The sequence below is a fragment of the Pseudomonas oryzagri genome (genome assembly GCF_020831405.1).
Lineage (GTDB): Bacteria > Pseudomonadota > Gammaproteobacteria > Pseudomonadales > Pseudomonadaceae > Geopseudomonas > Geopseudomonas oryzagri.
This window is the reverse complement of record NZ_JAJHPU010000023.1, coordinates 1-54,710: the sequence shown is the minus strand read 5'-3', so window position 1 is coordinate 54,710 and position 54,710 is coordinate 1. Positions and strand designations below refer to the sequence as shown.

General features: G+C 67.2%; 53 protein-coding genes and 3 pseudogenes (1 of these 56 running past the window's edge). 24 read left to right on the top strand and 32 right to left on the bottom strand.

The window, feature by feature from the left end:
* From LMJ29_RS09795 to LMJ29_RS09755, 9 genes are all read right to left on the bottom strand, one after another.
* A protein-coding gene (locus LMJ29_RS09795; RefSeq protein WP_229605338.1) for a Rieske 2Fe-2S domain-containing protein crosses the window boundary here: on the bottom strand, positions 1-80 show its 5' portion. Its footprint begins 949 nt before the window's first position; only the first 80 of its 1,029 coding nucleotides appear in the window; its start codon is at positions 78-80; its stop codon lies beyond the left edge, outside the window.
* 295 nt (positions 81-375) lie between these two features.
* Positions 376-1,224 carry an SDR family NAD(P)-dependent oxidoreductase gene (locus LMJ29_RS09790; RefSeq protein ID WP_229605337.1) on the bottom strand — a complete coding sequence of 283 codons (849 nt, stop codon included), beginning with the start codon at positions 1,222-1,224 and terminating at the stop codon, positions 376-378.
* 364 nt (positions 1,225-1,588) lie between these two features.
* On the bottom strand, positions 1,589-2,353 hold the full coding sequence (locus tag LMJ29_RS09785; protein ID WP_229605336.1) for an SDR family oxidoreductase: 765 nt from the start codon (positions 2,351-2,353) through the stop codon (positions 1,589-1,591).
* Positions 2,354-2,472: 119 nt separating this feature from the next.
* Positions 2,473-3,666, bottom strand: coding sequence for a helix-turn-helix transcriptional regulator (locus LMJ29_RS09780; protein ID WP_229605335.1), 1,194 nt, complete (start codon positions 3,664-3,666; stop codon positions 2,473-2,475).
* 245 nt (positions 3,667-3,911) lie between these two features.
* Positions 3,912-6,329, bottom strand: coding sequence for an efflux RND transporter permease subunit (locus tag LMJ29_RS09775; protein WP_229605334.1), 2,418 nt, complete (start codon positions 6,327-6,329; stop codon positions 3,912-3,914).
* A 10-nt stretch (positions 6,330-6,339) separates the two neighbouring features.
* Positions 6,340-7,314 carry a YCF48-related protein gene (locus LMJ29_RS09770; protein ID WP_229605333.1) on the bottom strand — a complete coding sequence of 325 codons (975 nt, stop codon included), beginning with the start codon at positions 7,312-7,314 and terminating at the stop codon, positions 6,340-6,342.
* Between the two features lie 422 nt (positions 7,315-7,736).
* Positions 7,737-8,951, bottom strand: coding sequence for an acetyl-CoA C-acyltransferase (locus LMJ29_RS09765; RefSeq protein ID WP_229605332.1), 1,215 nt, complete (start codon positions 8,949-8,951; stop codon positions 7,737-7,739).
* A gap of 14 nt (positions 8,952-8,965) precedes the next feature.
* Complete coding sequence (locus LMJ29_RS09760; protein WP_229605331.1) at positions 8,966-9,424, bottom strand: MaoC family dehydratase; 459 nt, start codon at positions 9,422-9,424, stop codon at positions 8,966-8,968.
* 10 nt (positions 9,425-9,434) lie between these two features.
* Positions 9,435-10,220, bottom strand: a complete 786-nt coding sequence (locus LMJ29_RS09755) for an SDR family oxidoreductase (RefSeq protein WP_229605330.1) — start codon at positions 10,218-10,220, stop codon at positions 9,435-9,437.
* A 227-nt stretch (positions 10,221-10,447) separates the two neighbouring features.
* Between LMJ29_RS09755 and LMJ29_RS09750 the strand changes: the two genes are divergently transcribed.
* Positions 10,448-11,947, top strand: a complete 1,500-nt coding sequence (locus LMJ29_RS09750; RefSeq protein ID WP_229605329.1) for a Fic family protein — start codon at positions 10,448-10,450, stop codon at positions 11,945-11,947.
* A 34-nt stretch (positions 11,948-11,981) separates the two neighbouring features.
* On the opposite strand, the gene LMJ29_RS09745 is transcribed toward LMJ29_RS09750, so the two are convergent.
* The 10 genes from LMJ29_RS09745 to LMJ29_RS09700 form a co-directional block, all read right to left on the bottom strand.
* A complete protein-coding gene (locus LMJ29_RS09745; RefSeq protein ID WP_229605328.1) occupies positions 11,982-12,860 on the bottom strand; it encodes an SDR family oxidoreductase in 879 nt (292 codons plus the stop codon).
* A gap of 310 nt (positions 12,861-13,170) precedes the next feature.
* On the bottom strand, positions 13,171-14,322 hold the full coding sequence (locus tag LMJ29_RS09740) for an acetyl-CoA C-acetyltransferase (protein WP_229605327.1): 1,152 nt from the start codon (positions 14,320-14,322) through the stop codon (positions 13,171-13,173).
* A gap of 3 nt (positions 14,323-14,325) precedes the next feature.
* The gene (locus LMJ29_RS09735; protein WP_229605326.1) at positions 14,326-15,384 is read right to left on the bottom strand and encodes an acyl-CoA dehydrogenase family protein; all 1,059 of its coding nucleotides are present in this window, start codon (positions 15,382-15,384) and stop codon (positions 14,326-14,328) included.
* Between the two features lie 10 nt (positions 15,385-15,394).
* Entirely contained in the window at positions 15,395-16,552 is a 1,158-nt protein-coding gene (locus tag LMJ29_RS09730) for an acyl-CoA dehydrogenase family protein (protein WP_229605325.1), read from the bottom strand.
* Positions 16,553-16,561: 9 nt separating this feature from the next.
* Positions 16,562-17,314, bottom strand: coding sequence for an enoyl-CoA hydratase family protein (locus LMJ29_RS09725; RefSeq protein ID WP_229605324.1), 753 nt, complete (start codon positions 17,312-17,314; stop codon positions 16,562-16,564).
* A 31-nt stretch (positions 17,315-17,345) separates the two neighbouring features.
* Positions 17,346-18,443, bottom strand: coding sequence for an NAD(P)H-dependent flavin oxidoreductase (locus tag LMJ29_RS09720; RefSeq protein ID WP_229605323.1), 1,098 nt, complete (start codon positions 18,441-18,443; stop codon positions 17,346-17,348).
* Positions 18,440-19,360 carry an enoyl-CoA hydratase gene (locus tag LMJ29_RS09715; protein WP_229605322.1) on the bottom strand — a complete coding sequence of 307 codons (921 nt, stop codon included), beginning with the start codon at positions 19,358-19,360 and terminating at the stop codon, positions 18,440-18,442. Before LMJ29_RS09715 ends, LMJ29_RS09720 begins: the two co-directional genes overlap by 4 nt.
* A gap of 10 nt (positions 19,361-19,370) precedes the next feature.
* Positions 19,371-20,177, bottom strand: coding sequence for a CoA-transferase subunit beta (locus LMJ29_RS09710; protein WP_229605321.1), 807 nt, complete (start codon positions 20,175-20,177; stop codon positions 19,371-19,373).
* Positions 20,178-20,189: 12 nt separating this feature from the next.
* Positions 20,190-21,068: a CoA transferase subunit A gene (locus tag LMJ29_RS09705; protein WP_229605320.1), complete on the bottom strand. Its 879-nt coding sequence runs from the start codon at positions 21,066-21,068 to the stop codon at positions 20,190-20,192.
* A gap of 11 nt (positions 21,069-21,079) precedes the next feature.
* Positions 21,080-21,970 (bottom strand): VOC family protein, encoded by an 891-nt coding sequence (locus tag LMJ29_RS09700; protein WP_229605319.1) that lies wholly within the window; start codon positions 21,968-21,970, stop codon positions 21,080-21,082.
* A 467-nt stretch (positions 21,971-22,437) separates the two neighbouring features.
* On the opposite strand from LMJ29_RS09700, the gene LMJ29_RS09695 reads away from it, so the two are divergent.
* From LMJ29_RS09695 to arsN2, 7 genes are all read left to right on the top strand, one after another.
* Positions 22,438-23,505 (top strand): AraC family transcriptional regulator, encoded by a 1,068-nt coding sequence (locus LMJ29_RS09695; RefSeq protein ID WP_229605318.1) that lies wholly within the window; start codon positions 22,438-22,440, stop codon positions 23,503-23,505.
* A 266-nt stretch (positions 23,506-23,771) separates the two neighbouring features.
* Positions 23,772-24,542, top strand: a complete 771-nt coding sequence (locus tag LMJ29_RS09690; RefSeq protein ID WP_229605317.1) for a class II aldolase/adducin family protein — start codon at positions 23,772-23,774, stop codon at positions 24,540-24,542.
* A gap of 20 nt (positions 24,543-24,562) precedes the next feature.
* On the top strand, positions 24,563-25,489 hold the full coding sequence (locus LMJ29_RS09685) for a TauD/TfdA dioxygenase family protein (RefSeq protein ID WP_229605316.1): 927 nt from the start codon (positions 24,563-24,565) through the stop codon (positions 25,487-25,489).
* A 277-nt stretch (positions 25,490-25,766) separates the two neighbouring features.
* On the top strand, positions 25,767-26,132 hold the full coding sequence (locus LMJ29_RS09680; protein WP_229605315.1) for a lysozyme inhibitor LprI family protein: 366 nt from the start codon (positions 25,767-25,769) through the stop codon (positions 26,130-26,132).
* Between the two features lie 123 nt (positions 26,133-26,255).
* A complete protein-coding gene (locus LMJ29_RS09675; RefSeq protein WP_229605314.1) occupies positions 26,256-26,714 on the top strand; it encodes a DUF5990 family protein in 459 nt (152 codons plus the stop codon).
* A gap of 70 nt (positions 26,715-26,784) precedes the next feature.
* The gene (locus LMJ29_RS09670) at positions 26,785-27,201 is read left to right on the top strand and encodes a hypothetical protein (RefSeq protein WP_229605313.1); all 417 of its coding nucleotides are present in this window, start codon (positions 26,785-26,787) and stop codon (positions 27,199-27,201) included.
* 50 nt (positions 27,202-27,251) lie between these two features.
* Positions 27,252-27,905 carry an arsenic resistance N-acetyltransferase ArsN2 gene (arsN2, locus tag LMJ29_RS09665; RefSeq protein WP_229605312.1) on the top strand — a complete coding sequence of 218 codons (654 nt, stop codon included), beginning with the start codon at positions 27,252-27,254 and terminating at the stop codon, positions 27,903-27,905.
* 92 nt (positions 27,906-27,997) lie between these two features.
* Here arsN2 and LMJ29_RS09660 read toward each other — a convergent pair.
* A pseudogene (locus LMJ29_RS09660) lies at positions 27,998-28,117 on the bottom strand (MFS transporter); the annotation flags it as partial.
* A gap of 50 nt (positions 28,118-28,167) precedes the next feature.
* On the opposite strand from LMJ29_RS09660, the pseudogene LMJ29_RS09655 reads away from it, so the two are divergent.
* The 6 genes and pseudogenes from LMJ29_RS09655 to LMJ29_RS09630 all read left to right on the top strand — a co-directional run.
* Positions 28,168-28,467 (top strand): annotated as a pseudogene (locus LMJ29_RS09655) (helix-turn-helix domain-containing protein); the annotation flags it as partial.
* Between the two features lie 329 nt (positions 28,468-28,796).
* Entirely contained in the window at positions 28,797-29,180 is a 384-nt protein-coding gene (locus LMJ29_RS09650; protein WP_229605311.1) for a hypothetical protein, read from the top strand.
* A 101-nt stretch (positions 29,181-29,281) separates the two neighbouring features.
* Complete coding sequence (locus tag LMJ29_RS09645) at positions 29,282-29,551, top strand: hypothetical protein (RefSeq protein ID WP_229605310.1); 270 nt, start codon at positions 29,282-29,284, stop codon at positions 29,549-29,551.
* Positions 29,552-29,690: 139 nt separating this feature from the next.
* A complete protein-coding gene (locus LMJ29_RS09640) occupies positions 29,691-30,206 on the top strand; it encodes a hypothetical protein (RefSeq protein WP_229605309.1) in 516 nt (171 codons plus the stop codon).
* A gap of 94 nt (positions 30,207-30,300) precedes the next feature.
* Positions 30,301-30,684 carry a YfeK family protein gene (locus tag LMJ29_RS09635; protein WP_229605308.1) on the top strand — a complete coding sequence of 128 codons (384 nt, stop codon included), beginning with the start codon at positions 30,301-30,303 and terminating at the stop codon, positions 30,682-30,684.
* Between the two features lie 357 nt (positions 30,685-31,041).
* Complete coding sequence (locus LMJ29_RS09630; RefSeq protein WP_229605307.1) at positions 31,042-31,395, top strand: DUF1428 domain-containing protein; 354 nt, start codon at positions 31,042-31,044, stop codon at positions 31,393-31,395.
* 77 nt (positions 31,396-31,472) lie between these two features.
* On the opposite strand, the gene puuE is transcribed toward LMJ29_RS09630, so the two are convergent.
* Positions 31,473-32,387 carry an allantoinase PuuE gene (gene puuE, locus LMJ29_RS09625; protein ID WP_229605306.1) on the bottom strand — a complete coding sequence of 305 codons (915 nt, stop codon included), beginning with the start codon at positions 32,385-32,387 and terminating at the stop codon, positions 31,473-31,475.
* Positions 32,387-33,259, bottom strand: coding sequence for a GNAT family N-acetyltransferase (locus tag LMJ29_RS09620; protein WP_229605305.1), 873 nt, complete (start codon positions 33,257-33,259; stop codon positions 32,387-32,389). Before LMJ29_RS09620 ends, puuE begins: the two co-directional genes overlap by 1 nt.
* 459 nt (positions 33,260-33,718) lie before the next feature.
* Between LMJ29_RS09620 and sixA the strand changes: the two genes are divergently transcribed.
* Entirely contained in the window at positions 33,719-34,198 is a 480-nt protein-coding gene (gene sixA / locus LMJ29_RS09615) for a phosphohistidine phosphatase SixA (protein WP_229605304.1), read from the top strand.
* A 526-nt stretch (positions 34,199-34,724) separates the two neighbouring features.
* Positions 34,725-35,288 carry a hypothetical protein gene (locus LMJ29_RS09610; RefSeq protein ID WP_229605303.1) on the top strand — a complete coding sequence of 188 codons (564 nt, stop codon included), beginning with the start codon at positions 34,725-34,727 and terminating at the stop codon, positions 35,286-35,288.
* Positions 35,289-35,313: 25 nt separating this feature from the next.
* On the opposite strand, the gene LMJ29_RS09605 is transcribed toward LMJ29_RS09610, so the two are convergent.
* Positions 35,314-35,709 carry a DUF6306 domain-containing protein gene (locus tag LMJ29_RS09605; RefSeq protein ID WP_229605302.1) on the bottom strand — a complete coding sequence of 132 codons (396 nt, stop codon included), beginning with the start codon at positions 35,707-35,709 and terminating at the stop codon, positions 35,314-35,316.
* 399 nt (positions 35,710-36,108) lie between these two features.
* Here LMJ29_RS09605 and ccoN point away from each other — a divergent pair, with 399 nt between their 5' ends.
* On the top strand, positions 36,109-37,548 hold the full coding sequence (gene ccoN, locus LMJ29_RS09600; RefSeq protein ID WP_229605301.1) for a cytochrome-c oxidase, cbb3-type subunit I: 1,440 nt from the start codon (positions 36,109-36,111) through the stop codon (positions 37,546-37,548).
* An 11-nt stretch (positions 37,549-37,559) separates the two neighbouring features.
* Positions 37,560-37,727 carry a hypothetical protein gene (locus tag LMJ29_RS09595; protein WP_229605300.1) on the top strand — a complete coding sequence of 56 codons (168 nt, stop codon included), beginning with the start codon at positions 37,560-37,562 and terminating at the stop codon, positions 37,725-37,727.
* 205 nt (positions 37,728-37,932) lie between these two features.
* Here the strand turns inward: LMJ29_RS09595 and LMJ29_RS09590 are convergent, their stop codons facing one another.
* The 9 genes from LMJ29_RS09590 to LMJ29_RS09550 form a co-directional block, all read right to left on the bottom strand.
* The gene (locus LMJ29_RS09590; RefSeq protein ID WP_229605299.1) at positions 37,933-38,871 is read right to left on the bottom strand and encodes a bifunctional OB-fold nucleic acid binding domain-containing protein/MaoC family dehydratase; all 939 of its coding nucleotides are present in this window, start codon (positions 38,869-38,871) and stop codon (positions 37,933-37,935) included.
* 5 nt (positions 38,872-38,876) lie between these two features.
* On the bottom strand, positions 38,877-40,088 hold the full coding sequence (locus tag LMJ29_RS09585; RefSeq protein WP_229605298.1) for a thiolase family protein: 1,212 nt from the start codon (positions 40,086-40,088) through the stop codon (positions 38,877-38,879).
* A gap of 262 nt (positions 40,089-40,350) precedes the next feature.
* Complete coding sequence (locus tag LMJ29_RS09580; protein ID WP_229605297.1) at positions 40,351-41,955, bottom strand: DUF1302 domain-containing protein; 1,605 nt, start codon at positions 41,953-41,955, stop codon at positions 40,351-40,353.
* Positions 41,956-42,025: 70 nt separating this feature from the next.
* The gene (locus LMJ29_RS09575) at positions 42,026-43,111 is read right to left on the bottom strand and encodes an MBL fold metallo-hydrolase (RefSeq protein ID WP_229605296.1); all 1,086 of its coding nucleotides are present in this window, start codon (positions 43,109-43,111) and stop codon (positions 42,026-42,028) included.
* A complete protein-coding gene (locus LMJ29_RS09570; protein ID WP_229605295.1) occupies positions 43,104-44,963 on the bottom strand; it encodes a long-chain-acyl-CoA synthetase in 1,860 nt (619 codons plus the stop codon). The genes LMJ29_RS09575 and LMJ29_RS09570 overlap by 8 nt, the downstream gene beginning before the upstream one ends.
* A 36-nt stretch (positions 44,964-44,999) precedes the next feature.
* Positions 45,000-46,073 carry an alkene reductase gene (locus tag LMJ29_RS09565; protein ID WP_229605294.1) on the bottom strand — a complete coding sequence of 358 codons (1,074 nt, stop codon included), beginning with the start codon at positions 46,071-46,073 and terminating at the stop codon, positions 45,000-45,002.
* A 10-nt stretch (positions 46,074-46,083) separates the two neighbouring features.
* Positions 46,084-46,716 (bottom strand): nuclear transport factor 2 family protein, encoded by a 633-nt coding sequence (locus LMJ29_RS09560; RefSeq protein WP_229605293.1) that lies wholly within the window; start codon positions 46,714-46,716, stop codon positions 46,084-46,086.
* A 76-nt stretch (positions 46,717-46,792) separates the two neighbouring features.
* Positions 46,793-47,566, bottom strand: coding sequence for an SDR family NAD(P)-dependent oxidoreductase (locus LMJ29_RS09555; RefSeq protein ID WP_229605292.1), 774 nt, complete (start codon positions 47,564-47,566; stop codon positions 46,793-46,795).
* A 13-nt stretch (positions 47,567-47,579) separates the two neighbouring features.
* Complete coding sequence (locus LMJ29_RS09550) at positions 47,580-48,317, bottom strand: SDR family NAD(P)-dependent oxidoreductase (protein ID WP_229605291.1); 738 nt, start codon at positions 48,315-48,317, stop codon at positions 47,580-47,582.
* A 179-nt stretch (positions 48,318-48,496) separates the two neighbouring features.
* On the opposite strand from LMJ29_RS09550, the gene LMJ29_RS09545 reads away from it, so the two are divergent.
* The 6 genes and pseudogenes from LMJ29_RS09545 to LMJ29_RS09520 all read left to right on the top strand — a co-directional run bounded on the left by LMJ29_RS09545 (position 48,497) and on the right by LMJ29_RS09520 (position 54,492).
* Complete coding sequence (locus LMJ29_RS09545) at positions 48,497-49,831, top strand: spinster family MFS transporter (protein WP_229605290.1); 1,335 nt, start codon at positions 48,497-48,499, stop codon at positions 49,829-49,831.
* A 13-nt stretch (positions 49,832-49,844) separates the two neighbouring features.
* Positions 49,845-50,681 carry an alpha/beta fold hydrolase gene (locus tag LMJ29_RS09540; RefSeq protein WP_229605289.1) on the top strand — a complete coding sequence of 279 codons (837 nt, stop codon included), beginning with the start codon at positions 49,845-49,847 and terminating at the stop codon, positions 50,679-50,681.
* Positions 50,682-50,899: 218 nt separating this feature from the next.
* Positions 50,900-53,029, top strand: a complete 2,130-nt coding sequence (locus LMJ29_RS09535) for an FAD-dependent oxidoreductase (RefSeq protein ID WP_229605288.1) — start codon at positions 50,900-50,902, stop codon at positions 53,027-53,029.
* Between the two features lie 165 nt (positions 53,030-53,194).
* On the top strand, positions 53,195-53,635 hold the full coding sequence (locus LMJ29_RS09530; RefSeq protein WP_229605287.1) for a nuclear transport factor 2 family protein: 441 nt from the start codon (positions 53,195-53,197) through the stop codon (positions 53,633-53,635).
* 188 nt (positions 53,636-53,823) lie between these two features.
* Positions 53,824-54,162, top strand: a pseudogene (locus LMJ29_RS09525) (type II toxin-antitoxin system RelE/ParE family toxin).
* Positions 54,163-54,168: 6 nt separating this feature from the next.
* The gene (locus tag LMJ29_RS09520) at positions 54,169-54,492 is read left to right on the top strand and encodes a helix-turn-helix domain-containing transcriptional regulator (protein ID WP_229605286.1); all 324 of its coding nucleotides are present in this window, start codon (positions 54,169-54,171) and stop codon (positions 54,490-54,492) included.
* Positions 54,493-54,710 lie beyond the last annotated feature (218 nt).

Below are 54,710 nucleotides of genomic sequence, written 5' to 3'. Positions count from 1 at the left end.
TAGTCGTCGGCGACACCCAGGCAGTGCCAGCCGCGCGCGAAACGGGGCGGCAGCGCATTGTTGATATTGTTAGAGGTCATGGGGCTTTCTCCGTTGGGCACACGCAAGACGGGACGCCCTCCGGCCGCGCCTCTGGGCGGGACGGACGGCGGCGTCCGACGATCTTCACCGACGGCCGCCGCGCGTTCATCATCCGCTTGGACTAGAAAAGGCGATTTCAGGGGACCTCTAAAAACGTAGGCGAGGCAGTCAGCGCAAGGCGAAAACAGGCGAAAAAGCGCAGTTTACGTGTGGTAAATGAGCATTTTGAGACGCCGCGTCCCGGCCTGTTTTCAACGCAGCGATGACAACGCAGGTAGTTTTTAGAAGTGCCCTTCAGGCGCCGGCCGGCGCCCGCCAGTCGGCGACTATGCCCTGCTCCAGCGCGAACGGCTGGGCGGCGATGGTGCGCTTCTGGAACTGCCCGGCCTCGGGCGCGGTGGCCAGCCAGAGCATCACCTGCGCCGGCACCTCGGGCGGCGCCACGCCGCGGCGCAGGGCGATCACGCCCTGGTCGCCGATGGTGGCCTTGAGCGCCTCGGTGGTGACCACGCCGGGGTTGAGGGTGAAGGCGCGGATGCCGCGCTCGCCCAGCTCGGTGGTGAGCACCCCGGACAGGCGCGACACCGTGGCCTTGCCGGCGCCGTAGGCGTAGCCCCAGCCACCGTGCCCGGCCGCCACCGGCGGATCGCTCTCGCCGGCGCCGGAGGTGACGTTGATGATCACCCCGTCGCCGCGCTCGAGCATCTGCGGCAGCACCGCGCGGGTGGCCAGGAACGGCGCCAGCAGGTAGCCCTGGTAGACGCGCAGCAGGGTATCGGCCTCGAGTTCGAGGAACGGCAGGTTGAGGTCGCTGCCCTGGTAGATGGCGTTGTTGACCAGCACGTCGATGCGCCCGAAGTGCTCGAGCACGGCGGCGCAGGCTGCGCACACCGATTCGCCGTCGAGCAGGTCCATGCGTACCACGAAGGCTTGCCGGCCCAGCTCACGGATGGCCGCGGCGGTCGCCGCCAGGCTGCCGGCCAGCGGCGTGCCGTCCGGGTTGCGCAGCGCGTGCTGGTGGGACTCGCCCTCCTCCAGGGTGCGCGCGCTGATCGCCACGTCGAAGCCGGCGCGGGCGAAGGCCAGCGCGGTCTCGCGGCCGATACCCCGGCTGGCGCCGGTGATGAATGCCACCTTGTTCATTGCAGACTCCTTCAGTGAAATCCTCGGCCAGGCGCCTGGCCGGGCCAATCTCCTGCAGGGGCGAATTCATTCGCCAAGCAGGCCAACGGCCTGCCCTGGATGCCTCCTGGGGGCGCTTCGCACCCCTTGGCGAATGAATTCGCCCCTACAGGGTTTGCGTGGGCCCGGACGCTGTTCATGTGCTTGCCCTGCGGGCCAGTCTTGGCGCTGGGCGCCGCGGCGGTCATCGTCAATTCGGACCAGAAACGACGAGGCCATCCTGGCGTTGGACACCCGGCGGAGCATCGCCAACGCCGGGCGCCGTCCGCGTGCTCCAGAAACGACGAGGCCACCCGCGGGTGGCCTCGCCTGTCGCACGGCGGAATCAGAAGCTCGCCGGACGCACCATCGCATCCATGCCGCCATCGACGAATACCACAGTGCCGTGCATGAAGCTCGCCTGCGGCGACTGCAGGAAGGCGACCAGCGCGGCGATCTCCGCCGGGCGGCCGGAGCGGCCCAGCGGGGCGACGAAGTCGCGCACCGCCTGGCCGAAGCGCGGATCGTCCTTGGATGACTGCAGCAGCGGGGTCTCCACCGCGCCTGGCGCTACCACGTTGAGGCGCAGGCCGCGGCCGCCCCACTCCACCGCCTTCTGGCGAGCGTAGCGGGTCACCGCGTACTTGGAGCTGGCGTAGGCGAAGTGCGCCTGGTTCAGTTCGCCGGCCAAGGCAAGGGCGAGCGCCTCGTCGCCGGCCAGCATGGCCTCGGTCATCGGCTGGCTGTCGGCGCCCGGCTGGGTCGCCGCCACCGAGCCGATCACCACCGCCGCGCCCCGCTCGCCGCGCGCCAGCGCGTCGGCCAGGCCGTCGACCAGCGCGGTGACGCCGAAGTGGTTGACCGCGACGATCAGGGCCGACGGCGCGGTGACGCCGAGGCCGGCGCAGCACACCAGGCCGTCGAGCACGCCGTCGCAACGGGCGAGCACGGCCTCGACCGCGGCCCGGCGACCCTCGGCGGTGGACAGGTCGGCGATCACCTCGGCGTTGGCGCGGTCGATGCCGATGATCTGGTGGCCGGCGGCGCGCAGGGCGTCGCACACGGCGGCGCCGATACCCGACGCGGAACCGCTGACAGCTGTGACTGGCATGGAATCTCTCCTCAATGGCCGGGCCGGATGGCTGGGCCGAAATGGCTGGGGCGGCCCCACTCTAGGAGGCGCCCGACGCGCGTCGAATCGTCCAAGCGGACGATTCGTCCGGGCGCGCTTCAGCCGCCGCGCAGGCGGTCGGAGGGGAGATCGGCCTGGCCCAGCGCCATCACGCTGTTGAGCATGACGCGCACCAGTTCGGTCTGCCGGCGCACCCCGGTCTTGGAGAAGATCGCGCGCAGGTGGGCGCGGGCGGTGTTGCGGCGGATGTTCAGCTTCTCGGCGGCCTCCTCCAGCGACAGGCCGTTGGCCAGCTCGAGCGACAGCGCGGTTTCCGCCGGGGTCAGGTTGAACAGCTGCTTGGGCACCGCGGTGCTGGCCAGCGACTTGCCGACCGCATCGCGGATATACACCACCACCGCCGGCTGGCCCTTGCTTTCCGCCCACTCCAGCGAAGGCACCGACTCCACCACCACCACCAGACTGACCTGGCCGGAAGGCCGGGTGATCGACACCGCCTCGGCGATCGGCGGGCTCTCCTTGCCCTGGCGGGCGAAGGCGCCGCGCACCAGGCGCTGCAGCTCGCGATTGTCGCTGGGGTAGGAGGCCTCCAGGCGGCCGGCGACCAGCTTGAGGCCGTCGGCGCTGGTGAGCAGTTCCTGGGCGATGGGGTTGTGCTGCAGCACGCGGCCGCTCTCGTCGAGGACGATGGTGGCCACCGACAGACGGCTGATTGCCTGCGAGTAGAGCGTGCCCATCGACTGGCTGCGGTCCAGCTGGTTATGCATGTTCAGGGCGCGGCGCAGGTGCGGCAGGATCAGCTCGCACAGCGCGCGGTCGCGCGCCGAGAAGGCCGGCGCGGATTCCGGGCGGGTGATGCGAAAACGCAGCTTGCCGGAATCGGGGGTGGCGATGTCCACGCCCATCACGTGGAACACGTCCTTGGGACAGCACCAGTGCTGGAAGTAGGAGGAGGCCCGCCAGTCCTTCTCGCTCATCAGGTCGTCGACGGTGAACACCTTGTCGGCCGGCTGGTTGATGAACGGGGTGCTGGAGTGCGGATAAGTCAGGTAGGTGACCTTGCCCTCGCCTTCGATATTGCCGGCGACGATCATCAGGCCGGCGTCCGACTGGTCGGGGATGCGCAGGATCAGCGTGACGTAGTTGGCCTGGAACAGTTCGCGCAGGTGCTCCATGGGGATATTCCACAGGCGACTGTCCAGCGCGGCGTCGTACAGGGATGCGACCAGGCGGTCGTATTCGGCCAGATCGAGCCCGGCCAGGGCATGAATGCCGCTGTTGTTCTTGTCCACCCTATTACCTCTCTGCGGAGATGGCCTGTCGGCCACCTCTCGTTATTCTTATCGAATCGAGTCGCGACGGGCGCCAGGGCGCCGTGCGACTCGGAGCGGCCGGGGCGCCGCTCGTGCATGCACGCAAGGGACCGCTGGCCGGCCACGGAGTGGCAGGACCGGCCGGTGAGCCCCGTGCTAGACAGCTTCCGGCAAACTCGGGGGGAGCACAACCGCATTTGGTCGAATTCCCCCCGGCTGCCGGACTATGCCCCGACGGTGGTCTCGCGGCGGGCGGCGGCCACCGTGCTCGCCTCGGCCTTGTCGCTCTGCCGCGCCCGTACCAGCGGGCGTCCTTCGTTGAACCAGGCGGCCAGCGCGGGCAACAGGAAGATCGCGCCGAACACGTTGACCAGGAACATGAAGGCCAGCAGCACGCCCATGTCGGCCTGGAACTTCAGCGGCGCGAAGGCCCAGGTGCACACGCCGATCGACATGGTCAGCGCGGTGAACACCGCCGCCGTGCCGCGCTGGCGCATCGCCTCGTAGAAGGCGTGGCGCAGGTCGCGGCCCTCCTCCATCTCGTGCTGGATCCGCTCGTACAGGTAGATGCCGTAATCGACGCCGACGCCGACGCCGAGGGCCACCACCGGCAGGGTGGCGACCTTGAGGCCGATGCCGAGCAGCGCCATCAGCGCGTTGCAGAGGATGGCGACGATGGCCAGCGGCACCAGGATGCACAGCACCGCGCGCAGCGAGCGGAAGGTCAGCCAGCAGAACAGCGCCACCGAGCCGAACAGCGCGGCCAGCATCATCACCTCGGCGCGGTCCACCGCCTCGTTGGAGGCCGCCATGATCCCGGCGTTGCCGCCGGCCAGGCGGAAGTTCACCCCGGGCGTGACGTCGGCGGCGACGATGCGCTTGACCTCGTTGACCACGTGGGCGACGGTCGCGCCCTCGTGATCGGTCAGGAACACCAGGATCTGCATCTGCTGGCAGCCGTCGGTGACCATGCCCAGCTCCGAGGAGTAGGCGCGCGAGCCCTGCTGCAGGCCGCGTTCGGAGTTGGGGATCGCCGACCAGCGCGGGTTGCCCTCGTTGTTGCCGGAGATCACCACCTTGCCCGCGGCGGTGACGCTGGACACCGACTGCACGCCGGCCACATGGCGCACGGCGAAGTCGAAGCGGTCGACGGCGCGCATCACCGCCGGGTCCAGGCAGGCTTCCGGATGGTCCTTGACGTCGACGAACACCGTCAGCACGTCGAGGCCGATGGCGTAGCTGCCGACGATCCGCGCGTTGTCGCGGTTGTAGCGCGAGTCGCTGCGCAGCTCCGGCGCGCCGGCGCCGATGTCGCCGGTCTGCAGGTCGCGGGCCTTGAGGGTGCCGACGACGAGCAGCACCAGGCTGGTGAAGAACACCAGCAGCGCCGGGCCGGGCCTGGCCAGGCTGGAGAGCCCCCACCACAGCGGGTGCTTGCGGCCTTCCAGCGGCTTGTTGCTGGGCTGCGCCGCACGCTCCAGGCTCAGGTGGGAGATGATGATCGGCAGCATCATCTTGTTGGTGACGATCATCAGGATGACGCCCAGGCAAGCGGTCACCCCCAGCTCGTGGACGATGGGGATGTCGATCAGCATGATCACCGCGAAGCCCACGGCGTTCATCAGCAGCGCCAGCGAACCGGGGATGAAGATCTTGCAGAAGGCGGCGTGGGCCGCGGCCTCGGAACTGGCGCCGGCCACCACGTCCTGCTTCCAGGCGTTGGTCATCTGCACCGCGTGGGATACGCCGATGGAGAAGATCAGGAACGGCACCAGGATCGACATCGGATCGATGCCCAGGCCCAGGAGCGGCAGCAGGCCGAGCAGCCAGACCACCGGCAGCAGCGCCACCACCAGCGCCACCACGGTCATCTTCAGCGAGCGCGAGTAGCCCCACAGCAACCCGGCGGTGATCAGGAAGGCGACCACGAAGAAGCCCATCACCGCGCCCAGGCCATCGACCACGTCGCCGACGAGCTTGGCGAAGCCGACCACGTTGATCTCGATCTGATCGCTGTTGTATTTCGCGCGGATCTCCTCCAGGCGCTTGGCCACCTCCGTGTAGGAAACCTTCTCGCCGGTCTTCGGATCGACGTCCTGCAGGTCGGCGCGCACCATGGCCGACTTCAGGTCGTTGGCCACCAGGCGACCGATCTGCCCGGAGCGCGCGGTGTTGTTGCGTACCTGTTCGAGGTCCTCGAGGGTGCCGCCGAAGCGCGGCGGCACCACCACGTCGCCGAAGAAGCCCTCCTCGGTCACCTCGACGTACTGCACGTTGGGGGTGAACAGCGAGGTCACGCTGGAGCGGCTGACCCCGGAGGTGAAGAACACGTCGTCGGTGACCTTGCGCAGGGTCTGCAGGAACACCGGGTTGTAGATGTCGCCCTCGCCCTTCCAGCGCACGCTGACCAGGAAGCGGTTGGCGCCGGTGAAGCTCTTGCTGTATTCGAGGAAGTTCACCATGTACTCATGGCGCAGCGGGATCAGCTTGTTGAAGCCGGGGTCCAGGCGGGTCTGCAGGGCGCTGTAGCCCAGGCCCAGGGTGATGGCGAGGAACACCGCCATCAGTCCGCGACGGTGGGCCATCAGCAGGTCGGCACAGGCCTCGACCCAGCGGTCCACCCGGGAGGTTTGTCCTTTCATCACGTCACCCTCAGTCCTTCGCGACGGTTACGCCGCCGCGGAAACTCTTGAACACGCCCTGCTCGCCGCCGACCACCAGCACCCGCTCGTCGAGCGCCGATACCGAGGTCAGGGTGCCCAGGCTCTTCAGGCGCAGGCTGTCGACCAGATGGCCCTGGCCGTCGAAGCGGGTGACCACCCCACCGGCGCCGACCACCAGCACCCCGGTCTGACCGGGCAGCCGGGCGTGGCCGTAGAGCGGCGAGCTATGGCCGAGCGGAATCTGTGTCCAGTTCTGGCCGAAGTCGTGGCTGACGAACACGTGGCCGCGCATGCCATAGGCCAGCCAGCGCTCGGTGGACAGGCGCGCCACGCCGAACAGCGAGCCGTTGTAGAAGGCCGGCAGCGCCTCCCAGGTCTGCCCGCCGTCGGCCGAGCGCAGCACCGTGCCCTGCTCGCCGACCAGCATCTGCCGGCCGTCGGCGCCGCCGTCCATGCCGTTGAGGTGATAGCCGTCGACCGGCAGCTCGCGGGCCTGCCAGGTCTTGCCGCCGTCGGCGGAGACGAAGAACTTGCCGTAGCTGCCGTAGGCCACCACGTGGTTGGCGTCGCCGGCCCAGACGCCGAGCAGCGGCTCGGCCAGCTCGCTGTCGATCCGCACCTCCTGCCAGCTCTTGCCGCCGTTCTCGGAGCGCAGGATCCAGCCGTCGTGGCCGACCGCCACCAGGTGGTCGGCGGAGAGCACCACCACGCCGGTCAGCGAGCTGCTGCGGCGCGGCTCGATGCTGGCCTGCTGCCAGGTTTCGCCCAGATCGTCGCTGGTGAGGACGATGCCCTGCTCGCCAACGGCGACCACGCGACGGCCGTCGACCGCCATGTCGTTGATCAGCAGGCGGTCGGTGCGCAACTGGGTAGCCGGCAGGGGCGGCGGTGTGCGGTGCGAGAAGGCGTACGCGGCGGTCGCCGCGACCACCGCCGACATGGCGTAGGCGATCAACTGGCGCATGTCGACCTCCACAGACGATTGAGTGCTTTCATGTGCTTCCTATCCCTTGTTCTTGTAATGGCCCGCCGGAACGTCCGGGGGCGACGCAGGCGATCTCACGAACGGATAGTCGGCAGGGGGAGCCTGCGCAGGCATCGTCCATAAGGAGTACGCCGGCGCAGATGGGGGATGGGGCGGATGGTTGCGGGGGCGAATTCATGCGCCTTGCTGGCGAGGCATCGGGGCGCACGAATTCGCCCCGACAGCGCTGGGACTCAGGCGAGTCCGAACAATCCGGCGGCGCTAAGCCGCCGAGGGCGAGGCCAGCGCATGACCCTGTAGGGGCGAATTCATTCGCCAAGGGGCGCGAAGCGCCCCCCGAACCACCAAGCGCAGGCCGTTGGCCTGCTCGGCGAATGAATTCGCCCCTACAACGCCCGGCCTCAGGCGATCTCGAACAATCCAGCCGCACCCATGCCGCCGCCGATGCACATCGCCACCACCACGTAACGCACGCCGCGGCGGCGACCTTCCAGCAGGGCGTGGCCGACCATGCGCGCGCCGGACATGCCGAACGGGTGGCCGATGGCGATGGCGCCGCCGTTGACGTTCAGGCGGTCGTTGGGGATGCCCAGTACGTCGCGGCAGTGGATCACCTGGCAGGCGAAGGCCTCGTTGATCTCCCACAGGCCGATGTCGGCCACGGTCAGGCCGAAGCGCTTGAGCAGCTTGGGCACCGCGAACACCGGACCGATGCCCATCTCCTCCGGCGCGCAGCCGGCCACGGCGATGCCGCGGTACACGCCGAGCGGCGCCAGACCACGGCGCGCCGCCTCGGCGCGGCTCATCAGCAGGGTCGCCGCGGCGCCGTCGGAGAACTGCGAGGCGTTGCCGGCGGTGATGAACTCGCCCTGCTGCACCCACTTGCCGTCCTTCCATACCGGCTTGAGCGCGGCCAGATCCTCCAGGGTGGTCGAGGGGCGGTTGCACTCGTCGCGGGTGGCGAGCACTTCCTCGTGGCCGGTCGGGTTGCCCTCCTTGTCGAAGCACAGCTTGCGCGCGGCGAGCGGCACGATCTCGTCGGCGAACAGCCCGGCGGCCTGCGCCGCGGCGGTGCGCTGCTGGCTCTGCAGGGAATACTCGTCCTGGGCGGCGCGCGAGATGCCGTAGCGGCGCGAGACGATCTCGGCAGTCTCCAGCATGGGGATGTAGGCTGCCGGCACCACTTCCTGCACCGCCAGCGACTGCGCACGGTAGCTGTTCTTGTGCTTGGTCTGGGTCAGCGACAGCGACTCGACGCCGCCGGCCACCGCCACGCTCAGCTCGCCGGTCATGATGCCCTTGGCGGCGACGCCGATGGTCATCAGGCCGGAGGCGCACATGCGGTCCAGCGCCATGCCCGGCACCGTGTCCGGCAGGCCGCCGGTGTAGGCGCACAGGCGGCCGATGTTGTAGGCCTGGGTGCCCTGCTGCACCGCCGCGCCCATGATCACGTCCTCCACCGCGCCCGGCTCGATGCCGGCGCGCTCGACCACCGCGCGCACCACGTGGCCGCCGAGCACCGGCGCCTCGGTATCGTTGAAGGAGCCGCGGAAGGACTTGGTCAGCGCGGTGCGCGCGGTGGATACGATCACCGCATCGTTCGGATTGGCTTGCATGGGGAATCTCTCGCTCAGTTGAAGGTGTAGCGGCTGATGGTGTCGACCACGCAGCCCGGGCGCTCGCCGCCCTCGATCTCGACGCTGACGCGCACGGTGGCCTGCACCGCCGCGCCGATCGCCTCGACGCCGACGATCTCGGCGCGGCCGCGCACGCGTGCGCCGACCCTGACCGCCGCAGGGAAGCGCACGCGGTCGCAGCCGTAGTTGACGCCCATGCGCAGGTTGTCGACCTGGATCAGCTGCGGCAGGAACAGGTTGACCAGGGAGAGGGTCAGGTAGCCGTGGGCGATGCAGCCGCCGAACGGGCCGCTGGCGGCGCGCTCGGGGTCGACGTGGATCCACTGGTGGTCGCCGGTGGCCTCGGCGAACAGGTTGACCCGCGCCTGGTCGATCTCGATCCAGTCGGTGGCGCCCAGCTCCCGGCCCTGGGCGGCGAGCAGTTGTTCGGCGCTGGAAAAGACGGTGGTCATGGCGCGTTCCTCAGGCCTGCTGGGAGCTGACCGACAGCACTTCGCCGGTCATGTAGGAGGCGTAGTCGCTGGCCAGGAAGACCATCACGTTGGCCACTTCCCAGACCTCGGCGGCGCGGCCGAAGGCCTCGCGGCTGGCCAGCTGGGCGAGCAGCTCCTCGCTGGAGGCCTTCTTGAGGAAGTCGTGCAGGGCAATCGACGGCGATACCGCGTTGATGCGCACGCCGAACTCGGCGGCCTCCAGGGCGCTGCAACGGGTCAGCGCCATCACCCCGGCCTTGGCCGCAGCGTAGTGGGCCTGCTCCTTCTGGGCGCGCCAGCCGAGCACCGAGGCGTTGTTGACGATCACCCCGCGGCCGCGGCCCTGCATGTGCGGCAGCATCGCGCGGGTCATGCGGAAGGTGCCGGTCAGGGTGATGTCGAGGACCCGCGACCACTCCTCGTCGCTCATCTCGGTGACGCGCTTCTGGCCGCCGAGGCCGGCGTTGTTGATCAGCACGTCGACACCGCCCAGGCTCTCCTCGGCGGCGGCGATCAGCGCCTGCACTTCTTCTTCCACGGCGACGTTGCACAGCTGCCCGTACACCGCGGCAAGCCCGGTCTCCGCCTTGAGGCGCTCGACCGCCTCTTCCAGACGGCGCGGGTGGATGTCGGAAATCATCAGCGTCCGGCAGCCCTCCTCCGCACAGCGCTTGGCGGCGGCGAAGCCGATGCCGGCGCCGGCGGCGGCGGTGATCAGAACGGACTTGCCGGCCAGCAGCTGGTGGCCGGGCACGTAGGGGGGAGCTTGTCGCATGGCAGAAACCTCATTGTTCAGGGTCTGCCACAGGTATACGGGGCGTTCGGGGGCGTCACATCGTCAATATGGACGGGAGTGGGAAACGCAGGCGCTGGCGTTTGCGCGATCAGGTCGGCTGCGAAGTTAAGAAAAAATGCGCATACTCGCGAAATCTGAAGATTTTCCGTGCTCGCTCAAGAGAATCTGCCGGGCAACGGAAAAACTGTGCGAAAACCGGGGGAACGATGAGCGCCGTTGGCTATGGCTATCTGCTGGATGCCCTGAAACTGGCCGCCTTGCCGCTGCGCTGCCCGGCGCAGGTACGGCCGGTGACCCGCCTGACGAGAATAGGCGACACCCTTTCGGTGCCACAAGCCATGGCCCCGGCCGAGGGCGACCACCTCGGCCACGTGCTCTTCGCGATCAAGCACGAAGGCATCAACCTCAGCGTACTGGCCCAGGCCCTGCCGGAGATTCCGGTGGCGGTCTTCGAGGCCGCCCTGGCGAGCGCGCCGAATGGCATCTACCTGCGCAAGGCCTGTTTCCTGCGCGAGGCTTTCACCGGCGTGCAGATCGCCCAGCCGAAGCCGGTGGCCGGCAAGTTCATCCCGCTGTTCGACCCCGAGCGCTATGTCACCGGTCCCGCCCGGCGCAATTCGCGCTGGCGGGTCGAGTTCAACGGCATCGGCAGCCTGAACTACTGCGCAACCGTCGAGCGCACCGCGGAGATCGAGGAGCTGCTCGGCCACGACATCCTCGGCCGGGCCCGAGCCTTCATCCAGTCCCTGCCGCCGGTGATGATGGATCGCGCGATCAACTGGGCCTACCTGCACGAAACCAGGGATTCCTTCGCCATCGAGCGCGAGGCGGCCAGCGAGGAGAAGTCCAGGCGCTTCATCCGTCTGCTGCGCCAGGCCCATGACCGCCGTCCGCTCAGCGAGGACTATCTGGTCGGTCTGCAGAATGCCGCCGTGAGCAATCCGCTGGATCTGGCGGCGGCCTTCCGTCACGAACAGAACTACCTGAGCAACGGCTCCCGCGGCGCCGCGGGCGTCACCTATGTGCCGCCGCCTCCCGAGCTGTGCCGCGAGCTGATGGACGAGCTGATGGCCTTCGCCAACGACGCGGCCTCCGCGATCGACCCGCTGGTGGCGGCCGGCGTCGTCTCGTTCGGCTTCGTGCTGCTGCACCCCTTCATGGACGGCAACGGCCGCCTGTCGCGCTTCCTGGTCCATCACAGCCTGTGCCGGGCCGGCGCGCTGGAGAACGGCCTGCTGCTGCCGGTCTCGGTGGCCATGAAACGGGAAGAGAAGCGCTATCTGGATGCCCTGCAGGACTTCTCGCGGGCGGCCCGCGAGTTCTGGGAGGTGCGCTGGCTGGATGCCGAGAACCTGACGTTCGAGTTCGTCGGCCATCCCGCCATATACCGCTACTGGGATGCCACCCTGGGCGTGGCCTTCACCCTGGAGATGGCCCGGCGGGCGCTGGAGGTCGAGCTGCACGAGGAAACCCTGTTCCTCGCCCGCTACGATGCGGTCTACAGGGCCGTGGACGAGCGCTACGACGTGCGCGGCAGCGATCTCGCCAACCTGGTGATGATGTGTCTGAGCAACAACGGGGTGGTGTCGCAGAACCGCCGCCGGCAGTTCCAGTACACGGTGCCGGAGGCGGTGTTCGACTGCATCGAGCAGCTCGCCAGGGAACAGCTCGCCGCCCAGGACGGCGAGAGTTCCCCGTCGGCCTGAGGCTGAAGCCAGGGCCGGCGTCAGCCTCCTGCCCTCAGGTCCCCCACACCTTCTGCGCCTTGGGCGCTTCGGCGAGGATCTCGTCGACCGCCGCGCCGATTTCCTCCGGCAGCCAGCGTGCGCCCTTGTCGCGGGTGACGCCGGTGCGCCAGCCGTCGCCCAGGGAGATGCGTCCGCCCTGGCTCTCGAACACCTGGCCGGTGACGTGGCGCGATTGCGCGCTGCCCAGCCAGACCACCAGCGGGGCGACGTTCTCCGCCGCCCACAGGTCGAAGCTGCCGTCTTCGGGCTTCTTCACCACTTCGGCCATGGCGCTCTCGGTCATCGCGGTGCGCGCCGCCGGCGCCAGGGCGTTGGCGGTGACGCCGTAGCGGGCGAGTTCCGCAGCCTGCACCAGGGTCAGCGCGGCGACGCCGCCCTTGGCGGCCGAGTAGTTGGACTGCCCGACCGAACCCTGCAGGCCGGCGCCGGAGCTGGTGTTGATGATCCGCGCGTCGACCATCTGGCCGGCCTTGGCCTGGTCGCGCCAGCGGCGGGCGAGGATGTTGGCCAGGCAGAAGTGGCCCTTGAGGTGCACCTGCATGACCAGGTCCCAGTCTTCTTCGCTGAGGCTGAGGAACATGCGGTCGCGCAGGATGCCGGCGTTGTTGACCAGCACGTGCACCTCGCCGAACGCCGCCAGGGCGGCGTCGACGATGCGCTGGGCGCTTTCCAGGCGGGTGATGTCGTCGGCGTTGGCGATGGCCTGCCCGCCGGCGGCACGGATCTCGCCGGCGACGTCGTCGGCGGCGGCTTGACGAATGTCGTTGACCACCACGTTGGCGCCCTCGGCGGCGAAGGCCAGCGCGTAGGCGCGGCCCAGCCCGCCGCCGGCGCCGGTGATGATCACGGTTCTTCCTGCACAGATAGCCATGGTTTGTTGTCCTTGTTCTCTATATTCGGGTCAGCAGTCGGCGCCCCCCATTCCTGATGGCTCCCACGCTCCTGCGTGGGAGCCCCTGGGCGGGCGCTCCGCGCCCGTGGCCGCAGAGCGGCCCGGGCTGCGTACCCACGCTGGAGCGTGGGCACGATCGATTGGTTCACTGTCAGTGATGGCTCCCACGCTCCTGCGTGGGAGCCCCCTGGGCGGGCGCTCCGCGCCCGTGGCCGCAGAGCGGCCCGGGCTGCGTACCCACGCTGGAGCGTGGGCACGATCAATCACCTACGGTTGATCGCGGCCGGAGTTAAAGCCTTTCGATAATGGTCACGTTCGCCTGGCCGCCGCCCTCGCACATGGTCTGCAGGCCGTAGCGGCCGCCGGTGCATTCCAGTTCGTGCAGCAGCGTGGTCATCAGCCGCGCGCCGGTGGCGCCCAGCGGGTGGCCGAGGGCGATGGCGCCGCCGTTGGCGTTGGTGCGCGCCGGGTCGTAGTCCAGCTCCTTGGCCCAGGCCATCACCACCGAGGCGAACGCCTCGTTGATCTCCACGCGGTCGATGTCGGCCATGGTCATACCGGCCTTCTTCAGCGCAAAGCGGGTCGCCTCGATCGGCGCGGTGAGGTGCCAGATCGGGTCGTCGCCGCGCACGCTGATGTGGTGGATGCGCGCCCGCGGGGTCAGGCCGTAGCGCTTGAGCGCCGCCTCGGAAACGATCAGCAGCGCCGCCGAGGCGTCGCAGGTCTGGCTGGATACCGCGGCGGTGATCGACGGATATTCCGCGCCCACCGGCTCCAGGCTGGCCATCTTCTCCAGGGTGGTCTCGCGCGGCGTCTCGTCGTACCAGACGCCTTCCAGCGGGACGATCTCGCGGGTGAAGCGGCCTTTGGCGATGGCGCTCAGGGCGCGCTGGTGGCTCTCCAGGGCGAAGGCTTCCATTTGTTCGCGGCTGATACCCCAGTGGTCGGCGATGCGCTGGGCGGCGTAGAACTGGTTGACCGGCTGGTCGCCGAAGCGCGCCTGCCAACCCTTGCTGCCGGAGAACGGGTCGGCGAAGCCCAGCGGCTGGCCGGCCAGCATCGCCGAGGAGATCGGGATCTGCGTCATGGTCTGCACGCCGCCGACCGCCACCACGTCCTGGGTGCCGCTCATCACCGCCTGGGCGGCGAAGTGGATGGCCTGCTGCGAGGAACCGCACTGGCGGTCCACGGTGGTGCCCGGCACGTTGAGCGGCAGGCCGGCGGCCAGCCAGCTGGTGCGGGCGATGTCACCGGCCTGCGAGCCGATGGTGTCGACGCAGCCGAACACGACGTCGTCGTACTCGAAGGCCGGGATCGGATTGCGCTCGACCAGCGCCTTGAGCACATGGGCGCCGAGGTCGATGGCGTGCACGTGGGACAGACCGCCCTTGCGCTTGCCGGTCGGGCTGCGCAGGACGTCGACGATATAGGCTTCGGCCATGGTTCACTCCTCGAAGGTATGGCCCGGCCCCAGCGGGGCGCCGTCGGCCAGCACGCAGGCGGCCACGCGGGACTTGTGGAAGGCGCGGTCGCCCCAGGAGGCGTCCAGCGCCCAGGCGCGCTTCATGAACATCTGCAGGTCGACTTCCCAGGTGTAACCCATGGCGCCGTGCACCTGGATGCCGTGGCGGGCCGACAGCCAGCCCGCCTCGGCGCAGGCCAGCTTGGCGTGGGAGACGTGCACCGCGGCGTCGCGGGCGCCGTTGGCCAGGGCGTGGGCGGCGCGATAGAGCACCGGCTTGGCGAACTCGATCTGGGTGGCGACGTCGGCCAGGTGGTGCTTGACCGCCTGGAAGCTGCCGATCGGCTTGCCGAACTGCTTGCGCTGGGCGACGTAGTCGACCGACAGGTCGAGCATGCGCTGGGCCAGGCCGAGGGCCTGGCCGGCCACCGCCAGGGCGCCGCGATCCAGGGTCTGCGCCCACAGCGCGCGGCCCTGCTCGCCTGCGGCCACGCGGGTCGCCGAAGTCGGCTCCCAGACCACCTGGCTTAGGCGGCGCGAGGCGTCGATGCTCGGCGTGGCGACCACGTCGACCAGCTGGCGCGGCACCAGGTGCACCTCGTCGCCGTGGGCGAGCAGAAGGTGGCTGGCCAGGTGGGCGTCGGCCACCAGCGGGTTGACCGGATGGCCGACGGCGACGCGGATGCTGCCGTCGGCGATCTGCGCCAGGGTCTCGTCGCGACCGGCGACATCGGCGCCCAGTGCGGTCAGCAGACCGGCTGCCACGTAGGCGGTGTCGGCCAGCGAATCGGGGATCGCGTAGTAGCCCAGCTCCTGGGTCATCAGCGACCAGGCGACGTCGTCCATGCCCAGGCCGCCGCAGGCTTCGGGAACCGACAGGGCGGTGAGGCCCTGCTCGGCGATCTTGGTGCGCAGCTCCGGGGAGCGGCCGGCGTCGGTTTCCCAGACGTCGCGCAGCATCTCGGGGGCCGCCTCGGTCATCAGGAAGCGGCTGATCGCCTCGCGGAAGGCGAGCTGATCGTCGTTGAAGGTGAAGTCCATGGCCCGCTCCTTACTTCGGCAGGCCGAGCATGCGCTCGGCGATGATGTTGCGCTGGATCTCGTTGGTGCCGGCGTAGATCGGCCCGGCCTGGGCGAACAGGAAGCCCTCCAGCCAGTAGTTGGCCTCGCCCTCCGCGTTCTCCAGCAGCTCGCCGCGCGCGCCGAGGATGCGCATCGCCGTCTCGTGCATGCGCAGGTCCAGTTCGGACCAGAAGATCTTGTTGGTGCTCGACTCGGCGCCGATGCGCGCGCCGCGCGCCAGGCGGCCGACCGTGTGGTAGGCGGACAGCGCGTAGGCCTCGGCGTCCATCCACGCCTGGCTGACCGCCTCGCGGATGCTTGGGTCGCGGTCGGCGCTGGCCTGGTTGGCGCGGTACAGCTCGACCAGCTTGCGCGCGGTGGCCTGGAAACGGGCCGGCGAGCGCAGCAGCAGGCCGCGCTCGAAGCCGGCGGTGGCCATGGCCACGTGCCAGCCCTGCCCTTCGGCGCCGATGCGGTTCTCCACCGGCACGCGCACGTCGTCGAAGAACACTTCGGCGAAGGCGTCCTTGCCGTTGAGCGCCTTGATCGGGCGGATGGTCACGCCGGGGGTGTCCAGCGGCACCAGCAGGAAGCTCAGGCCGTGGTGGCGGCTGGAGGCCGGGTCGCTGCGGAACAGGCCGAACAGCCAGTCGGCGAAGATCGCGCGGGTCGACCAGGTCTTCTGGCCGTTGAGCACGTAGTGGTCGCCGTCGCGGATCGCCTTGCTGGTGATCGCCGCCATGTCCGAGCCGGCGTTCGGCTCCGACCAGCCCTGCGCCCACATGTCGGCGCTGGCGGCCATGCGCGGCAGGAAGCGCTGCTTCTGCTCCTCGGTGCCGAACTCCATCAGGGTCGGGCCGAGCAGCAGCTGGCCGTTCTGGTTGACGCGCATCGGCGCGCCGGCGCCGTAGTACTCCTCCTCGAAGATCAGCCATTCGGTGAGGTCGCAGCCGCGTCCGCCCAGCTCGGCCGGCCACATCACCATGGACAGGCGGGCGTCGAACAGGCGGCTTTCCCATTCGCGGTGTTGTTCGAAGCCTTCACGGGTGTCGTAGCTGGCCAGTGGCTCGCGCGGCAGGTTGTCCGCCAGCCAGGCCCGCACCTCGGCGCGGAAGGCCTTCTGTTTGGGGGTATAGGCAAGATCCATGGTGCGTCCTCAGAACTTGGCGTCGCGCTTCTCGACGAAGGCCCGGCGGGTCTCCGCGGAGTCCGGGCTGGTGTAGGCCTGCAGGGTGAAACCCTGCTCCCAGCGGTACTTGTCTTCGAGGTTGCCGTCCTCGATGCCGTTGAGGGCTTCCTTGGCGATGCGGATCATCGCCGGGCTCTTGGCGGCGATCTTCGCGGCGATCTCCAGGGCGGCCTCGCGCAGCTCTTCCTTCGGTACCACGCGCTCGATAAAGCCGTAGCGCTCCGCGTCCCGAGCGCCGATCTTCTCGCCGGTGAAGAACAGGTAGCGGACCTTCTGCACCGGGAACAGGCGCTGCAGGTGGGCGCCGCCGCCCATGGCGCCGCGGTCGACTTCCGGCAGGGCGAAGGTGGCGCACTCGGCGGCGACCACGATGTCGGCCGCGCCGGTGATGCCGATGCCGCCGCCGAGCACGAAGCCGTGCACCGCGACGATCACCGGCACCGGGCTGCGGTGCACGGCGCGGAAGGTCTCGTAGTTGCCCTTGTTGACCGCGACGATGCGCTCGGGATGGGCGTCGAGCTCCTTGATGTCGACCCCGGCGCAGAAGCCGCGGCCCTCGGCGCGGATGACGATGACGCGCACCTCGGGATTGGCGCCCAGCTCGTCGATCGAGCGCGCCAGCGCCAGCCATTCCTGGCTGTCCAGCGCGTTGACCGGCGGCTTGGCGATCGTCAGTTCGGCAATGCCCGCCTCGATACGGGTAGTGAATGCCTGGCTCATTGTTGTTGGCTCCTGGTAGGCATGGCGGGGTTCAGGAGATGGCCGGCGCGGTCTTCGCCGCTGCCTGGCGGGCGCAGAGCGCGGCCAGGCAGCGCTCGGCCTCGGCGACCATCTCGTCGATCAGTTGCTGGCAGCTCTGCAGCTCGCCGATGGCGGCGGCCACCTGGCCGCTGGGCAGGATCCCCTCGTCGGGGTAACCGTCGACCATCGAGCGCTGCAGCAGCACCGGCTGGTTGGCGGCCATCACCGTCTGCGACACCGCGCCCGGGTCTTCCTTGAGCGCCTGGCGCAGCACGCCGAGCATGTGCGTGAGGCTCATGCCGGTCTGCTGCTTCCACTGCCAGGCGCTGCCCAGGGCGATGCGCAGGCGGCCGAACGGCCCGGCGCCTTCCAGGCGGTTGATGAACGGGTTGTCGATCATCCGGTGGCGCATGCCGTCCACCGCCAGGGTGACGCGGATGCGCTGCGGGTCGTTGACCGCCAGGTAGCGCTGCAGGGTCGCCTTGGGGGTGGGCGAATCGCTGGTCATCAGGAAGCGCGTACCCATGGCGATGCCGGCGGCGCCGGCGGCCAGCGCCGAGGCCAGGCCGCGGCCGGTGGAGTAGCCGCCGGCGGCGATCACCGGCACCTTGACCGCATCGAGCACCTGCGGCAGCAGGATGGTGGTCGGCACGCCGCCAGTGTGGCCGCCGCCCTCGCCGCCCTGGATGGTGATCAGGTCGGCGCCCAGCTCCACGGCCTTCTGCGCGTGCTTGAGCGCGCCGACGGTGGGGATGCACAGCACGCCGGCGGCCTTGAAGCGGGCGATGGTCTGCTTGTCCGGACCGCGGCCGTAGCTCACCGCGCGCAGGCGGTACTGGATCGCCAGATCCACGCACTGCGCCGCGTTTTCCTGGAACATGTGGAAGTTGAGGCCGAAGTTGCTACCGCCGGTGGCCTTGATCACCTTCTGGATCTCGCCTTCCAGCTCGGCGGCCGGGATGGTCGCCCCGGCGAGGAAGCCGAAACCGCCCGCGCGGGTGGTGGCGATCACCAGGTTGGCGTCGGCCACAAAGCCCATCGCGGTCTGCACGATCGGGTAGCGGCAGCCGAGCGCCTCGGTCAGCGGGGTCTGCAGCAGGGCACTCATGCGCTTTCCCCTTCGCTGGCGGCCTGCTTGTTGGCCTTGGCCATGGCCTTGGCGTCATAGCCGCCCAGCTTGTCGCCGGACAGCAGCTCGTTGTGCACGTGGGCGAAGTGGTGCCAGGCGAACACCGCGTCCATGGCGGTGCGCTTGCCGGCCAGGTCCTCGACGTGGTTGATCGCCTGCTTGGTCAGCGCCAGGCCCATGCGCGGCTGGCCGGCGATCCTCAAAGCCAGCGCGTAGGTGGTGGCGGCAAGCTCGTCGCGCGGCACCACGCGGTTGACCATGCCCACCTCATAGGCACGGCTGGCCGGCATGCGGTCGCCGCACATGAGGAATTCCTTGGCGATGCGCGGGTTCATCTCGTAGGGATGGGCGAAGTACTCCACTCCCGGAATGCCCATGCGCACCACCGGGTCCTGGAAGAAGGCGTCGTCGCTGGCCACGATCAGGTCGCAGACCCAGGCCAGCATCAGGCCGCCGGCGATGCAGGCGCCCTGCACCATGGCGATGGTCGGCTTGGGCAGCTCGCGCCAGCGCCGGCACATGCCGAGGTAAACCTCCTGCTCGCGGGCGTACAGGTACTCGCCGCCGGGCTTGTTGGTGTGGTCCCACCACAGGTGGGCACGCTCGAACGGCTTGTTGATGTCGCGTCCCGGCGTGCCGATGTCGTGGCCGGCGGAGAAGTGCTTGCCGGCGCCACACAGCACGATGACCTTGACCGCGTCGTCGTCCACGGCGCGGCGCAGGGCCGCGTCGAGGGCGTAGGTCATCTGCGAGTTCTGCGCGTTGTTGAACCCCGGACGGTTCATGGTCAGGGTGGCGATGCCATCGGCCACGCTGTAGAGCACCGGCTCGTCGGTCTCGTAGACCGAGGCATCGGCGCGGGTGACGAATTCGCTGTCGCTGCTCGGGACGCTCATGGTCGACTCCTCAGGCCGGGGTGGCGGCACGGATGCCGGGCGGATTGCCCTTGAGGGCGGAGGCACGCAGGTCGTGCGGGTCGAGGCGGCGGATGATCGCCAGCTGCTCGGCGGTCGGATGGGCGGTTTCGCCCATGTCGTCGGCCTTGAGCAGCGGGAAGCCGGTGTTGTCCTGCACTTCCTCGAAGGTCACGCCCGGATGCAGCGAGCGCACGCGCACCGCACGGTCGGGGCCTTCGAAGTCCATCACGCACAGGTCGGTGACCACGCGGCGGATGTCCATCAGGTCGCGGCGCACGCCCTGCTCCCAGCGCTCGGCCTTGAAGCCGACGCCGGAGACCATGTCCACCTCGCCGGCGACGAACACCCGCTTGTTGTGGCTGGGGATGAAGAACGAGTTGATGTGGTTGATGCTGTTGCCCGGCAGGCCGCGCACGCCGAGCATGGCGATCTTCGGCTGGCGGTAGTCGCCGACCGCGGACAGGTTGGTCTGGCCCCAGCGGTCGACCTGGGTCGGGCCGATCATCGCGTGGCGGCGGCCGCCCCACACGCACTCGAACACGCGCTCGAAGCTCATGCAGCCGGAGTACTTGGGCACGTAGTCGCCGCGCGGGCCGAGCGGGATCGGCTCCTCGACCAGGAACGCCTCGCTGTCGGTCATCAAGAGTTCCGGGCTGTGGGTGAGCTTGGCCAGGCTCGCGCCCAGGCGCGGGATCACGCCCAGGCCCGAGGCCAGCACCTCGCCGTTGCCGCGCCAGGCTTCCGAGGCGGCGACGATCAGCAGTTCGGCCAGGGTGAAATCACAGGTATCGGTCATCGCTCGTTCTCCTCAGAACACCGGCAGGGGCAGCTTGCCCAGGCGCTCGGCGCCGCCGTTCTTTTCCTGGTAGGCCGACTCGCTCACGTTCACGAACTCGTCGACGTAGGCCTGCCAGCCGCCCTCTTCCGCCGCGCTGGCGGCGTAGCGCTTGAAGTGGCTCATGTCCCAGCCATAGTCGGACGGGCAGGAGGTCGGGTGGGCGCCCAAGGGCGCGTGCACCACGCCGGTTACCAGGTAGCGCTCGAAGGTGTTGTTGCGCGCCTGCTCGGCGGTCAACGCGAAGCGCTCGTGCAGGCGCTCGCAGGACACGAAGCACTGCTGGGCGGCGCGGGCGAACAGGTGGTCGAAGTACGGGTCCGGGCCGGTCACCAGGGTGTTGCCCAGGCGGTCGGCGTCGTTGACGTGCAGGAAGGCCACGTCGAGGTTCAGCGCCGGCATGGCCAGCAGCACCTCGCCGTCGGCGTAGGGCGACTGCACGGTCTTCAGCTCCGGGCTGTGGGTCAGCACGTCGGTGGCCAGGCCACAGCGGGTCGGCAGGAACGGCAGGCGCATGCCGGCGGCGCGCAGGCCCCACTCGAACATGCCCTCGTCCAGCTCCATCAGCTCGGTGAGCTGGCCGGCCTCGCGGCACTTGCGGTACCAGGGCTCCAGCGGGATGGCGTCGAGGGTGGCGAAACCGAACACCAGCTTCTTCACCTTGCCGGCGGCGCACAGCATGCCGACCTCGGGACCGCCGTAGGCGACCACGGTGAGGTCCTTGACGTCCGAGCGGAGGATCTCGCGGACGATGGCCATCGGCTTGCGCCGCGGGCCCCAGCCGCCGAAGCCGACGGTCATGCCGTCGCGCAGTTGGGCGACCGCATCGGCCGCCGTCAGTTGCTTGTTCATCTATGTGCTCCTTATTGCCGGCCGGCGGAGAAGTCGTGGCCCCAGATGCTCACGCGGGTGAACTCGAAGGCGCTGTGTTCGGCCCAGTCGAGCTGCAGGCCGCCGTAGCCGTACTCCAGGTCGAAGCCCGAGGGGGTCTTCATGTAGAAACTGGTCATGCGGTCGTTGAGGTGCTGGCCGAGGGTCGCCGACAGCGCCACCCCGTGCGCCTGCATGCGGTCGTGGGCGCGGCCCACCTCGGTCATCGAGTCGACCTCGACCATCACGTGCACGCAGCCGCTCGGCACCGGGTACTCGGCCAGCGCCAGGCTGTGGTGGCGGGCGTTGGCGCAGTGCAGGAAGTGGATGCGGGTCGCCGGGGCGCTGGGGTCCGGGCGGAAGTTGAAGATGTCGGAGACCTCGAAGCCGAGCACCTCGGTGGCAAAAGCCAGGGTGGCGTCGAAGTTCGGCGCCGGCAGCACGGTGTGACCGAGGCCCATGGCGCCGGTGACGAAGCGCGGCACGCCCTGCGGCGAGACGAACGGCAGGCAGTCGGAGCGATGGCCCCAGCTCAGCTCGTGCCGGTTGCCCGCCGGATCGACGACGATGGCCAGCGCCTGCACGCCGCGCTGCTCGATCTCCTCGGCGCTGCCGGCCTGCCACTTGACGCCCTTGGCCTCGAGGTGCGCGATGGCGTTGCGGAACGCCGCCCCATTGGCCAGCTCCCAGCCCGAGGCCAGGTAGCGCGGCGCATCGCCCTCGACCACCAGCATGCGGAACGGCCGCTCGTCCATCTTCACGTACAGGCCGCCGCCCGGCGCGGGGCTGGTCGGCATGCCCAGCACGTCCTCGGCGTAGCACTGCCAGTCGCCGAGATTGCCGACCTGGGCAACGAAATAACTCAATCCACGGATGTCGATCATGCCCCTGCTCCTGAAAGGTCGTTTCATGACTTGGAGCGATTCTGAGCAGGCCACGCCAGGGACTCATCGTCCGTTGAGACTAAGCAAAGGGAGGTGGCGTAGCCCTGCGCCGACAGGCGACGCCATGTGGCCGAGTCGAGTGGCAAGCAGGAGTAAAAGGTGCCGGCGAGGTCGGCTGCCGGGCGCTCGCCGAATAGGCGGATCCGCAGGTGCTGTTTGCGGGACTGGAGGACCACGGACCTTCCGCGCCCTGCCCGACTTTCTCCGCGACTGCCGGCACAGACGCGCCATCGGCCGCGCCTTCCTCAAGCGTCTGGACAGCCGCCTGCGGGTCGAAGCTCTAGTCCATTTCGAGGATTACCGCCGCAGGACCGGCTTGCACACTTGGCCCTCTATTCAAGCGCACCCGCACCGGCGGCACCGCGAGCGCCTGGGCCCCGCTTCGGGCGTCCGCGGATTCGAATGGCTTGTTGGGGCGAATTCATGCGCCAGGACACCCCGCCAAGGCAGACCACCCGGAGGCCCCTATCAATACCGACTCCCGCTATATCGTCTGGCTGCTCGACTTCCTGCAGGGCCAGGGCATCGACAGCGCGCAGCTGGCGCGCCGGCACCGGCTCGACGGCAAGGCCCTGCTGCAGCCCGATACCCTGATCAGCGCCGAGCTGCACCGCGCGCTGCTGCTCGATGCGCTGCAACTGAGCGGCAATGGCGGCCTCGGCCTGCAACTGGGCATCCAGCGCTCGCTGGCCACCCTCGACCAGCTCGGCTACCTGATGATGAGCAGCAGCACGCTGCGCGAGGCGAGCGAGATCGGCCTGCGCTACCAGAACTATCCGGGGCGCTTCTCCGGACGCTCGATCGTCACCGCGTTCAGCGAGATCGAGGGCCAGGGGTGCTACCAGGTCCACGTCCAGGACGACCTCGGCCCGCTGCGCCTGCTCGCCGTGGAGGACGTGCTGGGCAGCATCGTCGCAACCGCCCGCTGGGTGCTGGGTCGCCCGCTGCCGGTCACCCGCCTGCGCTGCGACTTCCCCGCGCCCGCGCACGCCGAGCAGTACCGCGCGGTGTTCGGCTGCCCGATCCAGTTCGATGCCCCGACCATCCAGCTGTTCTTCGACGCCGCCATCCTCGACCAGCCCCTGCCCCACGCCAGCCCGCAGAGCGCCGCCCTCTACGCCGGCCTGTGCGAGCGGCGCAGCATCGAGCGCAACCAGGGCGACGTGGCCTGGCGGCTGTCGCAGATGATCGTCGCCAACCCGGCCGAGCCGCCGGACCTGGCCGCGGCGGCCAGCGCCCTGCACTGCAGCCCGCGCACCCTGAGCCGCAAGCTGCTCGCCCAGGGCTGGCAGTACCAGCAACTGGTCGACCAGGTGCGCGAGATCCATGCCCGGCGGGCGCTCAGCGATCCGACCCAGAGCATCACCCGCATCGCCCAGCAGCTCGGCTACGCCGACAACTCGGGCTTCTTCCGCGCCTTCAAGAAGTGGACCGGGCTCTCGCCCAGCGCCTTCCGCGAGCGGCTGCTCGGCTGAGCGCCGGTTAGTGTAGGGGCGAATTTATTCGCCAAGCAGACCAGAGGTCTGCCATTGACGATTCGGGGGCTGCTTCGCACCCCTTGGCGAATAAATTCGCCCCTACAGGGACTGTGACCAGACCCCGCGCGGCGACTGGCCCGCCCTGCCCCCCAGGATGGCCTGATCGGCCATCGAACTGACCGCATCGGCAATGCCCGCACCGGCCCCCGGCTCTAGCATCGATCCCACGACAAGAGCCACCCCGCCACCACCGGAGCACCGCCATGCAAAGAACCGAGGGCATCAACGCCCAACTGCTCGAGAAGTTCGCCCCCAACCCCGGCGCCCGCCCGCTGCTGCCCGAACTGAGCGCCAAGGCGCAGGTCGCGCTGATGTGCCGGATGCTCAGGCGCGAGGGCTGGGACGACCATATCGCCGGGCATATCACCGTGCGCCAGAGCGACGGCACGATCCTCACCAACCCCTGGGAGCTGGCCTGGGACGAGCTGCGCGCCAGCGACATCGTCACCCTCGACCGCCACGGCAAGGTCCTCGACAGCGACTGGAACGTCACCCCGGCGCTCGGACTGCACCTGCAGCTGCACGAGCTGCGTCCCGACGCCAACGTGGTGATCCACAACCACGCCCGGTGGAGCGGCATCTGGGCCGACCTGCAGCAGGTGCCGCCGGTCTTTGATCAGTCCGGTGCCTACTGCGGCGTCGAGCTGCCGCTGTACGACGACTACGCCGGCACCTTCGAGAAGCAGCAGGTCAGCCTGTCCGCCGCCGAGGCGCTGGGCGATGCCAAGTGGGCGCTCTTGGCCAACCATGGCGCGTTGGTGGTCGGCCGCGACCTGCGTCAGGCCCACCTGCGGGTGGTAACCCTGGAATGGCGCTGCCGCCGCGCCTACGAGGTCAAGCTGGCCGGCGGCGGTCGCCCGCTGGCCGACGAGGTGGTCGAACGCCTGGCGATGGCCGACGCCAACGGCTTCCCCTTCCTCTGGGAAGCGATGGCCCGCCGCGAACTGCGCAACGACCCGTCCGTCCTCGAATAACGACAATAAGGAGAGCAACCATGGGCCTCATCGTCACCCCCCTGAACAACGTCGGCGTCGAAGTCTCCGGCTTCGACATCAACGGCCCCTACAGCGAGGCGCTGCAGGCCGAGCTGAAGGCGCTGTGGTACGAGCACGCTATCCTGCTGTTCCGCGACCAGCAGATCACCCCGGAGAGCCAGATCCGCTTCAGCTGCCTGTTCGGCAAGCTGGAGATGCACCCGCTCAAGGTCACCACCTCGGATGAGTACCCGGAACTCTTCGTGCTGGAGAACAGCGGCGCCAAGGACAGGTTCACCACCGCCTTCTACCACGGCGAGGAGATCGTCGGCCGGCTCGACTGGCACATCGACCTGCACTACACCGGCCGCCCCAACCACGGCGCCGTGCTGACCGCCGTGGAAGTCGCCCGCGAAGACGGCATGACCGGCTTCGGCGACCTGGCCAAGGCCTACGACGCCCTCGACGACCAGACCAAGACGCTGCTGGAGAAGCTGGAGGTGGCCTACTCGTTCAGCATGCAGCGCCGCCATATGCGCTACGTCGACCTGGACGGCTACGTGCCGGGCCCCGGCCTACCGAAGAAGCCCGCGGATATCGGCTTCCCGGACTTCGCCGATGCGGTCTACCCGGCGGTGCTCACCCATCCGGTCAGCGGCCGCAAGGTGCTCGGCGTGGTCGAGCAGTTCCTCGACCGCATCATCACCCCGCAGCGCTTCGGTCTGTGCAACGACGAAGCCATCGAACTGCTCGAACGCCTGGTGGCGCATACCCGCAAGCCGGAATTCCACTACTTCCACCAGTGGCGCCAGGGCGACATGGTCCTCTGGGACAACTGGCGCGCCATGCACTGCACCACCGGCACCAAACCGGGCGTACGCCGGGTGATCAACCGCACCACCATCGAGGGGGATCGGATGCTGGGTCGGGTGTTGAGTAGGGAATAAATCGCCGCGCATGGCTTGATGGCTGAAAACGACCGGGACTGCGACGAGCGTCCCGGTTGTTTTATTTGTGGATGGCAAGGTAGGCTCGGGGCATCCGAACGGCTTGTGCAAAGGGAGTTGCTGCCGTGATGTATCCCCTTCTCTACCCTCCTGTATCTCCTCGAAAGCTGCAGCGCAGAGCGGTAGCGGGAAAACACTGCTGCGGTTTATCCACCACGCCCGTTCAGGGTGTTATTCACCATTTGGTGTCTAATAACAGTTAGAGGCTCTATTGGTCATGGCATGGGCTTGCAAAGAAAAAATAATAACTGCACTTATAATGCTTGCCTCTGGTTCGGTTTTTGCTTTATCGCAAGCGGAATATGCCGAGAGCAGTATTGAGCGCTGGGGAAAGGATGAGCACACCATGAGCGCAAGGTTTGCTCAATTGCTTAAGGAGGCTGAGCAGGAACCTGGCCAAGACGGCACAGAAGCCCTTAAGAACTTGCAGGAGGCAAAGGTACACTGGGAAGAGTTCAGGCGCACATTCTGCCTTTCAATGAGTGAAACGTATGGTGGTGAGTGGGAAAGCGCAAATGAGTCTGACTGCCGTAACCGGCTGGCGAAATCCTTTACGGAAGATATGAACCAATATGGCTACTGAACTGTTATGCAGTGCTTGCCACTATACAAATTCCCTCTAAAAACTGGCTCAAGCCACTCGCTTCGCCAGCTCGGGACTGCGTTCTGCAGCCCTTAACCAAGCGTTAGGCAAGAGGTTCTCGCCATGAGCAAATCCAAACCCACGCAGTCGGTGCGAATGCGGATCCTTGTAGTGGACCCACCCTCCGGTGTTCGATTCGCAGTGCAACGCGGCAGGTCGGACCTGCTTGAGCCGTTGGCGAATCAGCGAGAGATCATTCAGTTCGAGTTCTCGCTTCGCCTGGGTTCGCCGCTGCCGGACGGCTCAGTCAACTTCGTGGGGGAGTTTGCGCAAGGCCCCTCCTCGGACCGCTTCGTTTACATCAACTCCGGCACCCTTGCAGGACAGGCGGACTCACCCTGGACGCGCCGAGCCAAGCTGAAGCTGGCCGCCATTCCCCTTCAAGTCATCGAGTCCGCGCTCTCTACCGCTGAGGGAGTCATCGAGGCCCGCGTCCTTGGCACGATGGACGATGGCGGTCCAGTGTGCGCCTCGGTGAAGCCGCATGCGGTCGTGTGGAGCGCCGTGCCCCATCTCGCCTGACCCTTCCATCCACCGGATGTCCCACGGGCTTCGCTCACGGGACGCCAGTCAATATCGAGCGTTAGCCCCTATGAATATGCGCGCCACCGTCTCTGCAGTCCTTACCGCCCTCTTGTTTGCCGGAGAATGCATGGCCGATTCAGGCCTTGCATTGTCTGGGCGCTTTGAATATCGCACCGATCCGACAAGCCTCGAAATGCTTGGCGGGCTGGTATGTTTCTATCCGTCCGCTGAGTCCGCCCAATTACTGCCGCGCGCACAAACCGATAAGCGCTTGGCCTGGTTCTGCTTCACGAACGATATGGAGTCCAAGAAACTATTGGATATTCCTCGAGAAGCGAAAGAAGGCAGCTGTGGCTATAGGGGCGAAGCTGCTGTGCAAGTCACGAAATACACGCCCCATGCTGGGGAGGGAGATGGCTTCGATACCGCCATTCTTCAGGCCGTCAGTAATATTTCCCAGCCAAGGACGTTGCCGTGCGAATAACATGGGGCGGCTAAAAATTCGGGCGCGGCGAGAGCGCCTGTCTGACGCGAATGCGCTTCGAGGCGGCGAATGTCTTCGACGCGCTGCCGCCACCGCGCGGCCCGAAGGATGTCTATCTGCTGAGCGCCGTGCTGCACGGTTTCGACGACGAGGCGTGTGTTCGTGCGCTTGAGAACAATGTCCAACCCAATCGCTCGCGCCCGCTCGCGCTCAGCGACCGGCTCAACTCAAACGGTAGCCCGCATAAGATGCCTATCACTCCTGAACTATCGATCCCGGACGTAATCGCCCTCCTGTCCCAGTGTAAATTGCCCGTAGAAGACATCTCATCTTCGTCACCGCCTCAGTTCTTCGGTGTCCGGGATAATGGGGCCTTGGTGGCCGTTATCGGTCTGGAAATCCATTCGCCGGTTGGGTTGCTACGTTCGCTGGCGGTTGCCCCTGCCTTCCGTGGTCGCTGTCTCTGTGCGGAACTGGTTGCTTACGCCGAATCCTTTGCGGTCGCCCGGGGAGTTGAGGAGTTGTTTCTTCTCACCACGACGGCAGAGCGGTTCTTTGCGAAGCTGGGTTACCGGCAGGCATCTCGCAGCACCGCGCCGACCGCCATCAAAGCCACGCCGCAGTTCACGGGCCTTTGTCCGGCTTCTGCGGCTTTCCTCTCCAAGAGCCTCGTCGGTGCGGGCTTATTCCCCATAAGTGGGTGAGTAAAGGCCTTCCGGTCGCCGGCCTTCATCTCACCCCCGCACCTCCCGCCTGATCCGGCTGCCATCCCCTGTGACCAGCGCTGCAAGAGCCAGAGCACCGAGAACAAACCGGGCATCGAGATGGCCTGCCCGGCCGATCCCTGGGTGGCCTGCAGGTCGGCGGCAATCGGGGTCAGCAGGCTGACCGGCAGGAATTCGGAGGCGATCAGCATCGCCACGCAAAGCGCCGTGGAGCCCACGGCGCCGCCATCACCGGCAGACTTTGCGCGTAGAGAAGCTGGCCGCCTCGGTGAAGATGAGCCCCTCGACCTTCCACCAGTACTTCAAGCAGATCACCGCGATGAGCCCGCTGCAGTACCAGAAGTGGCTGCGCCTGGGCGGGGCGCGCCGGCTGATGCTGTCGGAGAACCAGGACGTATCGAGCTCGGCCGCCTTCGCCGTCGGCTACGAGAGCCCCTCCCAGTTCAGCCGCGAGTACGGCCGAATGTTCGGCGCATCGCCCAAGCGGGATATCGAGGAACTCAGGCGCGTTGCCAGCCAGGTTGCCCAGGCAGGCGCATAAAGCCGATTTTCCGGTTTGTAGGGGCGAATTCATTCGCCTTGGTGGGCCATGCTGGCGAATGAATTCGCCCCTACAAGGGATTGACCGGGTTCTCGGGTGGATGCCTCCACCCCATCTGTTTTTTCCGTGGGTGGCGCGGTAGGCTCAAGGGCACCCGATCAGCGGTTGCAAAGGGAGTTGGTGCTGTGGTGTGTCACATCCTTTACCCCTCAAGCTTCTCCGGAAGCCGCAGCGCAGAGCGGTCGCGAGAAGTCGCTGCTGCAGTTTAGCCACCAAGCCTGGCAAGGTGTGATATGCCATTTGGCGCCTAATAATAGCTTGAGGAAAACATGGAACGTAACCCGATACTACTTGGGCTAGGCGCAGCGGCAATTGCACTTCTGATTGTTAAGCTCCTCAAGGCTACCCTGGGCAACCACCTTGCAGGATTCGTGCTGGAAACTATCTATAACCTTCCATGGTTAGCAGGCGGCTTCGTCACTGGTTACAAGTCTAAGCTTTTCCCACTCAAAAATGCTGCTGTCGCCGGTGCGTTTTATGGGTCTATTTTCTGCCTCCTCGGCATCATTCTGGTTTCAACTCAAACCTATGGAGTACAAGAGAAAATTTCACAGCTGGGCATCGCAGCTATAGTCATTCTAAAATTTTCTTTCATGTTCTCCCTGGCGTCCGCTCTCGGGCATTTACAAAAATTAAAGCGGGCGTTTCTCTGACAATGCAGCTCAACTGCTGCGCACTTTGTTCGTTGGGCAGCAAAAAAGCTACGCTTTGGTCTGCCTGCCAGTTTAAACGTTAGGAAATGAGAGGCCCCTCTATGGCATTCGACATGTATGCTGGTGCGCGCCATGAGGCAATCCAGAGCCATGAGGAATACCTTTTTGCGTTTTCAGCGGAGGCTATCACTGACTTCCCGCAACTCAACGCAATTCGGGCAAAGTTTTACTCAGACTTCACCTTGGGTCCCGAGCAATCTAGCGAATTGACTCACGAGATTCTGACTCTGCATGAACGTTACGAAAACCAAGGCGGAAAAGCGTTTTCCGCTACCGCACTACGGCTTGCTCAGTTTTTTAGCTACTCCTAACGCAATAAAATCTCCATACGGTGCTCCGGTGACTGAAATTTCCAACATACGGTTCAAGCCGTTCGCTTTATTCACGGGGACGCGCGCATGCAGCGTCCGCCCTTTAACTTAAGCACTATAAATCTCAGGAAACATCGCATTGGATGCACTTGAACTTGAAACGATAGTTAGCAGAATCGACGGATACGTTGACGCGCTATCGTCAATCACCCAATGCTTTCGGCGCTATCGCGCATGTGCACGCACTGCAAAGCTAGACATTACAAGAATTGACGAATCAGTGGCAGATCTATTTTCTGGCTACTCTAGTGGCTTTGCGGAAGACTTCCCCGATCTAGATGTTCCAGTTTACTCATTCAGCAAGGCGGTTTCTGTAAAAAACTGGGTGCGTCGCATGCATGACGAGTTAGAGAAGGTCTTGCTTCCCAATGAATACAAAGAATCCATAGCAGAACAGGAGGCACTAAAGGCAATAAATTACAACCTCGCCTGGCAAGTAATGGAAATGATCCGGATGGCCAGTAATGATTTTGAGGCTGAGGAAGTTTTCAAATTGAGCTATAAGACATCGGACTCCAGAAACGGCTTGCTCTTCGTTATCCCTACGCGTCTAGAATGCCTGACGCTGAGTTTTGAAGCTGAGGAGGATGTATAGCAATGCGCTCAACTATCTCTCACTTCGTTTGCTGGGCACTCAAAATGCTACACTCTTGACCGCTCGGTAGATAATCGTTAGGAGGATTCTCATCATGCGCTTCATCTTCATCATTCTGTTTTTCGTCGCCCAACCCCTCTGGGCTGAACCTGCCGGTACAGCAGCTCATATTGAGGTCAACTCCCTGCTGGATCGGCTCCAGTCGTCGGGATGCCAGTTCTATCGGAACGGCTCTTGGCACACGGCGTCGGAAGCCAAGGAGCATTTACTTGGCAAGCTTGAATACCTCGAAAAAAGAGGTTCCTTGAAAAACGCCGAGCAGTTTATCGATCTGGCTGCGTCAAAGAGCAGTGTCAGTGGCAAGCCCTACAAAGTCATGTGCGGCAATTCTGCGCCTGTAGAGAGCAAGGCGTGGCTTACCCAGGAACTTCAGGAAATGCGCGCTGGCAGTAAAAATAAGGTCCCTGGCTCGAAATGATATTTTTGGTTGGGCTAATTCCTCTTTTCTGCGGCCCTTCCACCCAACCACGGCCGTAAGGTGCTCGCCGAGGTCAGGTGGCTGAAAGCGGCTGCGCAGCGTGGCGACTGACCCGTCCATCGAGTCGTTGAGCCGTTTGCCTGCCGCGCCTGTCGAACGTTGGGGGCCGAGGTGTTTCGTCTCGAAGGCGAGCGGATCACCGGGCCTTTCGGCTGGGTCGACCAGCCTCGCGGCCGTTCGGTCGCAGACAGTGCGGGTGGCAGGCCGTCGGCCTCTGGCGGTGAATCCGCGGAGGTTGGTTCAGACTCAACCGGCTGTCACCCATTCGCTCTCCCTCGCGGAGAGAGGAGGTTTGAAATGTCCTACGTTGACGGGTTTGTCCTCGCCGTGCCCACGGCGAACAAGGAAACCTACAGAAAACATGCAGAGGCCGCCGCTGAAGTGTTCAAGGAATACGGCGCGCTCAACGTGGTCGAGTGCTGGGGCGACGATGTGCCCGAGGGCAAGGTGACGTCCTTCCCCATGGCGGTGAAGTGCGCGCCGGGTGAAACGGTGGTGTTTTCCTGGATCGTCTGGCCTTCGCGTGCCGTACGCGACCAGGGCATGGATAAGGCCATGGCCGATCCGCGCCTGCAGCCCGACCAGAATCCGATGCCGTTCGACGGCCAGCGTCTGATCTACGGCGGCTTCGAGACGATCATCGATCTGTAGACGCCGCGGCGAGTTGGCCTCGGGGTCTTGCGCAGGCTCCCATCCCCTCGGCAGGGACGCCGACGCGCCCAGCCAGTTCAGCAGGCGGGCTCTGCCTTGCCGGGCGGATGCTCGATCATCCAGTGCCGCGCAATCTCTTCGCGCCGGCAGATCCACACCTTGTCGTGGCTCTGGACGTAATCGAGAAAGCGCGCCAGCGCCATTGCGCGGGCGGGATGGCCGCTGATGCGGCCGTGCAGGCCGACGCTCATCATCTTCGGCCGCTGCGCGCCCTCCTCCCAGAGCAGGTCGAAGGCGTCCTTGAGCAGGCGGAAGAAGTCCTCGCCGCTGGAAAAGCCGTTGGGCAGCAGATAGCGGAAGTCGTTGTTGACCAGGGTGTAGGGAATCACCAACTGCGCCGGCGCGCCGGGCAGCCAGTACGGCAGGTCGTCGTTGTAGGCGTCGGAGCTGTAAAGGAAGCCGCCGGCCTCCTGCAGCAGGCGCCGGGTGTTGGGGCTGACCCGGCCGGTGTACCAGCCGACCGGACGCTTGCCGCAGATTCGCCCGATGGCCTCGACGGTCAGCTGGATATGGCGGCGCTCCTCGTCCTCGCCGATGTGGTGGTAGTCCAGCCAGCGATAGCCATGCCCGGCGACTTCGTGGCCGGCGGCGGCCAGCGCCTGGCCGATCTCGGGAGCGAGCTCCAGCGCGTGGCCGACGGCGAAGGCGGTCAGCGGCAGGCCGCGGGCGGCGAACAGCTCGAGGATGCGCCACACGCCGGCGCGCGAGCCGTACTCGTACATGCTCTCGACGCTCGGGTCGCGCTCGCCGGGCCGGGCCGGGCGGTCCGGCAGCTCGTGCAGATAGGCCTCGGACTGGGCATCGCCATTGAGGATGGAGGATTCGGCGCCCTCCTCGACGTTCAGCACGAACTGCACGGCGATGCGCGCTTCGCCCGGCCAGTGCGGATGGGGCGGGCGGCCGGCGTAGCCGGTGAGATCGCGCTTGGCCATCAGCCCAGCTCGAGGGTGGTGACGCCGAACACCCGCTCCTGCGCGACCGTCGGCGCGGGCCCCAGGTACATGCGCGCGCAGCCGAACACCTCGGTCATGCCATGGCGCCGCACCATCGCCATGGCGGCCGGGTTGTTCTCCGGGGCGTCGATAAACAGCGGACCGCCGGCGGCGAAGGTCGCCAGGTGCGCGTAGAGGACCTCGGCGGCCTGGGTGTCGTCGGCGAACAGCGGGCCGAGCTTGCAACCTTCCTGGCAGCGTCGCACGACGCCATAGCCGCGCAGCTCGCCGTCCCGCAGACAGCCGAGGGCAAGTCCCTCCGGCTGGGCAATCCAAGTGCTGAGGAAGTTCGCGCGCGCGGCGGGGAAGCAGGTGCGGTCGTAGGCGAGCAATTGCTCGAACGGCAGGTGGGCCAGCTGGACCACCACCTCGTTGCCGAGCGCAGGCGCCGCCGGCTGCTGGGGAATATCGGCGCGGAAGCGCAGGTTGCGGTGGGAGAGCACGAAGCCGCCCCTGGCGTAGTAGTCCTGCATGGTGAACACGCCGTCCATGCCGATGCTCGCCCCTGGGCGCAGCCGGGCGAGCAGGCGGTCGCGGCGCGCCAGCCAGAGGGTGTTGCCGAGGCCATGGCCGCGATACTCGGGGCGGACGATGAAGAAGCCCATGAAGCCGAACTCGCCGGCGTAGGAGGTAATGGCGCCGCCGCCGATCAGCTCGCCGTCCAGCTCGGCGGCGACGAAGGCCTGTGGATCGGTGGCCCAGAACAGCTCGGCATCGTGCCGGCCGGGGTTCCAGCCCTCCGCCGCCGCCCAGCCGACCAGTTGGTCCAGCTCGGGTCGGGTCATTTGGCGTATGACAAGCTCATTGGACATCACGCAGTTCTCCCTGGGTTGCGGGCCCCGCGGCTAGCTCGAAGGATGGCTGCGGTCGGCGAGGCGTGGCCATTCTATGCGGGCACCCGACGAACGCCCAGATCACCGCCGCCTGCTGCATGACGGTGAGCGACCGGGCCTCGCCCGGTCACATCCCTCGGATAGTGGCGCGACAGGGCGGCCCGTTTTCCATCCTCCTCGTTAGAGGAAGAGCGTCTTCGAAAAGATCCCCATGGCTGCCGTAGCGGCATTGTCCATCGCCGCGGGCTGACGAGCGGCACGAACCCGCGAGGGATTCGGGAAAGGAAGAGCGCGCGGCAATCCCAGCCTTGGCGTTCGGATACGCCAGACGATCAGGGCTCGGAAAAGCCGGGAGGTGCAGTCGACCCAGCGAACATCTGTTTGTAAGCAGCGCCAGGTAGCCTACGACTAAAGCCACATTGCAGAGAGGTGCGCACCGTGAAAACGCTGTTCCTGGTTCGCCATGGTCAGTCGAGTTGGGACGATGTCAGGCTGGCCGACAGCGAGCGGCCCCTGACCGACAAGGGCAAGAACGACGCGGCGAAGATGGGCCGGCGCCTGGCCGAATCCGACGTGGCCGTCGATGCGCTGGTTTCCAGCCCCGCGCAGCGGGCGCTGGCCACCGCGAATGCCATCGCCAAGAGGCTCGAGTTCAAGCGCAGGCATATCGTGCAGGATCAGCGGCTGTACACCGGACAGGTGGATGACCTGCTGCAGCTGCTGCAGGAGACGGACGACGAGCACAAGCGGCTGATGCTGGTCGGCCACAATCCGCTGCTCTCGGAACTGGTATTGTGCCTTTCCAGCAAGGACGTCAACCTGCCGACCTGTGCGGTGGCCGTGCTCAGATTCGATACCAAGTCGTGGATGAAAATCGGCCGGAAGAAGCTCGAGAAGGTGGCGATCAAGTATTCGTAAGGACTGCTCGGTCCGCTCAGGGGGATTCGAGTTGGCCTGTAATCCTGGCCCTCCCCCGGGCCGTCTTGCGTGATGGTGCCTTTATCTCCTTTGCCTGGCCGACTATCTTTTCCACTCGCGGAGAAGGTAAGGAGCATTCATATACGTGACGGTCGTGGAGTTTTCACAAGCCCCAATATTCGCGGGCTTTGACTCCTTCTCTTTGAGCCAGGCGCACAGAAGTCTCGCGAAGACTCGGCGAAATTTTCCGGAATGTTTTTAGTCGAAAAGATTCTTGCCGGCGAAAGTATCACGTTTTCTTTTTGACGAATGGCAATCTACGCTCTGGGTAACTTGCAGTAGCGGAGTTGTGGATTAGATGAGCTAAAATTTATCTCCTTTTTCTGTGCATGTCGTTCCTGGCATGTTCGAGCGCGAGCGCCCCAAAAGTCATACGCAAGCCCGTGACTGGCTATTCGCAAATATCTGCCGGGTTCTTGTTCCGTTATGGAGCCGACCGCTCTGCGTGCCTGCAAGAGACTATTCGATGAGTGAGGGTGAGGAAGTGAAGACGCTTGGTTTCTATTCGCTACGGCTTTTCATCGTGTCGCTCCTCGGATTGCTCGCGGGGTGCCCGAATCCCAACGGGACGGCGACCATAAGGTATGAGCAGCTCGGCGCCTGCAACGGCTACAAGGAGGGCAACAACGTGGTGAGCGCCGGCCCTGAAGCGGCCTACGTCATCTTCAGGGTCAATAATCTCGACAATCGCAGCGGCAAGGTCGATTTTCCCTACGACCCGGCGAAGCTCTGCTCGACTGCATTCAACCCGTCCGCCTGTGTTTCCACCAGCCTGAGTCTGGCGCAAAAAATCGGTGCATTGGCGACGACAGCAACCACGATACCGGCGGGAAAGGATCTCCCGCACAACGGTTTCGCCGTCATCGTCGTCCCGACGGGAAGTTCGCCAGACCCACAAGTGGAAGCCAACAAGGTGAACTATTTGCTTAGTTATGCGTCGAGCTCCAGCGAGCCCGGCGTCTTGTTGGACAAGCAGAACGCCAAAACCCAATATCAAGGCGTGCAAGATTGCCTGACCAAGGTTTGGTGAGTTGACGGGTGACTGGCGCCGCCGGTCAGGCCGGCGTGGCCGCACTGTTCTCCTCGTGGATACGCAGCACCGTTTCCAGCTCCCCGCGCACCAGTGGGTCCGCGCAGTCGGGCAGCGCCTCCTGCAGCTTGCGGATCACCCAGCGCTGGCCGCGATCGATGAACGCCAGGCGTTCGTGCAGGTCGTCGATGGCCATCGCCCGCGCGTAGAACTCGCCGGTCTGCCGGTTCGGCTCCAGGCCCAGGTGCTGCATGCAGGCCAGCAGGCGCCGACAGCTCTCCCCCTCGCCGGCCAGGATCTGTTCCAGCAGCGGCCGCAAGGCCGGGTCCCGGCATTCGCGCAGGCTCGCCGACGCCACCTGGACGCCGGCACGTTCGGCACTGAGCAGGGTTTGCAGCAGTTCTTCGAGCGATACGGACATGGTTCGAACTCCTGTAGGTGCGGGATATCCAGCGACATCCCGGGCGGGGTGGACGGTTCCAGTGTCACGCCTGGCGATGTATTTTGATAACGAATATTTATGCGCTTTCGAATCAATTTTATTGCACTAAAAGAAGACGAGCGCCTCCAACCGAGAAGCGCGCCAGCCACGCTGGACGCAAGGTGGCGGCACCGCCGAGGGGGCTGTGATCGAACACTGCGGCATGAGGGGTGAGCGACAGGCAAGGTGCATTGCGGGATATTTAAATCAAAAATAATGCACTTTAAATTCATTATTATTAGTTTGTTGAATATCTTGGTGCACGCCAGACTATTGCCGCCTTGCCAACGCCCCATTTCGGGGCAAGAAACCAAAACCTTGCGTGCATCTGGAACATCCATGACAACAGCATTCGTTCCCGACTCCGAAGCCACCTACAACTACAGGGTCGTCCGCCAGTTCGCGCTGACGACCCTGTTCTGGGGGGTATTCGGCATGGCCATGGGCGTCGTCATCGCCGCCCAGCTGGTCTGGCCCGAACTGAACCTCGGCCTGCCCTGGACCAGCTTCGGTCGGATACGGCCGATCCACACCAACCTGGTGATCTTCGCCTTCGGCGGCGGCGCCCTGTTCGCCACGTCCTTCTATGTGGTGCAACGCACCAGCCGGGCGCGGCTGATCTCCGATCGCGTGGCCAGCTTCGTGTTCTGGGGCTGGCAGGCCGCAGTGGTGGCCATCCTGTTCAGCTATCCGCTGGGCTTCACCACCTCCAAGGAATACGCCGAGATGGAGTGGCCCATCGCCCTGTGGGTGACCATCGTCTGGATCGCCTACGCCTGGCTGTTCTTCGGCACCATCGCCCGGCGCACGGTGCGCCACATCTACGTCGGCAACTGGTTCTACGGCGCGTTCATCATCGTCACGGCGATGGTCCACATCGTGAACCACGCGGTCATCCCGGTGGGCCTGCTCAAGTCCTACCCGCTGTACTCGGGAGCCACCGACGCGATGATCCAGTGGTGGTACGGCCACAGCGTGGTGGGCTTCATCCTCTCGGTGGGGTTCCTCGGCATGATGTACTACTTCGTGCCCAAGCAGGCCGGGCGGCCGATCTATTCCTACCGCCTGTCCATCGTGCACTTCTGGGCGATCATCTCGCTGTACATCTGGGCCGGCCCGCACCACCTGCACTACACCGCCCTGCCCGACTGGGCGCAGTCGCTCGGCATGGTGATGTCGGTGATCCTGCTGGCACCGTCCTGGGGCGGCATGATCAACGGCATGATGACCCTCTCCGGTGCCTGGCACAAACTGCGCGACGACCCCATCCTGCGCTTCCTAGTGGTGTCGCTGGCCTTCTACGGCATGTCCACCTTCGAGGGGCCGATGATGGCGATCAAGACCGTCAACGCCCTCTCCCACTACACCGACTGGACCGTCGGCCACGTGCACGCCGGCGCACTGGGCTGGGTGGCGATGATCAGCATCGGCACGCTCTACCACATGATTCCGCGCCTGTACGGGCGCGAACGGATGCACAGCATTGCGCTGATCAACGCGCACTTCTGGATGGCGACCATCGGCACCGTGCTGTACATCGCCGCCATGTGGGTCAACGGCATCTCCCAGGGCCTGATGTGGCGCGCGGTCAACGCCGACGGCACCCTCACCTACTCCTTCGTCGAGGCGCTGGAAGCCAGCCATGCCGGCTATGTGGTGCGCCTGATCGGCGGCGGCGTCTTCGCCAGCGGCATGCTGCTGATGGCGTGGAACGTCTGGCGTACCGTAAGTAGCGGCGAGCGGGTGGCGCCGCGCATCCCTGCCGCAGTCGCGCACTGAGGAGCACCGCCATGCTGATGCTGACCTGCCTCACCCTGCTGAGCCTGTTTGGCCTGTACCGCAGCCTGAAAGGCCATTCCGCCGAGGAGTTGGACGCTGCCGCGCACCTGCCCTTCGCCGACGATCCCCAGGCCATGTGGCGCCTGGCCGCTGCCGAGTCGCGCCGGCTGGTCGCCTGAGGGTCAGCCGCCAACCGAGAGTTCCATGCCATGGATGGCGCCCCGTCCCACGAGGACACTCCTCGAGCCTGCCGCTACTCGCGCGGGCTCGTTTTTTTTCGCCAGCCTATCCCCTGCCCGTCACGCCCCTCAGTCCGCCACAAACAAAAAAGACCGCCCGACGCATGCGCCCCGGGCGGCCAAAGGGTGACACTTCGCAGGGGCCTTACATGTACAGCACGACCAGGTCGTTGATCACCGCCGGGCGTTCGCTGCCGACCACGTGGATGTTCAGCTCCAGGGTCAGCTGGGTGCCGCGCTTGCCGATCTCCACGGCCTTGACCCGGCCGCGGGAATGGATGCGCGATCCGGCCGGCACCGGGCTGGGGAAGCGCAGGCGGTCGGAGCCGTAGTTGACCATATTGGTGAAGCCGACGATCTCGTGCTCGAACGGCACCTTGAGGCGCGACATCAGCACCTGGACCAGCGCGCCGTGAGCGATGGTGCCGCCGAACGGGCCCTGCTTGCGGGCGCGTTCCGGGTCGGTGTGGATCCAGTAGTCGTCGCCGGACAGCCTGGCGAACTCGTCGATCAGCGCCTGGTCGACGACGATCTGGTTGCTCCACGCGGTGAACTCGTCGCTGACCAGCGCGTGCAGGGCCTCGGCGTCGTCGACGCGGATCTGCCGGCGCGGCGCCTGCTCCTCGACCTGCTCCACGGCCTGCGGCGCGTCGAAGCGGCGCGGAGCCACGTCCTTGTCGATGCCGGTGAAGCGCAGCAGGGTGTCGCCCTCGCGGTTCACAGTGTCGAACACCGGCTTGAGGCGCATGCCGATCTTGATCTCGCCCTCCTCCAGGCCGATCAGGGTGGTATTGATCCGCACGCCCTCGTCCAGCTCGACCACAGCGAGTTTCTGCGGCGCCTCGTCGGCGAAGTCCGGCAGGGTCGGGATGCGCGCCACGGTGAAGCTGTACAGCGTGCCGCTGCCGGAAACGTCCTGCCATTTCAGGTCGTGGGAGTAGCAGCGGTCGCAGTGGCGACGCGGGTAGAAGATCCAGTGGCCGCAGGCCTGGCACTGCGGCAGGGTCAGGCGCTGTTCCTTGAGGCCAGCCCAGAACGGTGCCGAGATTTCCGTCGGCGCGGGCATCGGTTTGTTGGTCGACATCTCGCTCATGCTCCCTGGAGAATCAGTGCGCCCTGCTCGCTCATCACGCCGCCGGTACCGGAGACGTAGACGTTGTCGCAGCGGGCGAGCTGGCGGTCGCCGGCGCGGCCGGCGATCTGGTGGAAGGCCTCGATGACCTGCGACATGCCGCCGGCCGAGCCGGCCTGGCCGAAGCTGAGCTGGCCGCCGTGGGTGTTCATCGGGAAGTTGCCGCGCCAGGTCAGGTCGTTCTCGCGGACGAAGCGCATGCCCTCGCCCTTGGGCGCGAAGCCGGCGTCCTCCAGGGTGAGCAGCGTGGTGATGGTGTAGCAGTCGTAGATCTGCGCGGCGTGCATGTCGGCGGGCTTGAGGCCCGCCATGGCGAAGGCGCGGTCCGAGGCCGGGCCAACCGGCGTGCGGGTCATGTCGTCGGCGTAGGACGGCGACTTGAACTCCAGGTGCTCGCCGAAGCCGGTGACCACCGCGCCGCGGTTGCGCGCGCGGGCGGCGACTTCCTTGGAGGCGACGATCAGCGCCGCACCGCCGGCCACTGGCATGACGATCTCCAGCACGTGCAGCGGGTCGGCGACCATCTTGCTGGCCAGCACCTGCTCCACGGTGAGCGGCTGGCCGTAGAACATGGCCTCGGGGTTGAACTGGGCGTTGAAGCGCTGATCGACGGCGATCTTGGCCATGGCCGCGGCGTCATAGCCGTACTGGGCGGCGTAGCGCTGGGCGATCATCGCGTAGCCGGTGTTCTGGCCCATGTGCCCGTAGGGCAGGTCGAACTCCGCCTCGGGCGCGCCGAAGGCCGTGCTATGGCCGCCGAAGCGCATGGCGCGGGCCATCCAGCTCGGGTCCTCGTCGGGGCCGAAGGGCGCCATGCGCGCCGGCAGCACGCAGAGCACCGCCTGGCACAGGCCCAGTTCGATGGCGGCGGCGGCGCGCCAGACCATGGCCACCGAGGTGCAGCCGCCCAGGTCGACCACCTCGGCGAAGTTGAGCTTCATGCCCAGGTATTCGGCGGCCATGGCCGGGACGAACACCGAGGCCTCGTGGAACTGCGGGCCGTTGATCACCAGGCCGTCGAGGTCCGAGGCTTGCAGGCCGGCGTCGGCCAGGGCGCGCGCGGCGAGGTCGGCCACCTGCTCCAGGTGGAACATGCGCGGCGCGGTGGCGTACTTCTCCGGTTTGTACTGGGCCGCCCCGACGATGGCGGCGTTGCCTTTGAGTCCCATGGTTGTCTCCACTGGCGCAGGGCGCGACTGCAACCACTATGCAGCAGTCGCGCCCGGCGCGGATCGTTCGAATCGGGTTGACCGGATCATCCTGTAGGGGCGAATTCATTCGCCAGGCAGGCCACCGGCCCGCCCTTGGCAACCTGCGGGGCCGCGTTGCGGCCCATGGCGAATGAATTCGCCCCTACAACGGACTGACCGGATTCATGCCATTGCCCTGATCGAACGGGCCGGGCAGCACGCGCTCCCCGGCCCATCCTGGTCAGAACGAATACTTGGCGGACAGGGTCGCATAGTCCCGGTCGGCCAGCTGACGCTTGATCGGGTCGGGCTCGCCGAGGAAGGCGTTGTAGGCCAGGCCGATTTCCAGGTTGCCCATGTACTTGAAGGTGGTGCCGACGGTCAGGCGACGGTCGCCCTTGGCGCCGGAGATGGTGCCGGACAGCGGCGTGGCACCCTCGACGATGTGCGAGAAGCGCACCGGCACGTCCAGGTCCCAGCCGGTGAACACACCCGGATAGTTGAACACGCCGACCAGCGAGTAGGCGGTGGCGGTCTTGCTCTTCCACGCCGAGGCGGTCTTGAAGGTGTCGTCGTCGGCACCGTTGAGGTCGTCGACGTCGTCCACCCGGATATGGGCGATCTCGCCCATGAAGGTGGTCTGGCTGGCCCACGGACGGTCGCCGAGGATGCGCATGAACGACAGCTGCATCTGCTGGCCGCGGCCCTTGGTCGGCTTCGGACCGGCGGCGGTCAGCACCTGCACCGGCGCGCCGTCGCGGTACGACCATTCGCCGCCAACCTGGGTGTCGCCGATCTTGGTGGAGAAGCTCAGGCCGGTGAGGTGGATGTCCTCGAAGTAGTCGATCACGTAGCCGCGCGGGATCCGCGGGTTGGCAACCCCGGGCAGCAGCTCGATGCCGGCCGGGTTGCGGTCGTGGTAGTTGATGCGGAACAGCGACAGCTCCAGGTCCGGGGTCGGCCGGTAGCGCATCTGCAGGCCCCACTGGCCGCTGCTGCGCGGTTCGTTGGTATCCAGGTAGGGGATCGACAGCGCGCCGGCACGCAGCAGCTCGCGGCCCGGGCCGGTGACGTCGCTGGTCGACATGTAGCTGCCGGCCGGCGCCAGTTCGTTGCCGCTCCACTCGTACTGCACGTAGCCGCCCAGGCTGAACTGCTCGTTGAGGCTCCACTGCCCGGAGACCTGGCCCACCGGCAGCAGCACTTCCTTGGCCTCGATGCCCGGCAGCGAGGCCTTGACCACGTCGACCGGCGACTGCGCGCCGGAGACGCCCGGGTAGATCAGGCTCTCGCCCCAGGACACCACGTGCTCGCCGACCTTGACGTCGATGCTCTGGCCGTCGTCGGTACGCCAGCCGCCGAACACATAGGCATCGAGGATGCGGCTGCGACCGCCGCTGTAGTACTTGGCGTCGCTGGTGAACTCGTCGTGCGCGCCGAACTTGTTCACCCGGTCCGGCGCATCGTTGTCGTTGCCGTTGTGGTAGACGTCGTCGTAGAAGGTGCTGGCGCGCAGCACCGCGCCGTAGTCGTCCTTGCGCAGGATCAGCTCGGCCAGCGCGCCGAGGCGGTTGGTGACCAGGCTGCCCTTGTCGAAGTTGCGGTCGCCGTCGTCGCTGTTGATGGTCGTCGCACCGTCGATCAGCGCGCTGTCGGGGGATGCGGTGCGCACGCCGATGCCGTAGCTGGTGGTGATCGTCCAGTCGAGGGTGGCGCCGTTGTCGAACTCGATGGTCTCGCCGGCCTGGGCGGCCGCGCTGGCCATGGCGATGGCGGCGGCCAGCCCCATCAGCGGGAAACTCTGGGCTACCAGAGCGGTGCAACGTGGGTTTTTCTTATTGTGCATGCTGCTTCTCTCCTAATGAAGGCCAACCGGCCGAGTCGAGTTTCCAGACTTCGCTCGACCGAACTCGTCGTCAAAAAGGACTAGAAGGCGCGCCGGTCGTCTCCCCGGACCGGACGCGGCGATAGCGGTGCACGCCCGCCTCCGTTTCGCGCACCAGCAGCCCCTCGCCGATCAGGTAGTTGCAGTGCGCCAGGGTCTCGGCGATGGCCATCAGCTCGTCGAAACGGCTCCTCAGGCGCGGGAACAGCTCGGCCATCAGCTCGGCCGCCGTGCACGGCTGGGCGCAGCGCTCCAGCGCCAGGTCGAGGTGCCTTCGGTGGTGCTCGCGCAGCTGGGTCAGCCGCGTGTGCAGGCCGTGGAACGGCCGCTCGTGGGCCGGCAGCACCAGCACCTCGTCCGGCAGCTGGCCCAGCCGGTCGAGGGACTCCAGCCAGTCGCGCAGGGGATCGCCGTCCGGCTCGTCGACGCTGACGCCGACGGTCGGGGTGATGCGCGGCAGCACCTGGTCGCCGGAGATCAAGAGGCCGTCCTCGGCGCTGTACAGGCAGGCATGCTCGGGCGAGTGGCCGCGGCCGACCACCACCTGCCAGCGCCGCCCGCCGATGGGCAGCACGCTGCCCTCCCTGAGCCGGCGGAAGGCGGCCGGCGGCGTCGGCCGGAAGTGCGCCTGGCGGATCAGCGGCAGGAACGCCACCGAATCCTCCTCGCTCAGCCCGGCTTGGCGGTAGTACTGGTGGAACGCCCAGTGCGGCTCGTCGTCCTGCGGCGGCGCGACGTGGATCGCCTGGTACTCGGCGTGGGTCATGTACACCGGACAGCGGAAGCGCTCGGCCAGCCAGCCGAGCAGCCCGCTGTGGTCGTAGTGGAAGTGGGTGCAGACCAGCGCCAGCAGCGGGCGGCCTTCCAGCACGCCGCCCAGCACCTGCTCCCACACCGCGCGGCTCTGCTCGGTGGCGAGGCCACTGTCCACCGCCACCCAGCCGTCGTCGTGGCGCAGCAGGTAGAGGTTGATGTGGTCCAGCCCGAACGGCAGCGGCATGCGCAGCCAGAGCACGCCGGGCGCCACCTCCAGCGTCTCGCCGGCGGCCGGCGGCGCCACCCAGGGGAAGCGCAGGCCGGCCTTCAGCTCATGGCCGTTGTGGTCGAGTTCAGCCATGGCTGTCACCGAAGGGCCGCAGGCCGATGCCGGCCAGCACCTCGGCCGAGTACGGCCGGTAGGTGCCGGCGCCGTCGTCGCGCACGTACAGCGGGTCGGCGAACGCCGCCGGGTCGTAGCCCTGGCGCTGCAGGTCGACCTTGCGCAGCTTGAAGGTGCTGGTCAGGTCGGCGGTGGCCGACACGCGCACGAACACCGGCGCGGCGTAGCGCGGCAGGCGCGCCTCGGTCAGCGCGTAGAAGCTCTGCGGATCGAAGGCGTGGCCCTCCTGCATCAGCACCGCGGCCATGCCGGCGCGGCCCTCCTGCCCAGGCACCTGCACGCCGTAGATGTTGATCAGCTCCAGACCCGGGTAGTCGACCAGGGCGTCGGCCACCTCCAGGGTCGAGACGTTCTCGCTCTTCCAGCGGAAGGTGTCGCCGATGCGGTCGACGAAGTAGAAGTAGCCGTCCTCGTCGTAGCGCAGCAGGTCGCCCGAGCTCCAGTAGGAGTCGCCCGTCTCGAACACGTCGCGGAGGATCTTCTTCTCGGTGGCCTCGGCCGAGGTGTAGCCCTCGAAGCGGCCGCCACCGATGTCCGGATGGTTGATGATGCGGCCGACCGCCTCGCCCACCTCGCCCGGCTGGCAGAGCAGGTAGAAGCCGTTGGCGTCGCGCGGGTGCGCCTCGCTCTCCACGTCGAAACGCACCAGGCGGAAGTTGGTCTTCTCCCAGTACGGCACGCGGCCGCAGGAGCCGATGCGGTTGTCGACGTTGATCAGGTTGGCGTTGGCCTCGGTCGAGCCCCAGCCCTCGAAGATCTGCACCGCGCCGAAGCGCTCCACCCAGCGTTGCCAAGACTCCGGGGACAGCCCGGCACCGAGCATGGCGCGCAGGCTGTGCTCGCGGTCGCGTGGGTCCTCCGGCAGGTTGAGCAGGTAGCGGCAGATCTCACCGATGTACTGCAGCACGGTGATGCCGTTGCGGCGCACGTCGTTCCAGAACTCGCGCACGCTGAAGCGGCGGCGCACCACTATGGCGGCGCCGGCCTTGAGCGCGGTGGAGGTCACCGAGGTGGCCGCCGCGCCGTGGTAGAGCGGCAGGCAGCAGTAGAAGACGTCCGCCGGGGTGGCCTCGAGGGTCACCACCATCACGTCGCCCGAACTCATCCAGCGCATGTGGCTGTAGCGCGCCGCCTTGGGCAGGCCGGTGGTGCCGGAGGTGAAGATCAGCAGGCTCGGCGTCTCGGCGGTGATGCCTTCGCGCAGGCTGCGGGGCGGCGCCTCGCGCGAGGCGACCGCCACCTCGGCGGCGAAGCCGGCGTCGGCCAGCGCGCGCAGCTCGTCGGTGGCCGGCTTCTCGGCGTCCGGCACCAGCCACAGCGGCACGGCCGGCAGGCCTTCGCTGGCGGCGAAGTTGGCCAGGCATTCCTCGCCGGCCAGCACGGCGCGCGCACCGGTGCTCTCCAGCGCGTGGGCCAGCGGCTTGCCGCTGACGTGGGTGTTGAGCGGCGCCACCACCACGCCGAGCTTGACCAGGCCGAACCAGGCGAAGAAGAACTCCGGGCGGTTCTCCAGGGCCAGCGCGCACACGTCGCCGGCCTTGAGGCCGCGGGCCAGGGCGGCATGGGCCACCTGGTTGGCGCGCGCGTCCACCTCGGCGTAGCTGTAGCGCTCGCCGCCGTAGATCAGCATGGGCTGCGCGGCATGGCGCAGCGCCTGCTCCTCGAGGCGGTCGGCGATGGTGTAGAGGTCGCGCGGCTTGACCAGCGCGCTGGCCGCGGCTCGGCGGTCGAGGCGCGCCTGGGTGACCTCGCGGGGTACCGGAGCGGCGTCCAGCGCCGCCACCGGTTGCGCATCAATGCGATCGTTCATGTCGTTTCCCCTGAAAGGCTTCGCGGGTCGCCAGGCTCACTGCGCCGGCACCGGCCAGCGCGGATAGTCGGTGTAGCCGCATGGACCGACGGTGTAGAGCGTCTTGCGGTCGAAGCCGGCCAGCGGCGCGTTGACGCGCAGGCGCTCGGCCAGGTCAGGGTTGCCGACGTAGTGGCGGGCGAAGGACACCGCCTCGCCCTGCCCGGCCTCGATGGCCTCGCGCGCCGACTGGCCGTCGAAACCGTCGTTGAGGATCAGCGCGCCGGGGAAGCGCGCGCGGGCCAGGGCGAAGGCGTCGAGGCCCGGCACCTGCGCGCGCATCACGTGCAGGTAGGCCAGGCCGAATGGCGCGATGGCGTCGAGCAGCGCCGTCGTGGTGGCGAGCGGGTCGCTGTCCTCGGCGTCGTTGTAGGGATTGCCGGGGCAGATGCGCAGGCCGACGCGGCCCGGCCCGATGGCCTCGGCCATGGCGGCGAGCACCTCGGCGGGGAAGCGCACGCGGTTCTCCACGCTGCCGCCGTACTGGTCGGTGCGCTTATTGCTGCCTTCGGCCATGAACTGCATCGGCAGGTAGCCGCTGGTGCAGTGCAGCTCGACGCCGTCGAAGCCGGCGGCGCGGGCGTTGCGCGCGGCCTGGGCGAACTCCTCGATCACCTCCTGGACCTGCGCGGTGCTCAGCTCCGTGGGCTCGTCGGTGTCGACCATGCCGGCGGCGTCGCTGTACAGCTGGGTGCGCGCGCGCAGCGCCGAGGGCGCCACGGTCGCCGCGCCGGCCGGCTTGTTGTGGTGGCTGGAGACCCGGCCGACGTGCATCAGTTGCAGGACGATGCGCCCGCCGGCGGCGTGCACCGCCTGGGTGACGCCGCGCCAGGCGGCGATCTGCGCGGCGCTGTAGATGCCCGGGGTGCGGCAGTAGCCGAGGCCGGCGGCCGAGGGCGCGGTGCCCTCGGCGACGATCAGGCCGGCGCCGGCGCGCTGGGCGTAGTACTCGACCATGTCCAGGGTAGGCATGCCGTCGTCGGCAGCGCGGCTGCGCGTCATCGGCGCCATCACCACGCGGTTGGCCAATTCGATTTCGCCGAGGCGAATGGGTTGGAACAGCGGATTCATGGCCATCTCCTCAGCGCACGCGGATCTTCGGCGCGCCGGCACCGCGGCGCAGGGTGGCGAGGAAGCCTTCCAGCGGCGCCGGCTCGGCGACCTCGGGCAGGCTCTCCTTGTCCGGGCGCGCGGCCCAGAACTCGCTCCAGGAGGGGAACAGGTCGTGGAAGGTGCCGTGATAGGGCTCGCGGCCGGGCCAGCGCATCTTGCGCTGGCCGATCGGCGGCTTGTTCAGGTCGGTGGCGTACCAGTAGCAGGGCAGACGGCGGCGGAAGTACCAGCGCCCGTCGATGCGCTCGTAGTCGTCCCAGTAGAGCATCTGCATGATCACCCACTCGGCGCCGGTCTCGTGCTCGTTCTTCGAATACACCACGCCGGTGGCGTGGTCGGCGTCGACGAACTCGATGATGTGCTGGCCGAGGTGGTGCGAGGTGCCGTCGAACTGGTTGCGCAGGGTGTCGTCCAGCCAGCTCTTGAGGTGGGCGCGGCCGATCTTCTCGCGGCCGACGCGGATGTCCGGGGCGAACAGGTTGACGTGGGAGTCGAGGTCGCGCATGTCCAGCGACAGCGAATACTTGCCGGCCAGTTGGCGGATTTCCTCGATGGATTCGAGGCGGTCCAGGCGCGCGGCGAGGCTGTTGTTGTTATCCATTGGGATTGCCCTTGCTACGGGGGGATTCGGCCCCGCGCGGGCGCTGGCGCCGCGCGCGGGGAGATGACGCACGGCGTTATTCGAGTACGGTGTAGAGGTCCGAACTGCGCCCGCCGTCCACCGTCAGGCTGGCGCCGGTGACGTAGGAGGCTTCGTCGGAAGCGAGGAACAGGATGGCGTTGGCCAGCTCCACCGGCTCGCCGACGCGGCGCATCGGGATCAGCTTCTCGGTGTTGGCGCGGCCCTTGTCGTCGGCCAGCATGCCGGCGGTAGCCGGGGTGGCGACCACGCCGGGGATCACCACGTTGCAGCGGACCTTGGCCGCCGCGCCTTCGGAGGCGGCAGCGCGGCTGAAGTTGATCACCGCGGCCTTGGCCGCCGAGTAGCCGGCCATCCAGGCGGTGCCGAACAGGCCGCAGATCGACGCCAGGTTGACGATCGAACCGCCGCCCTGCTGCTGCATCAGGCGCATCGCGGTGCGGGTGCCCCAGAAGGTGCCGTCCACGGTGGTGGAGAAGTTGCCGTGCCAGGTCGGGGTGTCGGTCTCGGTGATGGCGCCCCAGCTGTAGGCCATGGCGTTGTTGACCATGATGTCCAGGCGGCCGTGGCGCTGGGCGGCCGTCTCGATGGCGGCGACGAAGCTGTGCTCGTCGCTGACGTCGGCGACCACGCATTCGGCGTTGCCGCCCTTGGCGCGGATGGCGGCGACCACCGTTTCCAGCGGCTCGGCGCGGCGGCCGCAGATGATCACGGTGGCGCCTTCCTCGGCGAAGCGGTGGGCGGTGGCCTCACCGATGCCCGAGCTGCCGCCGGTGATGAAGGCGACCTTGCCTGCAAGACGTGCTGTCATCGTTCTCCCCTCCTCAGATGAAGGCCATGCCGCCGTTGACGGCGATGTTCTGGCCGGTGATGAAGCTGGCGTCGTCGCTGGCCAGGAAGGCCGCGACGCGTGCGATCTCGTCCGGCTCGCACATGCGGCCGAGCGGGATGGCCTTGACCATGCTCTGCATCCAGTCGTCGGGAATGCCGGCCATCATCGGGGTGTTGGTCGGGCCGGGAACGATGGTGTTGACGCGGATCTGGCTGGCGGCCAGTTCGCGGGCCAGGCTGCGGGTCAGGCCCATCACGCCGGCCTTGGCGGCGCAGTAGTGGCTCGGCCCCTCGCCGGAAATGGCGGCGGTGCTCGACAGGTTGACGATCACCCCGCCCTCGCCGCGCTGGTGCATCAGGCGCGCGGCCTCGCGGCTGCACAGGAACACGCCGGTGAGGTTGACGCCGATGACGCGCAGCCAGTTCTCGTCGGGGGTGTCGAGGAAGGCGTCGACCGAGCCGATGCCGGCGTTGTTGACCAGCACGTCGAGACGGCCGAAGCGCTCGACCACGGCAGCCATGGCGGCCGCCACCGAGGCGCTGTCGGCGACGTTGCAGGCCAGCGCCAGGGCGTTGCCGCCGGCCAGCCCTTCGATGGTCTCGCGCGCGGCGTCCAGGTTGATGTCCGCCGCCACCACCATGGCGCCCTCCGCGGCGAAGCGGCGCACCATCGCCCGCCCCATGCCCTGCCCCGCTCCGGTGACGAAAGCCACCTTGTTCACCAGCTTCATGTGCGTTCTCCCGCAAGCGAATGTTCCATCGCAGCGGGGAAAGTCCCGCAGCGACCACGGGACTCATGATTGGCGGCGGGCGGCAGGGGGGCATCGTCCAATTTGACGATGCCCCTTGTAGGGTGCAAAGCGGAGCCTGCCACTCAACTTTTGCAGAAGAACACCAAGAGGATCTGGCCGTGAACCCACCTGCGTGCGTCACCTGGCGTAGCCACTACGCCCTGGCGGTACTGACCGTCATCTACGTGTTCAACTACATCGACCGGCAGCTGATGGCGATCCTTATCGAGCCGGTGAAGGCCGAGTTCGCCATCTCCGACACCCAGATCGGCCTGCTCTCCGGGCTGACCTTCGCGCTGTTCTTCACCCTGTTCGGCTTCCCGCTCGGCCGGCTGTCCGACCGCATCGGGCGCAAGCCGGTGATCGTCATGGCCTGCCTCGCCTGGAGCGTGATGACCATGCTCTGCGGCCTGGCCGGCAGCTTCCTGTTCCTCTTGCTGGCGCGCATCGGCGTGGCCATCGGCGAGGCCGGCGGCACCGCGCCCTCGGTGGCGATGGTCTCCGACCTCTACCCGCCGCGACGCCGCTCCAGCGCGATCTCGGTGCTGATGCTCGGCTCCAGCCTGGGCGCGGTGTTCGGTCTGGGTCTCGGCGGCTGGATCGCCCAGCACCACGGCTGGCGCGCCGCGTTCCTGGTCCTCGGCGCCCCGGGCATCCTGCTCGCCCTGCTACTGTGGGCCACGGTGCGCGCGCCGCGCCCGCTCGCCCCGGCCGGCGCCGGCCGCACCCAGGAGAGCTGGCTGCAGACCCTCGGCCTGCTGCTGCAAACCCCGGGCTTCATGTGGATCGTGCTGACCGGTTCGGCCGCCGCCGTCGCCGGCTACGCCATCGGCACCTGGAGCCCGAGCTACCTGATCCGTTCCCACGGCCTGTCGCTCAAGGAGGCCGGCCTGCTGGTCGGCGTGGTCGGCGGCAGCTGCTCGGCCATCGGCACCCTGGCCTGCGGCTGGGTCACCGACCGCATGGCGCGCCGCGATTGCGGCTGGCAGATCGGCGTGCCCCTGCTCGGCACCCTGATCAGCATTCCCTTCGGCCTCGCCTACTTCCTCTGGCCGGCTGGCGTCGCCTTCTCCGCCTTCGGCATCGGCGTGCCGACCGCCTTCCTGTTCTACATCCCGTTCGGCTTCTTCGGCACTTGGTGGGCGACCCCCTGCCTGGGCGCGATCAGCCACCTGTTCCCGGCCAACCGCCTGGCCCAGGCCACCTCGATCTTCGTCATGGGCATGAGCCTGCTCGGCGTCGGCCTCGGCCCGCTGGTCACCGGCATGCTCAGCGACTACTTCACCCCCATCGCCGGCAGCGAGGCGTTGCGCTACTCGCTGGCCGCCTCGATGTCGCTGCTGGTGCTGGCCGCGCTGTTCCTCGTCCTGGCCCTGCCGCGCTACCGCCGCCAGTTGCTCGGCCAGCCGTCGCCTTCCAGGGCCGCCCCCGGCGCCACCACCGCTACCGCCTGATCAGGAGATCGCCATGTCCGCACAAGACCTTCCGCTGCCCCTCGGCCACTTCGCCACCCTGCCCGACGGCCTGCGCCTGCACTACCTCGACGAGGGCCAGGGCCCGGTGGTGCTCTGGCTGCACGGCAGCGGCCCGGGGGCCAGCGGCTTCAGCAACTTCAAGACCAACTACCCGGTATTCGCCGCCGCCGGCTACCGCAACATCGTCCTCGACCTGCCCGGCTTCGGCCGCTCGGACAAGCCCGAGGACACCGAGTACTGCCTGGACTTCTTCGTCGCCGCGCTGAACGCCTTCCTTGCCGTCGTCGGCATCGAGCGCTGCACCCTGGTCGGCAACTCGCTGGGCGGCGCCATCGCCCTCGGCCAGGCGCTGGCCCATCCGCAGACCGTGGAAAAACTGATCCTGATGGCTCCGGGCGGCCTCGAGGAGCGCGAGACCTATTTCCAGATGGAGGGCATCCAGCGCATGGTCGAGGTCTATGGCAGAGGTCCGATGGGCATCGAGGAGATGCGCCAGGTGATGACCCTGCAGTTGTTCGACCCGGCGCTGCTCGACGACACCCTGCTCGCCGAGCGCGCCGCGGTGGCCGCCACCCAGCCGCGCAGCCTGTTCGCCGGCATGCGCGTGGCCAACATGACCGAGCGCCTCGGCGAGCTGACCTGCCCGGTGCTGGCCTTCTGGGGCACCGTCGACCGCTTCAACCCGGTCGGCGGCGCGCTCAAGCTGCTCGACAACGCCCCGCACGCGCGCTGCCTGCTGCTCAACCGCTGCGGCCACTGGGTGCAGGTCGAGCACACCGAGCTGTTCAACCGCAGCTGCCTGGACTTCCTCGGCGAAGCAAGTGCATGAAACCGTAGGGGCGAATTCATTCGCCAACCGCGCCCGTGGCGCGGCAAGCCGCCGAGCTGCCGCACCTCGGGGCGGTCGGATGAATCCGCTCCTGCAGGCGGCAGTCAGCTCATGTCGAGCCTTTTCGGCTTCGTGCAATTACCCTGACTCCTCGGCGAAGCTCGAACAATCAGCGGGTTGCCGCGCTGCGGCAATCCGCCAGCAAGGGAAGATCCTTCATGACCAGCTTCAACCACCTCCTCGCTCCGGGGCGCATCGGCACGCTCGAACTGCGCAACCGCATCGTCATGGCGCCGATGGGCTCCAACTTCGCCGAGGCCGACGGCCACTGCGGCGAACGCATCCAGGCCTACTACGAGGCGCGTGCCGCGGGTGGCGCGGGCCTGTTGATCATGGGCGTGTGCTCCATCGCCTATCCGCACGGCACCGCCGAGCCCTACCAGGTCGGCGTGTCCTCCGATGACTTCCTGCCCGGCCTGTCCGCGCTGGCCAGCCGGGTGCACAAGCACGGCGCGAAGATCGCCATGCAGCTGCAGCACGCCGGCAAGGTCGCCGTGCGCGACATGGCCGAGGGCCGGCCGATCTGGGTGCCGTCGATTCCTCCGGCGCTCAACACCAACATGATGGCGGCGCTGACCCGCGAGGAGCTGGGCACCTTCGTCAGCTCCAGCAAGCGCCGCGAGGGCGGCGCCGCGATCCGCGTGATGGACTGGGCAGACATCGCGCAGATGGTCGAGTGGTTCGCCGCCGCCGCCGAGCGCGCCCAGCGCGCCGGCTTCGACGGCGTGGAGATCCACGCCGCGCACAACTACATCATCGCCGGCTTCCTCTCCGCCTACTTCAACAAGCGCGACGACGAGTACGGCGGCCCGCTGGAGAACCGCGCGCGCCTGCTCATGGAGGTGCTCGCCGCGGTGCGCGCGCGGGTCGGCAAGGACTTCCCGGTGTGGCTGCGCCTGGACGCCTACGAACTGCGCACCCCCGGCGGCATCAGCCTGGAGGACGCCAAGACCGTGGCGGTGATGGCCGCCGCTGCCGGCGCCGACGCGGTCAGCGTGTCGGCCTACGCCGCGGTCACCGAGGGCGTGGCCTTCACCGAGGCGCCGCTGGTTCAGCAGCCGGGCGGCTTCCTGGAGTGGGCGGAGGCGATCAGGAAGGAAATCGATATCCCGGTGATCGCCGTCGGCCGCGTCGAGCCCGAGGTCGGCGACCAGGGCATCGCCAAGGGGCAGTTCGACTTCGTCGCCATGGCGCGCAAGCTGCTGGCCGACCCCGAACTGCCCAACAAGCTGATCGCCGGCCGCCCGCAGGACGTCCGCCCGTGCATCTACTGCTACGTGTGCGTCAGCCAGATCTTCATCAACCAGCGGGTCAAGTGCGCGGTCAACCCGCGCACCGGCCACGAAGCCGAGCTGGTCATCGCCCCGGCCGCCACACCGCGCCATGTGGTGGTGGTCGGCGGCGGTCCGGCCGGCATGGAGGCGGCGCGGGTCGCCGCGCTGCGCGGCCACCGCGTCACCCTGCTGGAGCGCAGCGACCGCCTCGGCGGCACGCTGTTCTTCGCCGCCCTCGCCTACGCCGAGAACGGCCGCCTGCTCGACCATCTGGTGGAGCAGGTGCGCAACCTGCCGATCGAGGTGCGCTACAACAGCGAGGCCACCCCAGAGCTGCTGCGCGAACTGGGCGCCGACGCGGTGCTGGTCGCCACCGGCGCCCGCCGCGCCGCGCCGGCGATCCCCGGCGCCGAGCAGGACCACGTGTGGAGCGGCGACGAGCTGCGCCGCCTGCTCACCGGCGACCGCGCCGAGGAAATCGCCAAACGCAAGCTGTCGCTGGCCCAGCGGGCGATGATGAAGGCCGGCAGCCTGGTCGGCGTCACCGACTCGACCTCCGCCATGCAGAAGCTCTCCCACGTGTGGATGCCGCTCGGCAAGCGCGTGGTGATCGTCGGCGGCGGCTTGGTCGGCCTGGAGCTGGCCGAGTTCCTGGTTGAGCGCGGCCGCGAGGTCTGCGTGCTGGAGAGCGGCCCGAGCCTTGGCCGCGAGCTGGCCATCGTGCGCCGCTGGCGCGTGCTGCACGGCCTGCAGGAGCACCAGGCGCAGCTGCTCACCGGCGTCGAGGTCCAGTCGATCGGCCGCAACAAGGTCAGCTACCGCAGCGCCGACGACCAGAGCGCCGAGGTCGCCGCCGACTCGGTGGTGCTCGCCGTCGGCGCCGAACCGGACGACAGCCTGGCGCGCACCCTGGAAGCCAGCGGCTTCGCCGTCACCCGCCTGGGCGACTGCAACGAGCTGGGCTACATCGAGGGCGCCATGGCCTCGGGCCTGCGCGCCGGCTGCGCGGTGTGAACCAACGGGCGCTGCGGATTCGTCCGCAGCGTCCACTTCACTTCCCCGGAAATCGCATTACCCCTGTAGGGGCGAATTCATTCGCTTTGCCGGGAGGGTTTGGCGAATAAATTCGCCCCTACAGGAAATCGGTTGCCCGCCACGCTCCGCCCAGGAAACCTGCCGATGAACGACGCGATGCGCGCCATCCACAATCTGCTCTACCGCTACGCCGAAGCCATCGACGCCGGGCACCTCGAGGACGCCGCCGCGCTGTTCCGCCACGCCCGCATCCAGGCCGGCGGCAACGGCACGCTCGACCATGCCGGCCTGCTCGCCCTGTGGCAGCGGATCATCGTCCTCTATCCCTGCGGCACCCCACGCACCCGCCACCTGATCTCCAACCCCATCGTCGAGATCGACGAAGCCGCCGGCACGGCCAGCGCGCGCTCCTGCTACACGGTGTTCCAGGCTACCGAGCAGTTGCCGCTGCAGGCCATCGCCAGCGGCCGCTACCTCGACTGCTTCGCGCGTATCGACGGGGAGTGGTGCTTCACCGCGCGGGAGTATCGGTTGGATCTGGTGGGGGATATGAGTCGCCATCTGCAGAACTACTCCGGGCACTGAGCGGCGGAGGTAGTGGCGTGATGTCATGGCTCATCGCCGCTACCCCTACAGGGCCTGGCCAGGGCACCGATTCGCCCCCGCCCTGCCCACTCCGGTGTGTATGGACCACCTGCGACTTATCAGCTGCGCTATCCGTAGACCTGGGTCGGTCGGTTGTTTATTAGTAACTCATTAGTTACTATTCAGCCATGACCATCGCCATCGAAGAATACCTTCGCCCAGATGATTCCAGCCCATTCGAGCGCTGGTTTTCGTCCCTGGATGCCTAGGCAGCCGCCAAGGTTTCGACGGCCATCGTGCGCATGGAGATGGGTGATACATCCAGCATCAAGTGGTTCGAAGGTCTCGGCAAGTACCGCATCGACTGGGGACCTGGCTACCGGATCTATCTGGTCCAGGAAGGCAATCGGCTGATCATCCTGTTTGGCGGCGGTACCAAGGCCAGCCAGAAGACCGACATCAGGCAGGCGAAGGAGCTGCTGGCCGAGTACCGGAGCCGCAAGAGCGCGGCGAAACGAGCGAGGTAATCTGCAATGGCACTCACCCGCAGCTTCAAGAAAACCGTGGCAGAGCGCGCCCAGCGCGATCCCGCCTTCGCCCAAGCGCTGCTGGACGAGGCGGCCACCCTGTTCCTGAATGGCGAGCCGGAAGCCGCTCGCGTGATTCTCCGCGATCTGGTCAATGCGACCGTGGGTTTCGAGGCGCTGGCCCGGGAGACCGCCAAGCCCAGCAAGAGCCTGCACCGCATGCTCTCTGCCAGCGGCAACCCCAGCATGGACAATCTGGCCGCCATCTTTGCCGTCATCCGCGCCAAACTGGGCGTGGATATCCGAGTCCAGGCGGTGAGTGCCGCCTGACCAATCGCTGCACGAAGTGCTTGGGGGCGCAGCCCTTGCTGCCCACGCTTCCCGCTCGCCCCCTGCCACGGCCTCTCCTGCTCTAGCTGTCCGGCCAGCCGATACAGCAGGCCGCTTTCGCTCCAGCCCAGGCTGTGAAAATTTCCGGACGTAAAAGACGAACCCCCGACCAGCGCGAGCTGATCGGGGGTTCGGTATAGGTGCTTGACGATGACCTA

What these genes read in the sequence shown, in the direction of transcription:
- LMJ29_RS09790 (WP_229605337.1), bottom strand. Translation starts at nt 1,224, where the DNA reads ATGAACAAGGTGGCATTCATCACCGGCGCCAGCCGGGGTATCGGCCGC.
- LMJ29_RS09785 (WP_229605336.1), bottom strand. Translation starts at nt 2,353, where the DNA reads ATGCCAGTCACAGCTGTCAGCGGTTCCGCGTCGGGTATCGGCGCCGCC.
- LMJ29_RS09775 (WP_229605334.1), bottom strand. Translation starts at nt 6,329, where the DNA reads ATGAAAGGACAAACCTCCCGGGTGGACCGCTGGGTCGAGGCCTGTGCC.
- LMJ29_RS09770 (WP_229605333.1), bottom strand. Translation starts at nt 7,314, where the DNA reads ATGCGCCAGTTGATCGCCTACGCCATGTCGGCGGTGGTCGCGGCGACC.
- LMJ29_RS09765 (WP_229605332.1), bottom strand. Translation starts at nt 8,951, where the DNA reads ATGCAAGCCAATCCGAACGATGCGGTGATCGTATCCACCGCGCGCACC.
- LMJ29_RS09760 (WP_229605331.1), bottom strand. Translation starts at nt 9,424, where the DNA reads ATGACCACCGTCTTTTCCAGCGCCGAACAACTGCTCGCCGCCCAGGGC.
- LMJ29_RS09755 (WP_229605330.1), bottom strand. Translation starts at nt 10,220, where the DNA reads ATGCGACAAGCTCCCCCCTACGTGCCCGGCCACCAGCTGCTGGCCGGC.
- LMJ29_RS09750 (WP_229605329.1), top strand. Translation starts at nt 10,448, where the DNA reads ATGAGCGCCGTTGGCTATGGCTATCTGCTGGATGCCCTGAAACTGGCC.
- LMJ29_RS09745 (WP_229605328.1), bottom strand. Translation starts at nt 12,860, where the DNA reads ATGGCTATCTGTGCAGGAAGAACCGTGATCATCACCGGCGCCGGCGGC.
- LMJ29_RS09740 (WP_229605327.1), bottom strand. Translation starts at nt 14,322, where the DNA reads ATGGCCGAAGCCTATATCGTCGACGTCCTGCGCAGCCCGACCGGCAAG.
- LMJ29_RS09735 (WP_229605326.1), bottom strand. Translation starts at nt 15,384, where the DNA reads ATGGACTTCACCTTCAACGACGATCAGCTCGCCTTCCGCGAGGCGATC.
- LMJ29_RS09730 (WP_229605325.1), bottom strand. Translation starts at nt 16,552, where the DNA reads ATGGATCTTGCCTATACCCCCAAACAGAAGGCCTTCCGCGCCGAGGTG.
- LMJ29_RS09725 (WP_229605324.1), bottom strand. Translation starts at nt 17,314, where the DNA reads ATGAGCCAGGCATTCACTACCCGTATCGAGGCGGGCATTGCCGAACTG.
- LMJ29_RS09720 (WP_229605323.1), bottom strand. Translation starts at nt 18,443, where the DNA reads ATGAGTGCCCTGCTGCAGACCCCGCTGACCGAGGCGCTCGGCTGCCGC.
- LMJ29_RS09715 (WP_229605322.1), bottom strand. Translation starts at nt 19,360, where the DNA reads ATGAGCGTCCCGAGCAGCGACAGCGAATTCGTCACCCGCGCCGATGCC.
- LMJ29_RS09710 (WP_229605321.1), bottom strand. Translation starts at nt 20,177, where the DNA reads ATGACCGATACCTGTGATTTCACCCTGGCCGAACTGCTGATCGTCGCC.
- LMJ29_RS09705 (WP_229605320.1), bottom strand. Translation starts at nt 21,068, where the DNA reads ATGAACAAGCAACTGACGGCGGCCGATGCGGTCGCCCAACTGCGCGAC.
- LMJ29_RS09700 (WP_229605319.1), bottom strand. Translation starts at nt 21,970, where the DNA reads ATGATCGACATCCGTGGATTGAGTTATTTCGTTGCCCAGGTCGGCAAT.
- LMJ29_RS09690 (WP_229605317.1), top strand. Translation starts at nt 23,772, where the DNA reads ATGCAAAGAACCGAGGGCATCAACGCCCAACTGCTCGAGAAGTTCGCC.
- LMJ29_RS09685 (WP_229605316.1), top strand. Translation starts at nt 24,563, where the DNA reads ATGGGCCTCATCGTCACCCCCCTGAACAACGTCGGCGTCGAAGTCTCC.
- LMJ29_RS09680 (WP_229605315.1), top strand. Translation starts at nt 25,767, where the DNA reads ATGGCATGGGCTTGCAAAGAAAAAATAATAACTGCACTTATAATGCTT.
- LMJ29_RS09675 (WP_229605314.1), top strand. Translation starts at nt 26,256, where the DNA reads ATGAGCAAATCCAAACCCACGCAGTCGGTGCGAATGCGGATCCTTGTA.
- LMJ29_RS09670 (WP_229605313.1), top strand. Translation starts at nt 26,785, where the DNA reads ATGAATATGCGCGCCACCGTCTCTGCAGTCCTTACCGCCCTCTTGTTT.
- arsN2 (WP_229605312.1), top strand. Translation starts at nt 27,252, where the DNA reads ATGCGCTTCGAGGCGGCGAATGTCTTCGACGCGCTGCCGCCACCGCGC.
- LMJ29_RS09650 (WP_229605311.1), top strand. Translation starts at nt 28,797, where the DNA reads ATGGAACGTAACCCGATACTACTTGGGCTAGGCGCAGCGGCAATTGCA.
- LMJ29_RS09645 (WP_229605310.1), top strand. Translation starts at nt 29,282, where the DNA reads ATGGCATTCGACATGTATGCTGGTGCGCGCCATGAGGCAATCCAGAGC.
- LMJ29_RS09635 (WP_229605308.1), top strand. Translation starts at nt 30,301, where the DNA reads ATGCGCTTCATCTTCATCATTCTGTTTTTCGTCGCCCAACCCCTCTGG.
- LMJ29_RS09630 (WP_229605307.1), top strand. Translation starts at nt 31,042, where the DNA reads ATGTCCTACGTTGACGGGTTTGTCCTCGCCGTGCCCACGGCGAACAAG.
- puuE (WP_229605306.1), bottom strand. Translation starts at nt 32,387, where the DNA reads ATGGCCAAGCGCGATCTCACCGGCTACGCCGGCCGCCCGCCCCATCCG.
- LMJ29_RS09620 (WP_229605305.1), bottom strand. Translation starts at nt 33,259, where the DNA reads ATGTCCAATGAGCTTGTCATACGCCAAATGACCCGACCCGAGCTGGAC.
- LMJ29_RS09610 (WP_229605303.1), top strand. Translation starts at nt 34,725, where the DNA reads ATGAGTGAGGGTGAGGAAGTGAAGACGCTTGGTTTCTATTCGCTACGG.
- LMJ29_RS09605 (WP_229605302.1), bottom strand. Translation starts at nt 35,709, where the DNA reads ATGTCCGTATCGCTCGAAGAACTGCTGCAAACCCTGCTCAGTGCCGAA.
- ccoN (WP_229605301.1), top strand. Translation starts at nt 36,109, where the DNA reads ATGACAACAGCATTCGTTCCCGACTCCGAAGCCACCTACAACTACAGG.
- LMJ29_RS09595 (WP_229605300.1), top strand. Translation starts at nt 37,560, where the DNA reads ATGCTGATGCTGACCTGCCTCACCCTGCTGAGCCTGTTTGGCCTGTAC.
- LMJ29_RS09590 (WP_229605299.1), bottom strand. Translation starts at nt 38,871, where the DNA reads ATGTCGACCAACAAACCGATGCCCGCGCCGACGGAAATCTCGGCACCG.
- LMJ29_RS09585 (WP_229605298.1), bottom strand. Translation starts at nt 40,088, where the DNA reads ATGGGACTCAAAGGCAACGCCGCCATCGTCGGGGCGGCCCAGTACAAA.
- LMJ29_RS09580 (WP_229605297.1), bottom strand. Translation starts at nt 41,955, where the DNA reads ATGCACAATAAGAAAAACCCACGTTGCACCGCTCTGGTAGCCCAGAGT.
- LMJ29_RS09575 (WP_229605296.1), bottom strand. Translation starts at nt 43,111, where the DNA reads ATGGCTGAACTCGACCACAACGGCCATGAGCTGAAGGCCGGCCTGCGC.
- LMJ29_RS09570 (WP_229605295.1), bottom strand. Translation starts at nt 44,963, where the DNA reads ATGAACGATCGCATTGATGCGCAACCGGTGGCGGCGCTGGACGCCGCT.
- LMJ29_RS09565 (WP_229605294.1), bottom strand. Translation starts at nt 46,073, where the DNA reads ATGAATCCGCTGTTCCAACCCATTCGCCTCGGCGAAATCGAATTGGCC.
- LMJ29_RS09560 (WP_229605293.1), bottom strand. Translation starts at nt 46,716, where the DNA reads ATGGATAACAACAACAGCCTCGCCGCGCGCCTGGACCGCCTCGAATCC.
- LMJ29_RS09555 (WP_229605292.1), bottom strand. Translation starts at nt 47,566, where the DNA reads ATGACAGCACGTCTTGCAGGCAAGGTCGCCTTCATCACCGGCGGCAGC.
- LMJ29_RS09550 (WP_229605291.1), bottom strand. Translation starts at nt 48,317, where the DNA reads ATGAAGCTGGTGAACAAGGTGGCTTTCGTCACCGGAGCGGGGCAGGGC.
- LMJ29_RS09540 (WP_229605289.1), top strand. Translation starts at nt 49,845, where the DNA reads ATGTCCGCACAAGACCTTCCGCTGCCCCTCGGCCACTTCGCCACCCTG.
- LMJ29_RS09535 (WP_229605288.1), top strand. Translation starts at nt 50,900, where the DNA reads ATGACCAGCTTCAACCACCTCCTCGCTCCGGGGCGCATCGGCACGCTC.
- LMJ29_RS09530 (WP_229605287.1), top strand. Translation starts at nt 53,195, where the DNA reads ATGAACGACGCGATGCGCGCCATCCACAATCTGCTCTACCGCTACGCC.
- LMJ29_RS09520 (WP_229605286.1), top strand. Translation starts at nt 54,169, where the DNA reads ATGGCACTCACCCGCAGCTTCAAGAAAACCGTGGCAGAGCGCGCCCAG.